42 protein-coding genes (2 of these 42 running past the window's edge) are annotated in these 57,671 nt (G+C 40.3%); 19 read left to right on the top strand and 23 right to left on the bottom strand.

The window, feature by feature from the left end:
• A protein-coding gene (locus AAG807_RS11030; protein ID WP_341903644.1) for an FG-GAP-like repeat-containing protein crosses the window boundary here: on the top strand, nt 1–7,054 show its 3' portion. It extends 3,119 nt beyond the left edge of the window; only the last 7,054 of its 10,173 coding nucleotides appear in the window; the start codon falls outside the window, past its left edge; the stop codon is at nt 7,052–7,054.
• A 105-nt stretch (nt 7,055–7,159) separates the two neighbouring features.
• Nucleotides 7,160–9,460 (top strand): hypothetical protein, encoded by a 2,301-nt coding sequence (locus AAG807_RS11025; RefSeq protein ID WP_341903643.1) that lies wholly within the window; start codon nt 7,160–7,162, stop codon nt 9,458–9,460.
• Between the two features lie 56 nt (nt 9,461–9,516).
• On the opposite strand, the gene AAG807_RS11020 is transcribed toward AAG807_RS11025, so the two are convergent.
• Nucleotides 9,517–10,950 (bottom strand): AAA family ATPase, encoded by a 1,434-nt coding sequence (locus AAG807_RS11020; protein WP_341903641.1) that lies wholly within the window; start codon nt 10,948–10,950, stop codon nt 9,517–9,519.
• Nucleotides 10,951–11,089: 139 nt separating this feature from the next.
• Between AAG807_RS11020 and AAG807_RS11015 the strand changes: the two genes are divergently transcribed.
• From AAG807_RS11015 to AAG807_RS10980, 8 genes are all read left to right on the top strand, one after another.
• Nucleotides 11,090–11,839, top strand: coding sequence for a DUF3822 family protein (locus AAG807_RS11015; RefSeq protein ID WP_341903639.1), 750 nt, complete (start codon nt 11,090–11,092; stop codon nt 11,837–11,839).
• Nucleotides 11,830–12,369: an RsmD family RNA methyltransferase gene (locus AAG807_RS11010; RefSeq protein WP_341903636.1), complete on the top strand. Its 540-nt coding sequence runs from the start codon at nt 11,830–11,832 to the stop codon at nt 12,367–12,369. The genes AAG807_RS11015 and AAG807_RS11010 overlap by 10 nt, the downstream gene beginning before the upstream one ends.
• A gap of 1 nt (nt 12,370) precedes the next feature.
• Complete coding sequence (coaD, locus tag AAG807_RS11005; protein WP_341903634.1) at nt 12,371–12,832, top strand: pantetheine-phosphate adenylyltransferase; 462 nt, start codon at nt 12,371–12,373, stop codon at nt 12,830–12,832.
• 2 nt (nt 12,833–12,834) lie between these two features.
• Nucleotides 12,835–14,262, top strand: a complete 1,428-nt coding sequence (locus tag AAG807_RS11000; protein ID WP_341903631.1) for a hypothetical protein — start codon at nt 12,835–12,837, stop codon at nt 14,260–14,262.
• 187 nt (nt 14,263–14,449) lie between these two features.
• Nucleotides 14,450–15,034, top strand: a complete 585-nt coding sequence (locus AAG807_RS10995) for a nitroreductase (RefSeq protein ID WP_341903628.1) — start codon at nt 14,450–14,452, stop codon at nt 15,032–15,034.
• A gap of 74 nt (nt 15,035–15,108) precedes the next feature.
• Nucleotides 15,109–15,879, top strand: a complete 771-nt coding sequence (locus tag AAG807_RS10990; protein ID WP_341903625.1) for a hypothetical protein — start codon at nt 15,109–15,111, stop codon at nt 15,877–15,879.
• On the top strand, nt 15,880–16,362 hold the full coding sequence (locus AAG807_RS10985; protein WP_341903622.1) for a cupin domain-containing protein: 483 nt from the start codon (nt 15,880–15,882) through the stop codon (nt 16,360–16,362). It abuts the gene before it with no gap.
• A gap of 1 nt (nt 16,363) precedes the next feature.
• Nucleotides 16,364–16,900, top strand: a complete 537-nt coding sequence (locus AAG807_RS10980) for a CPBP family intramembrane glutamic endopeptidase (RefSeq protein ID WP_341903619.1) — start codon at nt 16,364–16,366, stop codon at nt 16,898–16,900.
• Here AAG807_RS10980 and AAG807_RS10975 read toward each other — a convergent pair.
• A complete protein-coding gene (locus AAG807_RS10975; protein WP_341903616.1) occupies nt 16,897–17,622 on the bottom strand; it encodes a leucine-rich repeat domain-containing protein in 726 nt (241 codons plus the stop codon). The genes AAG807_RS10980 and AAG807_RS10975 overlap by 4 nt on opposite strands.
• 122 nt (nt 17,623–17,744) lie before the next feature.
• Between AAG807_RS10975 and AAG807_RS10970 the strand changes: the two genes are divergently transcribed.
• On the top strand, nt 17,745–18,185 hold the full coding sequence (locus tag AAG807_RS10970) for a hypothetical protein (RefSeq protein ID WP_341903613.1): 441 nt from the start codon (nt 17,745–17,747) through the stop codon (nt 18,183–18,185).
• Nucleotides 18,186–18,235: 50 nt separating this feature from the next.
• Here the strand turns inward: AAG807_RS10970 and msrA are convergent, their stop codons facing one another.
• Nucleotides 18,236–18,766, bottom strand: a complete 531-nt coding sequence (gene msrA / locus AAG807_RS10965) for a peptide-methionine (S)-S-oxide reductase MsrA (protein WP_341903610.1) — start codon at nt 18,764–18,766, stop codon at nt 18,236–18,238.
• Nucleotides 18,767–18,850: 84 nt separating this feature from the next.
• Here msrA and AAG807_RS10960 point away from each other — a divergent pair, with 84 nt between their 5' ends.
• On the top strand, nt 18,851–20,011 hold the full coding sequence (locus tag AAG807_RS10960; RefSeq protein ID WP_341903607.1) for an MFS transporter: 1,161 nt from the start codon (nt 18,851–18,853) through the stop codon (nt 20,009–20,011).
• Here AAG807_RS10960 and AAG807_RS10955 read toward each other — a convergent pair.
• The gene (locus AAG807_RS10955) at nt 20,008–20,577 is read right to left on the bottom strand and encodes a C40 family peptidase (RefSeq protein WP_341903605.1); all 570 of its coding nucleotides are present in this window, start codon (nt 20,575–20,577) and stop codon (nt 20,008–20,010) included. The genes AAG807_RS10960 and AAG807_RS10955 overlap by 4 nt on opposite strands.
• A gap of 83 nt (nt 20,578–20,660) precedes the next feature.
• Between AAG807_RS10955 and AAG807_RS10950 the strand changes: the two genes are divergently transcribed.
• Nucleotides 20,661–21,002: a MerR family transcriptional regulator gene (locus tag AAG807_RS10950; protein ID WP_341903602.1), complete on the top strand. Its 342-nt coding sequence runs from the start codon at nt 20,661–20,663 to the stop codon at nt 21,000–21,002.
• A gap of 83 nt (nt 21,003–21,085) precedes the next feature.
• On the opposite strand, the gene aroB is transcribed toward AAG807_RS10950, so the two are convergent.
• Complete coding sequence (gene aroB, locus AAG807_RS10945; RefSeq protein ID WP_341903599.1) at nt 21,086–22,171, bottom strand: 3-dehydroquinate synthase; 1,086 nt, start codon at nt 22,169–22,171, stop codon at nt 21,086–21,088.
• A gap of 79 nt (nt 22,172–22,250) precedes the next feature.
• Between aroB and AAG807_RS10940 the strand changes: the two genes are divergently transcribed.
• Nucleotides 22,251–23,426, top strand: a complete 1,176-nt coding sequence (locus AAG807_RS10940; RefSeq protein WP_341903597.1) for a proline dehydrogenase family protein — start codon at nt 22,251–22,253, stop codon at nt 23,424–23,426.
• Between the two features lie 75 nt (nt 23,427–23,501).
• Here AAG807_RS10940 and AAG807_RS10935 read toward each other — a convergent pair whose 3' ends face one another.
• The 4 genes from AAG807_RS10935 to guaA form a co-directional block, all read right to left on the bottom strand.
• On the bottom strand, nt 23,502–26,360 hold the full coding sequence (locus AAG807_RS10935; RefSeq protein ID WP_341903595.1) for a PKD domain-containing protein: 2,859 nt from the start codon (nt 26,358–26,360) through the stop codon (nt 23,502–23,504).
• 207 nt (nt 26,361–26,567) lie between these two features.
• Nucleotides 26,568–27,458 carry an oxygen-dependent coproporphyrinogen oxidase gene (gene hemF / locus AAG807_RS10930; protein ID WP_341903592.1) on the bottom strand — a complete coding sequence of 297 codons (891 nt, stop codon included), beginning with the start codon at nt 27,456–27,458 and terminating at the stop codon, nt 26,568–26,570.
• Nucleotides 27,451–29,244 carry a LysM peptidoglycan-binding domain-containing protein gene (locus tag AAG807_RS10925; protein ID WP_341903589.1) on the bottom strand — a complete coding sequence of 598 codons (1,794 nt, stop codon included), beginning with the start codon at nt 29,242–29,244 and terminating at the stop codon, nt 27,451–27,453. Before AAG807_RS10925 ends, hemF begins: the two co-directional genes overlap by 8 nt.
• A gap of 42 nt (nt 29,245–29,286) precedes the next feature.
• Entirely contained in the window at nt 29,287–30,819 is a 1,533-nt protein-coding gene (gene guaA / locus AAG807_RS10920; protein ID WP_341903587.1) for a glutamine-hydrolyzing GMP synthase, read from the bottom strand.
• Between the two features lie 201 nt (nt 30,820–31,020).
• On the opposite strand from guaA, the gene secA reads away from it, so the two are divergent.
• From secA to AAG807_RS10895, 5 genes are all read left to right on the top strand, one after another.
• On the top strand, nt 31,021–34,371 hold the full coding sequence (gene secA / locus AAG807_RS10915; RefSeq protein ID WP_341903583.1) for a preprotein translocase subunit SecA: 3,351 nt from the start codon (nt 31,021–31,023) through the stop codon (nt 34,369–34,371).
• A 305-nt stretch (nt 34,372–34,676) separates the two neighbouring features.
• Nucleotides 34,677–35,669, top strand: coding sequence for an IS110 family transposase (locus AAG807_RS10910; RefSeq protein ID WP_341903581.1), 993 nt, complete (start codon nt 34,677–34,679; stop codon nt 35,667–35,669).
• A 166-nt stretch (nt 35,670–35,835) separates the two neighbouring features.
• Nucleotides 35,836–36,597, top strand: coding sequence for a Rossmann-like and DUF2520 domain-containing protein (locus AAG807_RS10905; protein ID WP_341903578.1), 762 nt, complete (start codon nt 35,836–35,838; stop codon nt 36,595–36,597).
• A 1-nt stretch (nt 36,598) separates the two neighbouring features.
• On the top strand, nt 36,599–37,117 hold the full coding sequence (locus AAG807_RS10900; RefSeq protein WP_341903575.1) for a 3-deoxy-D-manno-octulosonate 8-phosphate phosphatase: 519 nt from the start codon (nt 36,599–36,601) through the stop codon (nt 37,115–37,117).
• Between the two features lie 187 nt (nt 37,118–37,304).
• On the top strand, nt 37,305–37,679 hold the full coding sequence (locus AAG807_RS10895; RefSeq protein ID WP_341903574.1) for a GxxExxY protein: 375 nt from the start codon (nt 37,305–37,307) through the stop codon (nt 37,677–37,679).
• Between the two features lie 102 nt (nt 37,680–37,781).
• On the opposite strand, the gene AAG807_RS10890 is transcribed toward AAG807_RS10895, so the two are convergent.
• The 14 genes from AAG807_RS10890 to AAG807_RS10825 form a co-directional block, all read right to left on the bottom strand.
• Nucleotides 37,782–38,762: a hypothetical protein gene (locus AAG807_RS10890; protein ID WP_341903572.1), complete on the bottom strand. Its 981-nt coding sequence runs from the start codon at nt 38,760–38,762 to the stop codon at nt 37,782–37,784.
• Entirely contained in the window at nt 38,759–40,030 is a 1,272-nt protein-coding gene (locus AAG807_RS10885; RefSeq protein ID WP_341903570.1) for a DUF748 domain-containing protein, read from the bottom strand. The genes AAG807_RS10890 and AAG807_RS10885 overlap by 4 nt, the downstream gene beginning before the upstream one ends.
• Before the next feature lie 229 nt (nt 40,031–40,259).
• A complete protein-coding gene (locus AAG807_RS10880; RefSeq protein WP_341903567.1) occupies nt 40,260–41,129 on the bottom strand; it encodes a YkgJ family cysteine cluster protein in 870 nt (289 codons plus the stop codon).
• 329 nt (nt 41,130–41,458) lie between these two features.
• The gene (locus AAG807_RS10875) at nt 41,459–41,863 is read right to left on the bottom strand and encodes a hypothetical protein (RefSeq protein ID WP_341903564.1); all 405 of its coding nucleotides are present in this window, start codon (nt 41,861–41,863) and stop codon (nt 41,459–41,461) included.
• 1 nt (nt 41,864) lies between these two features.
• On the bottom strand, nt 41,865–43,286 hold the full coding sequence (locus tag AAG807_RS10870) for an RHS repeat-associated core domain-containing protein (protein WP_341903563.1): 1,422 nt from the start codon (nt 43,284–43,286) through the stop codon (nt 41,865–41,867).
• 941 nt (nt 43,287–44,227) lie between these two features.
• Nucleotides 44,228–44,815 carry a hypothetical protein gene (locus AAG807_RS10865; RefSeq protein WP_341903560.1) on the bottom strand — a complete coding sequence of 196 codons (588 nt, stop codon included), beginning with the start codon at nt 44,813–44,815 and terminating at the stop codon, nt 44,228–44,230.
• A gap of 1,656 nt (nt 44,816–46,471) precedes the next feature.
• Nucleotides 46,472–46,891 (bottom strand): hypothetical protein, encoded by a 420-nt coding sequence (locus AAG807_RS10860; RefSeq protein ID WP_341903558.1) that lies wholly within the window; start codon nt 46,889–46,891, stop codon nt 46,472–46,474.
• A 300-nt stretch (nt 46,892–47,191) separates the two neighbouring features.
• The gene (locus AAG807_RS10855; protein WP_341903555.1) at nt 47,192–47,710 is read right to left on the bottom strand and encodes a hypothetical protein; all 519 of its coding nucleotides are present in this window, start codon (nt 47,708–47,710) and stop codon (nt 47,192–47,194) included.
• A 570-nt stretch (nt 47,711–48,280) separates the two neighbouring features.
• Entirely contained in the window at nt 48,281–48,685 is a 405-nt protein-coding gene (locus AAG807_RS10850) for a hypothetical protein (protein ID WP_341903552.1), read from the bottom strand.
• Complete coding sequence (locus AAG807_RS10845; RefSeq protein WP_341903549.1) at nt 48,672–50,048, bottom strand: RHS repeat-associated core domain-containing protein; 1,377 nt, start codon at nt 50,046–50,048, stop codon at nt 48,672–48,674. The genes AAG807_RS10850 and AAG807_RS10845 overlap by 14 nt, the downstream gene beginning before the upstream one ends.
• A gap of 103 nt (nt 50,049–50,151) precedes the next feature.
• Entirely contained in the window at nt 50,152–50,574 is a 423-nt protein-coding gene (locus AAG807_RS10840; RefSeq protein ID WP_341903547.1) for a hypothetical protein, read from the bottom strand.
• A gap of 16 nt (nt 50,575–50,590) precedes the next feature.
• Nucleotides 50,591–51,847, bottom strand: coding sequence for an RHS repeat-associated core domain-containing protein (locus AAG807_RS10835; protein WP_341903546.1), 1,257 nt, complete (start codon nt 51,845–51,847; stop codon nt 50,591–50,593).
• A gap of 331 nt (nt 51,848–52,178) precedes the next feature.
• A complete protein-coding gene (locus AAG807_RS10830; RefSeq protein WP_341903543.1) occupies nt 52,179–52,703 on the bottom strand; it encodes a hypothetical protein in 525 nt (174 codons plus the stop codon).
• A 17-nt stretch (nt 52,704–52,720) separates the two neighbouring features.
• A protein-coding gene (locus AAG807_RS10825) for an RHS repeat-associated core domain-containing protein (protein ID WP_341903540.1) crosses the window boundary here: on the bottom strand, nt 52,721–57,671 show its end. Its footprint extends 7,358 nt past the window's final position; only the last 4,951 of its 12,309 coding nucleotides appear in the window; its start codon lies off the right edge, out of view; its stop codon occupies nt 52,721–52,723.

Genomic DNA, 57,671 nt, shown 5'->3' with positions numbered 1-57,671 from the left:
ATTGACTGCGAGTGCAGGAACAACCTATTTATGGTCGACTGGAGCTACAACGGCTTCAATCAACGTAACAACTGCCGGTTCATATACCGTACAAGTTACCAATGCCTCAGGATGTATTAGTGCAGCCAGTGCTCCAACCACAGTTACAGTTAATACTTTGCCTGCTACTCCGACAATCACTGCCGGCGGACCAACGACATTCTGTGCGGGTGGTTCAGTAACATTGACAGCAAGTGCAGGAACAACTTATTTGTGGTCACCGGGTGGAGCAACAACTTCATCTATTTCTGCCACAACTTCAGGTTCCTATACCGTACAAGTAACGAATGCTGCGGGATGTTTAAGTGCAGCCAGCTCACCGACTGTCGTAACAGTGAACGCAGTTCCTGCGACACCGACTATTACAGCTGGTGGACCAACAACTTTCTGTGCAGGAGGTTCCGTAACATTGACCGCAAGTGCCGGAACAACTTATTTGTGGTCACCGGGTGGTGCAACAACTTCATCCATTTCTGCAACAACTTCCGGATCTTATACCGTACAAGTAACGAATGCTGCGGGATGTCTGAGTGCAGCCAGCTCTCCGACTGTCGTAACCGTGAATGCAGTTCCTGCAACACCAACTATTACAGCTGGTGGACCAACAACTTTCTGTGCAGGAGGTTCAGTAACATTGACCGCAAGTGCAGGAACAACTTATTTGTGGTCACCGGGTGGTGCAACAACTGCTTCCATTTCCGCGACGACTTCAGGTTCATATACCGTACAAGTAACGAATGCTGCGGGATGTTTGAGTGCAGCCAGCTCACCGACTGTCGTGACAGTGAATACTCTTCCAGCAACACCAACCATTACTGCTGGTGGACCGACGACTTTCTGTGCGGGTGGATCTGTTACCTTGACTGCTAGTGCAGGTACAACTTATTTATGGTCGCCAGGGGGAGCAACAACGGCTTCCATTTCTGCTACAACTTCAGGTTCCTATACCGTACAAGTAACAAATGCTGCGGGATGTCTTAGTGCAGCCAGCTCACCGACTGTCGTAACAGTGAATGCAATTCCTGCAACACCAACTATTACAGCTGGTGGATCGACAACATTCTGTTCCGGAGGTTCCGTAACTTTAACTGCTAGTGCAGGTACAACTTATTTATGGTCGCCAGGGGGAGCAACAACTTCATCCATTTCAGCGACGACTTCCGGATCATATACCGTACAAGTAACAAATGCTGCGGGATGTTTAAGCCCGGCTAGTGCGCCAACTGTCGTGACAGTGAATGCAGCACCTGCCACTCCGACTATCACTGCAGGTGGACCGACAACATTCTGTTCCGGAGGTTCCGTAACTTTAACTGCTAGTGCCGGAACAACCTATTTATGGTCGACTGGGGCTACAACAGCTTCAATCAGCCCGACAACTTCTGGCTCTTATTCGGTTCAGGTTACAAACGCAGCGGGATGTCTGAGTGCAGCTAGTGCGCCTACGACTGTTACGGTAACAACAACTCCTGCTACTCCGACAATCACTCCTGGAGGAGCAACTTCAATATGTGCAGGTGGATCAGTGACATTGACTGCTAGTGCCGGAACAACCTATTTATGGTCGACTGGAGCTACAACGGCATCGATCAACGTAACAACTGCCGGGTCTTATACGGTTCAAGTAACGAATGCAGAGGGCTGTTTGAGTGCTTCAAGTACTGCAACAACAGTAACAGTTAATCCATTGCCAAGTGCACCAACAATCACTGCTGGTGGATCAACAACATTCTGTGCCGGTGGTTCGGTAACATTAACTGCTAGTGCAGGAACAACTTATTTATGGTCGACCGGGGCTACAACAGCTTCAATCAGTGCTACAACTTCCGGTTCTTATACCGTTCAAGTAACAAATGCTTCAGGATGTCTCAGTCCTGCCAGCGCTCCAACTTCTGTTACAGTAAATACGGCTCCTTCCGCTCCAACTATTACAGCGGGTGGTCCAACAACTTTCTGTGCGGGTGGTTCGGTAACATTAACTGCTAGTGCCGGAACAACCTATTTATGGTCGACCGGAGCTACAACAGCTTCCATTCTCGCAACAACTGCCGGTTCTTATACGGTTCAGGTAACAAATGCTGCGGGTTGTCTGAGTACAGCTAGTGCTCCAACAACTGTTACTGTAAATGCTACCCCAGCTGCCCCAACAATTACTGCAGGTGGACCAACAACATTCTGTGCAGGTGGTTCGGTAACACTTACTTCAAGCGCAGGAACCTCTTATTTATGGTCGACTGGGGCTACAACAGCCTCAATCAACGTAACGACTGCCGGTTCTTATACGGTTCAAGTAACAACTGGAGGATGTACAAGTCCGGTTAGTTCGTCTACAACAATTACCATTAATGCAATTCCCGCAACACCGACAATCACAGCCGGTGGATCAACAACATTCTGTGCAGGCGGATCGGTAACTTTGACGTCAAGCGCCGGAACAACCTATTTATGGTCAACAGGAGCTACAACGGCTTCAATCAGTGCTGCCACTTCAGGATCTTATACGGTTCAGGTAACCAATGCAGCAGGTTGTTTAAGTTTAGCAAGTTCTCCAACAGCAGTAACGGTGAATGCTTTACCTACCACTCCGACAATCACTCCTAGCGGTTCTACTTCTATCTGTGCTAGTGGTTCTGTCACTTTGACAGCAAGTCCCGGAGTATCTTACTTATGGTCGACCGGAGCTACAACGGCCTCTATCAACGTGAGCACTGCAGGTTCATATACGGTTCAAATTACGGATGCAAACGGATGTACTAGTCCAATGAGTGCGGCAACGAATGTTACCGTAAATCCAATTCCTTCAGTACCTACGATCACTGCAGGTGGTCCAACAACATTCTGCTCCGGTGGTTCTGTTATCTTGACTTCTTCTGCTTCAAGCAATAACTTGTGGTCAACCGGTGAAACAACACAATCCATTACGGTAACAACCTCCGGTTCGTATACCGTAGAACAAATAGTATCCGGATGTACTTCCGGGAATTCAACAGCTACATCAGTTACTGTCAATCCTAATCCTTCTGTTCCTACCATTACAGCTGGCGGACCAACGACTTTCTGTGCAGGTGGGTCAGTAGTTTTGACATCGTCTGCAGCAACAGGGAATGTTTGGTCAACAAGTGCTACAACACCATCCATTACAGTGACTACTGCCGGATCTTATTCTGTGGATGTTACAAATGGATTCGGGTGCACAACAAGTTCTGCTTCACCTATAACAGTTATCGTTAATCCAATCCCTTCAGTTCCTACAATTACTGCTGGTGGTCCAACGACATTCTGTTCCGGAAACAATGTAGTATTGACTTCATCTGCGGCATCCGGTAACCTTTGGTCGACAGGAGAAACAACGCAATCGATTACGGTAACTACAAGCGGATCTTACTCGGTTGAAGAAATAACAGCCGGATGTGCATCAGGTCAATCAGCTTCAACCAACGTGACGGTTAATCCAACTCCTGCCACTCCGACAATCACTGCAGGAAGTTCAACATCATTCTGTACCGGTGGTTCAGTAGTATTGACATCAACTGCAGGTACTTCTTACTTGTGGTCTACAGGTGAAACGACACAATCTATTACAGTAACAACTTCCGGTTCTTACTCCGTACAAATTGTGGACGGACCTTGTACTTCAGCAACTTCAAATATTATCAACGTAACAGTGAATCCGATTCCTTCAATTCCTACAGTTACTGCAGGTGGTTCAACAACATTCTGCTCAGGCGGATCTGTTGTATTGACTTCTTCAGCTTCTAGTGGAAACCTTTGGTCGACCGGTGAAACAACGCAATCGATTACGGTAACAACTTCCGGTTCTTACTCGGTAGAAGAAATAACAGCCGGATGTGCATCAGGTCAATCGGCTTCAACGAACGTGACGGTGAATCCAACTCCAGCTACTCCGACAATCACTGCAGGAAGTTCAACATCATTCTGTACCGGTGGTTCAGTAGTATTGACATCAACTGCAGGTACTTCTTACTTGTGGTCTACAGGTGAAACAACACAATCCATTACAGTAACGACTTCCGGTTCTTACTCCGTACAAATTGTGGACGGACCTTGTACTTCAGCAAGCTCAAATGTAATTAACGTAACTGCGAATCCGATTCCTTCAGTTCCTACAGTTACTGCAGGTGGTTCAACAACATTCTGTTCAGGCGGTTCTGTTGTATTGACTTCTTCAGCTTCTAGTGGAAACCTTTGGTCGACCGGTGAAACAACACAATCGATTACAGTAACAATAGCTGGTTCTTATACAGTAGAGCAAATACTATCAGGATGTTCCTCTGGAGCTTCTGCTTCAACGAACGTGACTGTTAATCCGACACCAGCCACTCCGACAATCACTGCAGGTGGTGTAACAACTTTCTGTGCAGGTGGTTCGGTAGTATTGACTTCAACTGCGGGTACTTCCTACTTGTGGTCGACTGGTGAAACAACACAATCCATCACAGTAACTGCTTCCGGTTCTTACTCGGTACAAATTGTGGACGGATCTTGTACTTCAGCTACTTCAAATGTCATCAACGTTACGGCAAATCCGATTCCAACTGCTCCAACAATCACTGCTGGCGGACCAACAACATTCTGTACAGGTGGTTCCGTGGTGTTGACATCCTCTGCGGCTTCAGGCAATACTTGGTCGACAGGTGCCACAACGCAATCAATTACAGTTTCCACAAGTGGAGTTTATACTGTAAATGTGACTTCATTGGGATGTACAAGTCCGAATGCAACTCAAACAATTACTGTTAACCCTGTTCCGGCAGCACCACTAATTAGTGCTGGTGGACCGACAACATTCTGTGCAGGCGGTTCTGTCGTATTGACTTCTTCAGTGAGTTCAGGTAATACCTGGTCAACTACAGAAACTAACCAATCAATCACAGTGACAGCCAGCGGAAGCTATACCGTTACTCAAACAGTATTGGGATGTACATCGAGTGCTTCTGTTCCTGTAAACGTTACAGTAAATGCAATTCCTGCAGTTCCAACGATTACAGCTAGTGGTCCGACTACTTTCTGCGCCGGTGGTACGGTCGTATTGACTTCTTCTTCTGCAAGTAATAACTTCTGGTCTAACGGAGCAACTACACAATCAATCACTGTAAGTTCTTCCGGTACCTTTCTGGTACAGGTAATTACGAACGGATGTAGTTCCGGTACTTCAGCTCCAAAGACAGTTACAGTTAATTCCCTACCTCCTGCTCCAACCATCGTAACAGGAACGACGGAATCAATTTGTGCCGGTAGCTCCGTAACCTTGACTTCTTCTTCTACAGGAGGTAATTTATGGTCAAGTGGTGAAAATACCCAATCAATCACTGTTTCAGCTGCTGGTAACTTCTCTGTGACTGTAACCGATGGAAACGGATGTGTATCACCTGCATCGCCAATAACGGTGGTTACGGTTAATCCACTTCCAGCAGCTCCGGTGATCAGTCCAAATGGACCGACATCATTCTGTTCAGGTGGTTCAGTTATGTTAAGTTCTTCCTATACATCTGGGAATCTTTGGTCAAGCGGTTCAACTGCAAATGCCGTAACTGTCAGCAGCAATGGAACTTATTCTGTCACTTATACGGATGGAAACGGTTGTGTATCTTCTCCGTCAACACCGGTTACGGTAACAGTCAATTCAATTCCTGCCGCTCCGGTGATCACGGCTAGTGGTCCTACTACATTCTGTGCAGGTGGATCAGTGACATTAACCTCATCTTATGCAACCGGAAACTCTTGGTCTACATTAGCAATGACTCCAAGTATTACTGCAACTACAAGTGGAGTCTACAGTGTGATCCATATAGATGGAAATGGTTGTGCCTCTCCATCTTCTACTCCGGTAGTTGTGAATGTTCAATCAAATCCTGCACCTCCTTCCATCACTGCGGGTGGAGCGACAACTATCTGTCAGGGATCGTTTTTAACACTTACTTCTTCATACACTAGTGGAAACACTTGGTCATCAGGAGGTGTTTCTCAAAGCATCAATGCAACTGTAAGTGGAAATTACACGGTAACTTATACAAACGTCAACGGATGTACAAGTACAAGCAGCCCGATGATCGTAACGGTTATCCCGGTATCTTCCATCCCGAATATTTCAGCATCCGGTTCAACAACTATTTGTGATGGTTCCAGTGTGACATTGACTTCATCAGATCCTAATAGTACCTGGTCAACAGGAGCGACGACACAATCAATTATTGTAACTACTTCAGGTTCTTACTCGGTAGTTGGTAATCAAACAGGATGTCCATCGCAACCTTCAGCACCAGTTGTTGTAAACGTAAATCCTGCACCTGCCACACCAATTATCACTCCAAGCGGACCAACAACCATTTGTGATGGAGAAGAATTGTTCTTATTCACTTCAGGAACAGGAACAAATACGTGGTCGACAGGATATATCGGTCAGGTATTGCAAGTAACGGTTTCCGGAAATTACTGGGTTTCTGTTCAGAACGTATACGGATGTTCAGCCTCTTCAGTAGTCGTTCCGGTGGTTGTCAATTCAAATCCAATTGTGACTGTGAATCCATTCCAACCATTGTGTAGCTTCGCTGCTCCGTTTACCATGTCGAATGGCTTACCGGCTGGTGGTATCTATACCGGTAATGGAATTACAAGTAACATCTTTGATCCTGGAAATGCAGGTATCGGATCATCCATTGTAACTTATACGTATGTGGATGTGAATAATTGTTCTGCTAGTGCTCAGACAACTATCGATGTAAATGACTGTGCCGGTATCGACGAAAAAGAAAGTACATACTTCTCTTTATTCCCGAATCCGAACAACGGACAATTCAAAGTAATCTCTACCGGAACTCCGATGGATCAGATCATTATCTACGATGCACAAGGAAAAATGGTATTCAACGAATCTTACTCGGGAATCTTTACACTAGAATTTGATCTGAACGCCTATTCAAATGGAGTATACTATATTGAAATCAATAGTGATCAGGAAATTCAGGAACGAATGCCTTTGATCATCAATCATTAAAATAGACCCCGGCATTTATCGCCGGGGTTTTTTGTTAACAAATATTTCTGTTACCTATTTTAGTCGAAACAATTATTAAGATATTTGGATTCCATAATACAGCGAATGAAATACGTTTACACCCTTTTGATCTCATTTGTAAGCCTTGCATCCTTTAGTCAAGGACCAACTGATTTTACAGCAGAAGACCGCGCATACCTTTTCCATATTGTCAAAAAAAGTCCCATTCTGGACAATAGTATCGGACGCTATTTCGAATACTCGGGACCTCAGGTTCGTTTGATGAACAAGGAATTGAATTACGATTCCATAGAAAGCTACATCATCAATAATCCGAATTCACTATTTATCCGAAAAGGGGAAATTGAAAAATCTCCCAAAGGAATTATCGCAGAAGCAGCCAATAAAATGGCACTTTGGGAACTGAACAAAATGCTTCTGGCATCACGTCAATCGGAAAATGACCTGGAACGATACAAAACCCAATACAACCAGTTCGAAGGGATTCTGAAATCAAAGCTCCCTCCTTCTGCTATGAAAACAGAAAACGGGAACCTGGAAATTCAAAAGAAACTGTCTGCCGTTCTGAATCCGGGACTTAGTTTTAATGACAAAGCAGCCATGTTGGCAACGTTCAACTTTTTAACCGTAGATGACCAATTGGCAACAATTGAAGCTATGAATTATGCTACAAATGCGTACGTCGAAAAGAGAGCTTATGAGATTTTTCTTCAACTGGGCGGAACAGCAACTACTTTCAAGAATATATTAATTGCTGCCGGTGACGGCTCGGAAACATCCGGATTACTCAATGAACGGGAGAAAGATGAAAATGGAAAATGGAATAAAGGTCTTCCAAAAGCAATCGGACTTTTCCCTTACGATGCAAAGATCATTGAAGCCTCCAAAAGAAATAAGACCGCATTGGAACCCATCCGAATGCCTGCAATTGATTTTGAAACAGCCGGTGACAATAAACTGACCCAACTTCACTTCGACGTTTGGGGATACAATACGAAAAAGCAGACGACCGTCGTCATTGAGCGAAACGGGCAATCCTATCACCTATTCGGATCGAATGATACGCGTTTCCTTTCACCGGATTCAACCTATAGCGATGGAAAAACATTTCAGGCGGTAGTCAATGAACTGGAAAAGGACAAGGTGGCCAAGCTATGGGATAAAATCTATGGAAAAAGAGGGTACGATTATGACATCGAAACGGCCAAACGAAAAAAGGACGAGACTGAAAAGAAAATCAACGAGGACGAACACAAGTACTCAAACATGACCCAAGGAACAATCACCACCAGCTCGAAAGTTCCCGCTTCAGTGAAAAGAGCAAAGAAGAAAGCATTGAAAAAAACAACCGGTGGCGAATTCAAGGCGCAACCAAAAACAGATTCCGACAAGAAATCCCGCAGAAAAGAACAAACAGGCATTATTTATCTGTATGGTGAATACGAACGCTATAAAAAGATCATTGCAGAATTGGAAATCGAAAAAAAGGCGGCTATCGATCTTTTGGCGATTTATCAGAGAAGATTGGACAACTATAAGGCTGCCATGGGATATCATTGGGTGGATTATACTGAAAAAGACGGACTTTACACCTTCTCCGATTCATCCACATTCGATTTATACACCCAAGAGTTCACATTCAGGGCAGACAGTCTGAAAACACCTTTTGAGGTTCGCCTGATCGCGATTCCTGACGGACCACTTTCGGATAATGCAGATGAAGTAATGCTGCATGTGAACCTCGTAGATTCCAAACCCGGATTCGATGCACGCGTCCAACTGAACCTGGTAGATCAGTTCGAATCCAATAAATGGAACCTGAACAATCAGTTATTCCATGCTTCCGATAGCGTTTCAATCAGACAATTCTTCGAAGCACTTCTGGATAAAAAACTACCTTTTGAAGTCATCAGCCGTGGACAAGGGGTTGGAAAATGGAACGGCACCCTGGTTGTCAGAGCAACTGACAGAACTGAATGGAATGCCTACCAAGGCGGCACAGATCAGGAACGAATGAAAGCGAAAATGGACTCTTCCAATCTTCGTTTGCGTTCAACACAGGTCAATATTTTCCTGAACCGTGGAATTCTATTGGAAGTAAACACATTTACCGATCCTGTGAAGACCAACCTGAAATCCGATGATGAATCCATCCAAACCGAATTGAACAAATACCATTTGAGTGGAAATGATTACCTATCGGCATTGAGAACCGCAACTGTGATTCAAAAATTGAAATCAGAACTGAATGTGCTTGCCGGAACGTATCTGAGCCGAGAAGATGCCAAGATCGTAATCGATCGCTTAAACAAGCAATTGGACGGAGTAAAAGTAAGTTGTGGACCAACTTCATTCAAATGGCAGGAACTTTTAAATAGAAAATAAAGGTGACTGAATACTTGCACTAACCTTGCTTCAGCATAGGCGCAACGGAGTCGAAGTCACTCTTCAATTAGTTGTTCCATCAGGTTAACCGTATACAATTGCTCACTTGCTCGAGTCACTGCCGTATACAACCAGCGTAAAAAGGAGAAGTCAACCTGTTCGAATTCCAGGTAACCATGATCCACAAACACGGCAGCCCATTGTCCGCCTTGTGATTTATGACAGGTCACCGCATACGCGAATTTAATTTGGAGTGCATTGAAGTAGGGTGATTTCATGATTTCCTGGTAGCGCTTCTGCTTATTGTGTTCATGCATGAAATCCTTTTCAATCTCGAAGAACAGATTTTTTAGAAAACCGCGATCCAGATTTGGCTGCTCAATGGTCAAGGTTTCCATGAAAGCAATGGCTTCAAAACGATCCAGGTCCGGATAATCGATCAGGGAAATCTCCAAATGTGCAAACCGGACACCATACAACTCTTCGACTCTCCGGATGTGATGTACTTTTATCAATTCCCCATTTGCAATAAATCCGGCGGAACTGAGCGGATCCAACCAAAAATAATTGTTCTTCACCACCATCAGCAAATCTCCTCCACACAACTCCTCCTCCATCATCAGAATGCGATTCCGGATGTGTTGATTATATAGATTAGCCCGCTTATTCGATCGGGTAACGATCATCACCTCATCTGCCCCGTAATTGCTATAGGAAGATTCTATTTTCTCGATCAATTCATCTCCCGGAACAGCTTTCACATCGGGAAAGGAATGCAGATCCAATTGAGGAACTGTCTCATCCACCTGGGCTTGCCGGATGCGCGTGGCATTCTCCAAAATCCCGGAATCCGTTCGCTGCCTTACAACGGATGTCAATCCATAAATCGTGAAGTGAACCAAGGGAAAGTGCTGATTCATATAAGCGGTGCTTAAAGCCGGACTTTCATCCGAACCAACCGGAGGAAGTTGTCCCTCATCCCCCAACAAGATCAATTTACAATTCTCACCACCCAAGGCGTACTCAAATACATCTTCCAATAAGTTCCTTGAAACACTGCCATCCGCCTGAAGCGAGTAATCTCCAATCATCGAAGCCTCATCAATAATGAAAATCGTGTTCTTGGACTTATTAGGTGCCAATTGCAATTTCACTGTTCCATCCGGACTGGTTCCTGTGAAATAGATTCGTTTGTGAATCGTCGTTGCACCCATTTTGGATCTCAGTGAAAGCACTTTTGCAGCTCTTCCGGTTGGAGCCATCAAAACTGTTTTGCGTTTTAGCACATTCAAAGCCTGAATGTAGGCACCCAGAATACTTGTTTTACCGGTTCCGGCATATCCCTTCAAAATAAAACAAGCCGGATTCTCCTCTTCAAACGTGAAATTGGAAAGGTGCCGAATCAATAATTCCTGTTCCTCGTTTGGAACATGTCCGAAAAAAGACAAAATCAAGCGATAACATTCCTCTTGAAAAGACGGTGAATCCATAATCTAAAATTACGAATAAAATAAGCATCACAGAGCCTTCGACTACGCTCAGTCACCTGTGTATTGACACATTCAGTAAAAGGACACTGAGCGGAGTCGAAGTGAGCCTTTTCTTTTTATCTTTGTTTAAAACGAATTTGTGCAGTTAATCATAGAAATTACTCAACAAAGCATTGCAGCCTTCCAATTGACCGGGAATGAAATCCAGTTATTGGAAAAAGTAAATTGTACGAAAAGAACCGATGTCGGATACAAGGAAGTATTGACTCAAGTCATTGAGAAAATTGGAAATCTGGATCGTTTTGAGAATTTTTCATGTTCTTATTTTGCACAGGAGTTTTGTTTGGTTCCGAATTCCTTATTCTCAGCTTCAACACCCGAAACATTATTGCAATATACAGTCCACAAGCCTATTTCCAAAAGCGACGTGGACTACAACCGCTTACCGGATTGGAGTTCGGTGATCATTTATCAGCTTCCGATGTGGGTAAAATCCGTCCTCATCCTGAAAGCACCCCGAATTGTCATCCAGCACGAAATAGCGCACATCCTCCGTCATCTGACTACCGGTTCATTGATTCCTTTAAGAAGCCATTTGGTCATTCATGAAGAACAATTTTCCTTTGTGGTCCGGAAAGACGGGAATATAGCACACACCAGCATCCAGGAATACCAAAGCGAGGAAGATATCGTTTATCACCTGGCAACCGTTTTTACGCAGCTTAAAATCGAATCCAAGAATGAATTGTACATTCACGGTACCGGCGAACAAGTTGAAGGCATTCAGAAACGTCTGGAAACACATTTAAAGAAAATCAAGTTGTTTGAACAGTCAAAAATCGAAATACAAGTATCCAATCATCTTCAATATCAGACATTGTGCGTATAGTTAGAGGTATCTACAAAGCAAGAAGGTTTAGTCCTCCGAAAAGTTTCCCTTCAAGACCCACAACGGATTTTGCGAAAGAAGGAATCTTCAATGTACTGGAAAACAGGTATAGTTTAGTCAATCTCAATATCCTGGATCTCTGTGCCGGAACCGGGAATATTTCCTTGGAATTCCTTTCACGGGAAGCCGGAAATGTAACTTCTCTGGACAAGCATCCGGTTTGTATCAAATACATGTACAAACTCAAAAAGGAATTGGGAATCGGAGATGAGTGGCACATTGTCAAAAATGAGGTGCGCGGATTTTTGGATAATTGTCCCGAAACATTCGACCTGATCTTTGCAGATCCTCCTTACGATTTGACATTCCACGATACACTGGTTCGAATCATACGTGAACGAAAGCTATTGAATCCCGGAGGAATCTGTTTAATTGAACATGGAAAACAAACAGATCTGACTCAGGAAAGTGGTTATTTAGAAACACGAAACTTCGGTAATGTTTACTTTAGTTTCTTTCAATTTGAATGACATGAAAAAAAGTGCATGTTTCCCGGGATCGTTTGATCCCTTCACCAAAGGTCATGAAGATATCATCCGGAAAGGGCTTTCCTTATTTGACGAAATAGTCATCGCCGTTGGAATAAATTCAACCAAGAACTATTTATTTTCGTTGGAAAACAGGCTGAAGCATATCAAAAGCTGCTTCGAAGGCGAATCCAAAATACGTGTGATCACCTACGAAAAATTGACCGTTGAAATGTGTAAGGATGAAGGATGCAACTTCATTTTACGTGGTCTGAGAGATGTTAAAGACTTTAATTATGAAGTTCCGATCGCATTGATGAATCGCTCTATGACAGAGATTGAAACGGTTTTCTTAATTCCGGATACTTCCCTTTTTGCAATCAACGCAACGATCATCCGTGAAATCTATAAAAATGGCGGGGAAATTGATAAGTATGTAACAAATTTCGAACAGCTCGTTAATTAGACATGAACAGATACCTTATCCTTTTTTTCATTTCCATTGCATCCTTGCAACTGCATGCTCAATCCCTGACCGAAATCAATGGGTATGCCCCTGCTTACATCGGAAAAGAAATGGAAGTTTATCAGATCTCCGATTTCATCACCATGAGAGAGGAGCGAATCGCCTCTTCAACGGTAAAAGCAGATAGCACTTTCAGCCTCGTTTTCAACCTGGATGAAACGCGTAAATTGATTCTGAAATCTGGAAACAACAAAGCGAGCATGTTTGCAAATCCGGCAGGTAAATACGAAGTATTGTTCCAGGAAAAGAACAAATACGACACCTATAATCCTTCCGGAAACTTCGTGGAACTTATTTTCTTCAATCTGGGAAAAGAGGATATCAATTACAAGATTCTGGAATTCAACCGTTGGAATGATGAGTTTGTAGCAACCTACTATACCAAACACAATGCAGACTCCAAGTTTTTCGTTGCACGATTGGATACCTTCAAAATGGCAGTTGAAAAATACTATCATGCAGATACCATTGACCGGTATTTCAATTATCACAGGAAATACACCATTGCCAAACTCGATGATCTGCGCTTTATAGGAAACAGGAACCAGTATGAAAAGTATGATTTTTATATCAAGTCCACTCCCACCTACTATCAGAACGAGGTCTACATGGACTACATCACCCATTTTTACGAAAAGCTCTTGCCTCGCATCAATTCGGAAATAAACAATCAGGTTTATCTTGGAATAGTAAAATCAAGTCCCAGTGCAATCAATCGCGCACTTTCCAGAGAATATACCTTATCGAAACAATACAAACTTCGGGAATTGATCATGCTGAAAACACTTTCAGAGTGCTTTTATGAAAAAGATTATCCTCAGACCAATATCCTGACGATCCTGGATAGTGTTGCCCGATTTGGTAAGTACCCGGAAAACAAGATCATTGCTCAAAATTTGCATTTCCGGTTGACGGAACTAACTCAGGGAGCCAAAGCACCCGATTTCTTGCTGAAAGATGAAGGAACTGACCTGACACTTCCAAGCTTCCAAAAAAAGTATTTCTACCTGTTTTTCGTTGACCCGACCAGTTTGGACAACATGAAGCAGATGAATCTCCTGAAACCGATCTACGAACGCTATAAAGAAAATATCAACTTCGTAATGGTTTACAAGGAAAATCCAGGGGTAGATCTGGCCAAACTGAAGAACGAATTACCATGGAAAGTGATTTCCAGTAAAGAAAGTAATTCCATTTTCAAGAACTACAATGTCGCAAATTATCCCTACTATGTTCTGATAGATCCTTTCGGATATGTCGTGAATGCTCCCGCCTTAGGTCCTATTCCGAACGGAGCTTATGATACGATAGACAAAACCTTCTTTTTGATTCAGAAAGCACTTAAGGAAGGAAATGGGTCAGATCGCTAACTAGAACCATTGCTATTCGCGAATTGTCCTGGTTAGTGTCGCACTAATCAGCCACGGCTGATCATAATTTAGTCTTTCCGCCGCGGCGGACTGAGTCGCTTTTCCTAAATTATTTTCGCACTAACGTTTGTCATAATTTAGTCTTCAAAAGCTGTCGCTTTTTCTTATTTTTACAAAAAAATAAAGAATGCGTTACAATCTAAGTGAAGTAACAGCGATTATTCGCGATCGAAGAACCATTTACCCGGAACAATACAGTACCCGAAAAATTCACAAAGAGCAAATCGAATTGTTGCTGAACAATGCTGTTTGGGCTCCTACTCATGGAATGACTCAACCCTGGAGATTCATCGTATTTCAGGAAAATGCACTGAATGATCTGTCTGAAGCCTTGGGAAGCATCTATCTTTCTGAAATTCCAAAAGAGAAACAGGTAGATAGCAAGCTGGGAAAATTGATGAGCAGACCCAAAATGGCAAGTGCCGTAGTTGCAATCATATTGGATCGGGCTGAAGACACCAAAATATCGGAAGAAGACGATTTCGCTGCCATTTCATGTGCAGTCCAAAATATGCACTTAACAGCGACAGCTCAAGGAATCGGTGGATTTTGGTCTACTCCGGGAGTGATTAAATTCGAGCGTTTCAATGACTTTTTGGGATTGGATAAGGGACAGCGCTGCATTGGCTTGTTTTACCTTGGATATCCGGCAATCGAATGGCCAAAAGGTCAGCGAAAACCAATTGAGTACCTCACAGAGTGGAAACAATAACTCGATCAAATCGACGTTAGTCTACCAACTATATAAAAACAAAACTCGTTAACAGTAGAAAGAGAAAAAGTACCATGCTGAAATCCATATGTATCTTAATTATCTGTACTTTTTCGCTGGTTTCCTATGGGCAAAAACGAAAAAAGGAGCGGTTTCCATCTTATTTTGGAATTGTTGCAGCTCCCGTTATCCCAAATAACTTCATTGGTGCAGTCCATACCGAATTGTTGGATAGTTCCGGCTCCATGACCACTGATTTTCATAATAAATGGGGATTCACATTCGGTGCAACGATCCGGATCGGATTATCAAAGAATATCAGTCTGGAAACAGGGATATCCCAAGTGAGAAGAATCTATAATGTGGGAGTTTCACTGCCGGATTCCGGTATTTATGACAGTCAGAAACTGGCATTCATAAACTACGACGTTCCCCTCAATGCCCTTTTCTACGTTAAATTGACTGAAAAATGGTATGCCGATGCTTCTCTTGGTGTATCAATCACACATTATCCATCAGATGTTCAGGACTCCATGCTTCCCGAAGCAAAAAAGGCCATTTTCATTCAGGGACGAAGAACTGCAAGCACTTACTTTGCTTTCAACGCCGGATTCGGATTTGAATTCCGGACTGAAAAGGCAGGAACATTCTTTTTAGGCTTTGGTGCCAAGGTTCCATTCAAACCGCCACTTTTTGGTGTTTCCATTCTCAGACAAAGTGGGACATCCAAGCAGCTGTTTGCTTATAAGCCGATTTCTGCAGGGTATTTCACCATTGATTTCAGGTATTTCATCCCGACTCCCAAAAAGAAGAAGGATCCTCCGAATAAACCCATCATAGAATAAATGGAAATTCCCCAAAGAGCACAAGAAATTATTGAGAAATTCAATTTAAAAAGTCATCCCGAAGGTGGCTTTTATGCTGAAACCTATCGTTCTTCGCAATCCATTCCTGGAAAAGACCGGCAGCTTCTCACCAGTATTTATTTTCTGATCACCGGAAATAGTATCTCCCGATTTCACCGCATCCAATCAGACGAATGCTGGTATTTTCATGAGGGTTCTCCCCTGCTTGTTCATAGTATTTTTCCCAATGGCGAACACCAGGTCATCGAACTAGGTTTGGACCTGACACAAAATGAAGTTCCATTCCATGTAGTTCCGGCTCTTACCATTTTCGGTTCCCATCTGAAAAACGACGAAGGTTATGCCTTTGTTTCCTGCGCGGTAGCTCCCGGTTTTGACTTCGCAGATTTCGAGTTGTTCACTTCGGAAGAACTGATGAAACAGTATCCGGATCATCAATCCATTATTACTAAATTGACATAGGATGTCAAAATGGAAAGTTTACTTATTGGGTTTTGCCACGCTATTGATGGCTCCTCTTGGCTGGCTTCTTTGCGGAATGCCTGAAATAAGTGATTTTCTTCAATTGGATCATATTGCCAGTGTCTGGACCGGAATTGGAATCGAATACGGAATCGCTTTCGGAATCTTGATGCTCATCTTCACCAACACCGAAACTGCACGGAAGAGTTTTTCAGTTCAGCATCAACTGATCAGATCCCTTCGCTTAAATATCGTTGATATTGTATTCCTCTCACTTTGTGCGGGTTTTGGAGAAGAAATCCTGTTCCGTATTGCAGTTCAGCAATGGCTGCACCCTATTCTGGCAAGCATCGCTTTTGTAGCTATTCATGGGTACATCAATCCACGGGATCTGGATACGACCAAATACGGATTACTCGTTTGTTTGTTTATCCTGGTTCTCAGCTATGCTATTTCAGGTGAACAGGGATTGTGGTTTTGCATCGCCGCCCATGCAAGTTATGACTTCGTATTGTTTTATTTCTGGGGAAGGAACTAAGGCTCGATGTAAATCACCAGGCGGTTGGTTTGCTGGGATAAAAAGCACACCGGGAATACAATCGACGGATCTGCCTTGATTTTCTCAAGCATCCGCAAGGTGCAAGCCGATTCGGGAACACGCAACAAAGCTCCGGCATATTGCAGATTCAGCTCTCTCAACCCTCGCATGAATTGCATGGAATCCGGAAGTTTACTCAGATTGTTGAAACCCAGATCCATGAATTGCATGGAGGACAGATATCCGAGATCTTCAGGAAGCAGTTGGATCGAATTCCGGTTCAAATCCAATTGTTCCAATTTTTTTAAACTCCCCAACGAATCCGAAACATGCACCAATTTATTATTCGAAAGGAATAGACGTTCCAGGTTTTGAAGCCTGCAAATGCAATCAGGAATTGAATCGATATCGTTATAAGCCAGGCTAAGCACTTTTAAGTTCTTCAAACCACAAATTGCCTTCGGGAATGTTTTCATGTGATTACGTCCCAAATAAAGCACCTCCAGATTGGTTAGATTGACAATCTCACTATCAATATCTGTAATCTGATTCCCGAACAGGGAGATTTTTGTAATGGTCGAATCGTAATACAGCTCAAACGGAACTGCAGAAAGATGTTTGTGGTTCATGAATACTTCCGTTCCTTTTGTTCGGGTGGAAGTGATCACCGAACAAGCCGTTCCTGTAATCACAACAAATAGGATGAAAAATAGTTTTTGCATGACAACCCGAAAATACAATAATAAACCTGTCAGGGTGAAAAATTTTTCAACCTGACTACAGATTAATTAAACCAATTGGCACAATTTGTGTCTTAACAGTAATAATCATAAAATAATTTAGAATGAAGACACTTATTTTAGCATTAGCACTTGTAGTTGGTGGATCAGCAATGGCTCAACAGCAAGCAAAAAAAGAGCGTAAACCCGCAGAAGAAAGAGCAACAAACTCTTCTCAAAAAATGAAGACAAAATTGGGCTTGGACGATGCGCAAACATCTAAAATTCACGATATCAACCTAGGAATTGCTCAGAAAAACGATGCGATTCGTGATAATACGGCTTTGACCAGGGAGCAAAAAATGGCTCAGTTGAAAGAAACTCAAAACTCACGCAATGCGCAGTACAAGGAAGTTCTTACCAGCGACCAATACGCAAAATATGAAGCCTGGGAAAAAGAAAAACGTGAGAAAATGCAAGCAAAACATGCTGAAAAGAAAGACGCAAAAGGTGGAAAGGGAACGAAACCTACTGGTCCTCCTCCAGCTGATGAAGATGAATTGTAAAATCTAATATAAAAAAAAGTCGGGGCGAAAAATTTTTCGCCCCGACTTTTTTATTTCAATCTATCTGCAAAAATATTTTTGAATTTCTCATACTTCGGTCTCACAATCGCTTGACAATAAGCATTCCCCGGATTCAATTCCAAATAATTCTGGTGGTAATCTTCCGCCGGAAAGTAATTGGAAATCGGAGAAATCTCTGTTACAATCGGATTCTCCCAAACATGTTCCGCAGTCAGTTTCGCTTTGTAAGCCAATGCTTTCTCTTTTTGTTCCGCATTATGATAAAAAACGACCGAACGGTATTGTGTCCCGATATCATTTCCCTGTCTGTTCAATTGTGTCGGATCATGGACAAACCAAAACACTTCCAACAATTCATCAAATGAAATGATGGAATCGTCATAAACGACGCGCGCCACTTCCGCATGCCCCGTATTTCCATCGCAAATCTGTTTGTATGTCGGGTTATCCACATGTCCTCCGGCATAACCGGAAGTCACCGAAACAACTCCTTTCATATCCTTATAACATGCCTCAATGCACCAAAAACATCCAGCACCCAATGTGGCTTCTTTTATCATTTGTTCTTTTTTATCAAAAATACGTGAAGTTTTAAAATCTGGATTGCCCGTTCAACGAAAGAGTTTACCTATTTTTGCCCCATCTTGAAAACATACGGATCCAATTTCTGGAAGTTAAGCTTTTCCATGCTTCTTTTCACAACGAGTTACAACATTGTGATTCCGGAAATGAATGCGTTTTTAACCGACCTGGGTTCTCCCAATCTAAAAGGATTGATCATTGCTTTGTTCACCATTTCAGCAGGTTTTACAAGACCATTTTCGGGGAAGCTTTCCGACATTATCGGACGCAAAAAAGTGATGTTGATTGGATTGCTGATCTCAGTGGTGGTTTGTTCGCTTTATTCGGTTGCCTTTTCAGCCTGGTTTTTACTCGGATTGCGTTTCTTGCATGGATTCAGCGTCGGATTTTACCCGACAGGAGCCACTGCATTGATTACGGATATTCTGCCTGAAGACAAACGCGGCTTCGGAATGGGACTTTGGGGAACTTTCATCTCGATCGGAATGGGAGTCGGACAAGGACTTTCCAGTTTTATTGTAGAGGTCGGAAACCGGAATGCCTTGTTTTTCACCGCTGCACTTTTTACAGCTTTATCCTATATTCTTTACTTCAACGTCAAAGAAACACTTGCTAAAACTTCGAAATTCCAGTGGAACCACCTCCAAATCAAATCGGATGAGATTATTGAACCGAGTGTTATCCCGGTAGCTGTTGTCATGTTCCTGTCTGCCATGTGTTCCGGAATCATTTTGGTTCTTTCTCCGGATATTTCAGACCACTTGAACATTGGAAACAAAGGCGCTTTCTTCATTTTTTATGTCATGGCAACGATCCTCATTCGTTTGGTGACCGGAAAAGTATCCGATACTTACGGTAGAAGACAAACATTGGTAGCGGGAATGGTGATCTTGTGTGTTTCCATGATCCTCATCGGAATGGCTACTACTGAAACCTGGTATTACATTGCTTCCATCATTTTTGGTATCGCCACAGGAATCATCTCCCCAACCCTTTTTGCCTGGACAGCAGATTTGTCACCAAAAGCCAGACGAGGTCGTGGAACGGGAACCATGTTCATAGCATTGGAATTCGGAATTCTCAGTGGAGCATTGGTTACCAATATCTGGTATCGAAATAACCTGGAATCTATTTGGAATGTGTTCCTTTTTGGAGCAGGAATGGCATTTTTATGCATTGTTTACCTGCTTTGGCATCTGAAGACCGTAAAATCGAAATACTAGTTCTTTGGAGCGATTCCTCCGTAATCCAGACGTTTTGCCTTTAAATAACGGGGAACGTAATAACCACTGTTATTGAATGTGTCAATGATCACACCACGGGAAGTGGAACTGTGAATGAACTTGATCACGCCTGCTTTCACTTCCACAACCATTGCAACGTGTCCAACTCCGGCTGCACGAGTGTTTCTTCCTTTAAAAAACATCAGATCTCCCGGTTGCAATTCGGAAAGCTTCACTGTTTTGCCAAATTCGGCAATACCGGGGCTTGAGCGAGATAAACGCATCCCGAAGTTCCCCATGACATAGTAAATGAAACCACTGCAATCAAAACCTGACGGGGTGGAACCTGCATAATGATAAGGAGTTCCTAAAAATTTCTTTGCGAATTGGATGATATCTTCTACCTGCTTGTTGATTTTAGGAGCCGAATCATTGGAAGTGATTGCCTGCAAAGCGGATGAGTTCCCCTGCTTCATTAGGGTGTCAGAAGACACCTGACTCTTTTGAGGTAAAGACCCTGTTGCTGTTTGTGCCTGAAGCACGTTGCTCACAAGAAGCACAGCCATCGAAAATATGTAAGTTTTTAAAGACATAATATTTCTGACGGTGCAAAATTATCATTATTTTCACAGAATCAAAATGATTGGTCTTGAGCAAATTAGATAATATCGTATTAACCAAATTATATTACTCCATTGGGGAGGTTGCTACCATATTTGATGTAAACACTTCTCTCATAAGGTTTTGGGAGAAAGAATTCACGGTAATTCAGCCTAAAAAAAACAAAAAAGGAAATCGCTTATTCACCGTAAAGGACATCGAGCATTTTAACAAGATTTACCAACTCGTAAAAGAACAGGGATATACGCTGGATGGTGCCAAAAAGGCTTTGAAATCCGGTGAAAAGGGACATTTGGAAGGCAATCAGAACGAAGTATTGATTGACAAACTGGAAAAAATCAAATCACAGTTGTTGGCACTTAAGAAATAATTTTTCTTTTCTCCCCTTGAGGGGAGATCAAGAGGGGTGACCATCCCCATTAGTCCCCCTTCAAAGGGGGAAACGGTTCGCAATCAATTCTTATAATACGCCTGATACAAATAGTTCAATGCAGCTTTGATATCATTCTCATCTATCAAATGATTCCAGGAACATTGCCCGATCTTATCCAAAAAGCAGGTTCTTACTCCCTGCTGATCGTTTTTCTTGTCATTCTTCATTAACTCGATCATGATACCGACTCCGGTCAACAAGTCTTCCGGACAAGGATACAGAGCCATCATCAACTGCACGATCTCATTCAATTCTTCCGTTTCCAGCGTTCCTTTCTGATTCGACAAATAGGATTCTGCAATGATTCCAAGCGCGACACAATTTCCGTGAGAAATCGGATTCAGATCCAGGTAATACCCTTCAATTGCATGACCGATCGTATGACCGAAGTTCAGCGATTTGCGGATTCCCTTTTCAGTGGGATCCTCGTTTACCACTTTTGCCTTGATTGCAATCGATCTTTCAAGCAGCTTTGTGACATTTTCTTCTGAAAACAATTCCTCCTGCTTGCTTGCGATCAATCGATCCCATTCCTTCTTGTCAGCGATCAAAGCATGCTTCATCACTTCTGCAAAACCACTTACCCACTCCTCTTCGGGCAAGGTTGCCAGGAAACGTTGATCTACGAAAACAGCAACCGGATCATAAAAAGTACCTATCTGATTTTTAAAATTCCCCAAATCAATTCCTGTCTTTCCTCCCAGAGATGCATCTACCATTCCCAATAAGGAAGTTGGAATGTGAATACAAGGCAAACCTCTTTTATAGATGGAAGCAATAAATCCTCCCATATCACTAACAACTCCACCACCAAGTGTAATGATCAGATCCGAACGTACAATTCCGTAATCCGAAAGTGCTTCCAATACCTGAAAACAGACTTCCATTACCTTGTTCTCTTCTCCGGTAGGCAATAAAATGACTTCCGCATCTTCCAAAGTCGGAAAAGCGGTCAATAAGTATTCCAAACAAAAATCATGTGTATTCTCATCCACAACAATGACTTTCCGCACATCCTTGTAGGTTTCTTCAAGCAATTTCGGGAAAGATGAAAGCTCCAAATTGCCAGCTTCCACAGTATATGAATTACATTTAATTTTTTTCAAAGCACTAATTTCAATGATGGAACAAATAAATTCAGTTTAAAGGTGAACAAAAATACATGAAAGCGATTAATTTTGCCCCATGATATCTTTTAATAACACGGAAATTGCGTTCAAACACAAGTCCAACAAGGATTTGAAAAGAGCACATTTTTTATTTTCGGTCATGGCTAGTCCGTTTTTGGTTAAAACAGGGAAAGGACTTGCACGTTTCGGATTGAATGTCGGACTTCCAATAAAAGGAATGATCAAAGCAACCATCTTCGAGCAATTCTGTGGAGGTGAAACCATTGAGGAGTGCACTTCAACCATAGACACGATGTGGAAAAACCATGTCGGAACCATTTTGGACTATTCGGTGGAAGGTAAAACCAGTGCGGAAGATTTCGAGCATACGACCAAAGAGATCATCGCTACGATCCATAAGGCAAAAGGGAATCCCGGGATTCCATTCGCAGTGTTCAAAATCACGGGAATCTCCAGGTTTAGTTTATTAGAACTTACCAATACCGGAATTGAAAACATTTCAGAGAGTGATCTGAAAGAATATCATGAAACGGTAGAACGTGTAAACCGCATTTGCAAAGAAGGATTTGAGGCATCCGTCCCCGTTTTTATCGATGCGGAAGAAAGCTGGATTCAGGACGTGATCGACCGAATTACGCATGAAATGATGCTGAAGTACAACAAGGAGCAGGCAATCATATTCAATACGGTTCAAATGTACCGTCATGACCGCTTGGAGTTTTTGAAAAACAGCATCGACTGGGCAAAAGCTGAAAATATCCAGTATGGAGTGAAACTCGTACGTGGTGCCTACATGGAGAAAGAACGAAAAAGAGCCGCAGAAAACAATTATCCCTCTCCTATTCAACCGGACAAGGCAAGTTGTGATTCAGACTACGACAAAGCCCTTGATTTCTTGGTTAAGCCGGAAAATTTAACTCAAATGGCCTTGTGCGCGGGTTCCCATAACGAAGACTCTGCTGCTTACCTGGCAAGTCTGATTGAATCAAAAGGGATTGACAAAGCAAATAAACGTATCTGGTTTGCCCAATTATTGGGAATGAGTGATCATATTTCTTACACCTTGGCTTCAGAAGGATTCAATGTGGCAAAATATGTTCCTTATGGTCCGGTGAAAGAAGTGATCCCTTATTTGTTCAGACGGGCAGATGAAAACACCTCTGTAAAAGGACAAACGGGAAGAGAATTGAAACTGATCAAAGAAGAGATAAAAAGAAGAAAGGGAGCCTGAATGGACTCCCTTTCTTTTTGGGTTTGAATTTTATTAATAACAAATAATCGAATTTGTTAAAGTGGTAGCAAGCAGTTAGCGGAAAATATTCACGTGCCCCAGTTGCTCCCGTTTTTCATCACTTGATGAAGTCTTATACGTGATTTTCCACGAATACATTCCTTCTTTACAAGCAATTCCTTTATAGGTACCGTCCCAACCTTCCAGGGTACTAGTAGTTTCAAAAACTAATTCCCCCCATCTGTTGAAGACTTCCAATTTGTATTGATTCTTATCCACTCCCGACGTCACTATCGGCAAGAAAACAGGATTGAACTGATTCCCATCCGGCGTGAATGAATTGGGCGCGTACAAAATTACACCTTTTTCCATTAAAATGATCTTAGTAATGGAATCTACACAACCATGTTCCGTAATTGCAACCAATGTCACCTGGAAATTCTGTTCCGGCTCCACTACAAAGGTGTGGGTAGGACTGAAATCATTGGAAACTTCCGTTCCATCACCAAAGTCCCAGATATACTGCACTGCACCTGTAGATAGGTTCACCAAATTAGATTCCGGAGAAATCACGGAAATGACTCCCGGATTTGCGGTGAAATTTGCAACCGGATTCGGATAAACACAAATGAAGCTTGGATAACTTTGCGACCACACACAACCCAATGCAGTCGTGGAAGTAACCGTTACATCGTAACAACCTTGGTTTTCGTATACATTTGTCACCGTATCATTCAAACTGGACAAGGTGTTTCCATCTCCGAAAATCCATTGGGTATTCACACTTGGTGTTCCGGTTGAATTATTGAGCAATAGCGCCGTATGAGGTTCACAAGCCGGTTCTGAAGTTGTTGCTATCTGAATGGTAATCGGTGTTTCAATGGAAACCATTACCTGATCTGTATTCACACAACCTGCGGCAGAGGTTCCCGTAACCGTATAAGTCAAGGTACTTGTCGGAGAAAAAGGAACATTATCCGTAACTCCATTGTCCCAGACATAGGTACTTGCACCCGAACCAGCCAAAGTAGCAGACGCTCCGGTACAAATGATCTGATCCGAACCTGCATTTACAATGGGTAATGGGTTCACCGTTAAAATAACCGTATCCAAACCGAAACAATTGGAAGCATCATATCCATGCATGACAATCGTATAAGTACCAACAGCTGGAACGTAAGCCTGCCCGTCTGTAATTCCGTTATCCCAGGTATAAGTTGTAGCTGCTCCTGTTCCTGTGAATGTAACCGAAGTATTCTCACAAACCGTCACGTCTGCACCAGCAGAAACAATTGGTGCCGGTAAGAATGTCACCATGAGTGAATCCTTATTCACACAACCGTTCGCATCCGTTCCGGTTACGATGTACTTCCCATCAACTGTAGGAATAAATGGTGTGCCATTTACAGCACCATTGTTCCAGGTATAGGAAACAGCTCCCGAACCAGTAAGTGTCATTGGAGTGTAAGGACAAAGTTGCTGATCCACTCCTGCTTCAACCGGAGGCAAAGGATTTACCGTAATGTTTCTTACGCGGGTATGCGTACAGCTATCCTGATTCATTGCTACCAATGTGATTGTGAAAGTTCCGGCAGTTTGATAAACGTGTGTCGGATTGGCTGCTGTTTCCAAAGGCGTTCCATCACCAAAATCCCACGAATAAGTCATGGTTTGGTTAATCAGGTCTGTTGAGGTATTGCTGACCGTTACAGGAGCAAGAACACAGGTACTAGGAACCGTGAAATCTGCAGTAGGAATCGATTTGACCGTCACTTGTTTGATCATCGTATCTCTACAACCCGTTGTTTCATAAGATACCAATCGCACATTATAAACACCTGGCGCAGCATACGTATGATTTGGACTTGACTGGGTAGATGTGGTATTATCACCAAAATTCCACAAATTGGCAATAATAGCATTATTATTTACTGTGGAGGTATTCGTAAACTGCACATTCAATTGCCCACAGTTTTGGGTGTAGGTATAATCCGGAAGAACAACGGTTGGTTGAATATTTGCATCAATAGTTACTGAACAGGACCCCGCATTCGTCAATGTTGTTAATATACAAGAATAGGTTGTCCCTGTGGTAGGGTTTGGAATAGCAATGGATGGAGTAGTTGCTCCGTTACTCCATAAATAGCTGCTAAAACCTGTTGGGGCAGTTAAAACTGCATTATTAGATCCTTGACAATACTGAACGCTCAATTTCAAAGGCTGACAACTCATTGTAAAGTAGCCATAGCCAAAATGGGCACTCCCATCACAATCCTTGGTAACAACTTCTACTTGGATTGTTTGACCTATAAAAGCCGAAAGATCAAGTGCCGCTGTTGACCATGGCAGCCAATTAACATCATTACATGTCTGAAAGTTTTGCCCTGTTTGTCCTGCATATACATCGTATTGTCCACAAGCACCAGAAATTTGATTCCCAGCCTGATCACGTATAGTAATTGTTAAACGGGATTGCGAATATTGATCGTGGTTTGATGCAGCTTCTAATACGGCTGCATATTTATAAATTAATAAGGCATTATCAATGGTAACTGGCATGCTATAGCGCAGTGCCTCTGCAAGAGATCCCGTATTACTATCCCCCAATTTCGCAACCACAAAAGATCCCGGAGGCAAAATAGGTAAGCCCCCACAGGTATATGGATCAAATCCCGGAGTTGAAAGAATGGTATGCCTACCGGATACTACTCCGTTTGCCTGGAAAGGATCCCAGACGGCAGGCACAGGGGGAGGATTCAGAGGGTTATTAATTGATTGAGTAATCAATACACCTGTATACGCCTGCCAGTTATTAAATCCGCCTTGAGAGAAATTGGCATTGGGGCAAGCAGGTTGCGTTTGAGTATAAGCAGTATGGGATATAAACATCAAGCCGAACAACATCAGCCTAAAAGAATTCTTCTTCACAATCATTTAATTCAATTATTAAATTGATACATCAAAGTTACGGAAGAATGACCCGATAGTTGCCTACAAATGAAGTTTGTTTTGTTAAAAATAACAGGTATTGAAGGATTCTTAAAGAAATTTACAAAGAATGATGGAATTCTTGAATTTTGGAACAATTATTCGGAATGAGTAGGGGAGAAAAATTTTTCACCCCTACTCATTCATTTTCAATTAAATATAACTGTGTTTCTGCTTTAAATAATTCAAGGTTTGTGCTTCCAAAGAATCTACCTTGGGTTGGTAGTTGTATTCCCATTCTGCAATTGGCGGCATACTCATCAGAATCGATTCCGTTCTTCCTCCTGAGTACAATCCGAATTTGGTTCCTCTGTCAAATGCCAGATTGAATTCCGCATATCGTCCACGGCGGTAATTCATCCATTGCTGTTCTGCTTCCGAAAAGGGTTTGTTCCGACCTAAATCCGCTTGTTCTTCATACAAAAACGGGAAACTTTCTCCTAAATCAACACAAAAACGGAAGATTTGTTCCTTGTTCAGTTGGAAGTGATTATTCAGATGATCAAAGAAAATCCCACCGATACCGCGAGTTTCTGATCGATGTGGCAAATAAAAATAGTCATCCGCCCATTCCTTGAATTTGGGATAAAACGATTCGTCGTACTTATTACAAACCGCTCTTAATTTGTGGTGAAAAGCGATTGCCTGTTCATGAATCACATAATGCGGCGTGAGGTCAATTCCTCCTCCAAACCAATGAATGCCATTATCCAATTCGAAATAGCGCACGTTCATATGAATAATCGGAACATGTGGATTATTGGGATGCAACACAATGGAAACTCCGGTTGCATAGAAGTGATTTCCATCCAACTTCAATTGGGTTTTCATCTCTTCCGAAACTGGTCCGTAAACTTCCGAAAAAGCAACTCCACCTTTCTCGATTAATGAACCGTTGCGGATCGTTCTCGTTTTTCCACCACCACCTTCAGTCCGGTCCCAGGCATCTTCCAAAAACTTCCCGGTACCATCAATCCGTTCCAATTCATTGCAGATAAACAACTGCAATGCCCGAAATTCCTGTCCAATCGTTTCCTTATTCATAGAAAACACCTACTCGAATTAATTCATAATCCTCATGTTTCAGGATGAAACACGATTGATTCTCATATCCGCCACCTGTTTCAACCGATTTCAGGTCAAAGGCATTGATCACTTCATTGGATACGTCTTCTTTCATCAATAACGTTTTCGTGAAGTAGTAAACCACATCAAATCCATGTGCGCCTGCCTTATTCATATCCGCACGGTATTTTGAGCGATACAAACGAAGTAAGGTCTGTGTTTCGGGCAAGGAGTAATTCAAATCACTGGAAGAAGCCCAAGTAATCTTATATCTTGTCTTGTAGTATCCGGCAATATCATCAAATCCACCCCACTCCTTCAATCCGAACACCGTTACATCTGCATTCGATGATTTACCGACCGCTTTGTGCAAGGCATTGATAAAGCTCAGGACACTTCCTTTGTCTCTTGATGGGAAAACCACCACAGATTCTCCGCTCTTTCTGATAAAAGTCGTGAAATCAGACAATTTTGCCTCAATCAACTTCACGTTCCCATTCTTCTTGGAAAGTTCAATGAATCGTTTTCTATAGGCATCGAACAATTCCTGATCTTTCGAGTTTCCCGGATTGATCAATATGATCTGTGCTGTCTTGTATTTATCAATCGTGTATTTCGCTAAGATCTCCTGCTGGGTCATATCCGTTGTTACGGAAGCATAGATGTACGGATTGTTTTTCAATAAGGAACTGTTGCAGGCAGAAGGACAAACCATCCGGATCTTTTGCTGTCCGCACCATCTTCCAACGATATCGGCACTTTGAGGAACCAATGGTCCGAAAATCAAATCCATCCCTTTCATTTCAGCAGTGTTCAGAATTTTCATGATTCCAATGGAATCCAAAGGAATATCGATGACTTTGATTGTTGCATCAAAACCAAGCTTCTCCAATGAATCAGCTGCCAATTCAACTCCCATGTAGAATTCGGTAGCCAAATTCTTTAAGGCTGTATTTGCTGATTTATCATTCAATCCGAAAGGGAGCAATACTGCAATGTTGTATTTCGATTTGGATTTAAAGATCAGGTCCTGATCCACTTTTCGAATTTCTTCTTTCGGTTGAACTTCACGCACCGGAACAGGTTTTACATTTTCCTTTTTCAAGGGAACCCGAATGATGTCGCCCGCTTTGATATTGGTCGACTTCAAGTTATTGAATTTCTGTAGATCGTTTACGGGAACCATGAAACGTTTTGAGATCGTATAAAGGGTTTCGCTGGGTTTTACTTCATAGACCAAAACGGTATCTGTAAATGTAACAGCCGGAGTGCTTACTGTCGGTTTGTCTGCTTGCTTTGGAGGAATGTTTTCATTGGTTGGTGCAATAATCACTTTCAAGACTTGTCCTACTTTCAATCCTTTGTCGATTCCGGGATTGTACTTCAACAAATCATCTACGGAGCAATTGTATTTCTTCGCAATGGAAAAAGCTGTTTCTCCCTTTTCAACGATGTGCTCACGTACAATCGTACCGCTCACAACCTTCATATCTGCTCCTCCAAGTGGAATCAGGTAACGGTAACCTTCTTTTACTCCCTTTTCAATACCGGGATTTGCCGCAACAATATCGTCAACAGGAACGTTATAAGTGGTATGAATTCCCCACAAGGTATTTCCGGGTTGTGCAATGTGAACCGCATATTTTTTCCCGTTTGAGTATTCATAGACCCAATCTTTCGTATCAACCTGGGCAAATACTCCCTTGGAAAAAACGAGTAAGCACAGGATGAGCAAGCACTGCTTATAATGAATGGAGTGTTTCATAATTCAAAAATATGGTTCTTTAATCCAAGAGTTGTGCCAGCATTATTCCCATTCGATGGTTGCCGGCGGTTTGGAACTGATATCGTAAGTGACACGATTAATCCCTTTCACTTGGTTAATAATCTTGTTGGAAATCAAAGCTAAAAACTCATAAGGCAAATGACACCAGTCTGCCGTCATACCATCTGTAGAGCTAACTGCTCTCAAAGCAACGGCATTCTCGTAGGTTCTTTCATCCCCCATCACACCTACCGATTGAATCGGTAAGAAAATGGCTCCGGCCTGCCATACATCGTTGTACAAACCATGTTCTTTCAATCCGTCGATAAAAATGGCATCCACTTCTTGCAGGATGCGCACTTTCTCTAAAGTCACTTCACCCAAAATACGGATTCCAAGACCAGGACCAGGGAAAGGATGTCTATTCAGAATATTCTCAGGCAAATCCAATGATCTACCCACACGTCTCACCTCGTCCTTGAATAACAATCTCAAAGGCTCAACCACTTGTAATTTCATGTAATCAGGTAAACCACCCACATTGTGATGCGATTTAATCGTTTGGGAAGGTCCGCCATTGACAGAAACCGACTCAATGACGTCCGGATAAATTGTTCCTTGTCCCAACCATTTGGCATCTGTCACCAATTTCGATTCGGAATCAAACACATCTACGAATACTTTTCCGATTGCTTTGCGCTTTAATTCAGGATCGGTAACTCCGGAAAGTGCTTGATAGAAATCTGCCGTAGCATCGACTCCTTTGACATTCAATCCCAATCCTTTATAGCTTTCCAAAACGGACTCAAACTCATTTTTGCGCAACAATCCGTTATCCACAAAAATACAGTGTAGGTTCGCCCCGATGGCACGATGCAAAATCATAGCCGCAACAGAAGAATCCACTCCTCCGGAAAGACCAAGGATCACTTTATCGTTTCCAAGTTTTGCTTTTAATTCAGCAACGGTCGTATCTACGAAAGAATCCGGAGTCCAATTTTGGGAACATCCGCAAATTCCAACAATAAAATTCTTTAATAAGATGGCACCTTCCAAAGAATGGTAAACTTCCGGGTGAAATTGAATCCCGTAAGTTGCTTCCCCTTTGATGGCATAACCTGCAACCGCCACATCTTTTGTAGAAGCAATAATCTGATACGAATCAGGAACATGCTTGATGGTATCACCATGACTCATCCAAACCTGGGAACCCATGGACATTCCTGTTACCAATTCATTTGAATTATCTACAAAAGAGAGATTTGCACGACCGTATTCCCGGATAGTTGACGGAAGTACTTCCCCACCGAATTGTTGAGCCATATATTGAGCTCCGAAACAAACACCAAGCAAAGGAAACTTTCCTTTAATTGTACTTAAATCCGGTTTTGGAGATTCAGGGTCTCTTGTTGAAAAAGGACTTCCCGATAAAATCACACCTTTTATATGTGTTCCCAAATCAGGAACTTTATTCCATGGATGGATTTCACAATATACATTCAATTCACGTACTCGGCGCGCAATCAGCTGCGTGTATTGCGAGCCGAAATCAAGGATAAGGATCATTTCTTGCATGCCTGCAAAGATAAGGCATATTCGCGACATGGAATACCGACAGTTTGAATTTGTTTCCAACAAACTAACTGACAACTGAACACCAATCAGGACAATCTGTCAGTTTAACAACTTTTGGAATAATTTATGACAGAGAGCATGCATTAATCAAAGAAGCGTCGGGAATTTCATTATTTTTGGCTTCGATTTATAATAAACACCATGTTAGGAGGAATTTTAAAGAAAATTTTAGGCGATAAGTCAGCTACTGACCAGAAAAAATATCAACCTGTCATTCAACAAGTTAATGACATATACGCTAGTGTACAAACCGATTCTGACGACGCATTACGTGGTAGAACAGCTAAGTTTAAACAACGGGTTCAAGATGCTATTTCAGGTTTAGAAGCAGAAATTGCTGACTTAACCTCAAAAGCAAATGATATCAATATGCCTTTGCATCAAAAAGAGGCGATCTACGAAAGCATCGATGCAAAGGAAAAAGAAGTCAATGTCATCATTGAAAAGGTGTTGGAAGAAATCCTGCCGGAAGCGTTTGCCGTAGTAAAGGAAACTGCAAAACGCTGGGCAACGAATGGTCAGCTTACAGTTACTGCAACTGAATTGGATAAAGAACTTGCTACAAAGAAAGACGGGATCACCATTGAAGGTGACAAAGCTGTTTGGAGCAACAAGTGGACAGCTGCAGGTGCCGCAGTTGAATGGGTAATGGTTCATTACGATGTTCAGTTGATGGGTGGAGCTGTATTGCACAGAGGAAATATCGCTGAGATGCAGACAGGTGAAGGTAAAACCTTGGTTGCAACACTTCCTGTTTACTTGAATGCAATTTCAGGTAAAGGGGTTCACGTAGTAACGGTGAATGACTACCTGGCAAAACGTGACTCGGAATGGATGGGACCTTTATATCAATTCCACGGTTTGACAGTGGATTGTATTGATAAGCACCAACCGAACTCGGAATCACGCAGAGCTGCTTACATGGCGGATATTACATTCGGAACGAACAACGAATTCGGTTTTGATTACTTACGTGATAACATGGCTAGTGCCGTGGAAGATCTGGTTCAACGCAAACACCACTTCGCTATTGTCGATGAGGTCGATTCAGTTTTAATTGATGATGCGCGTACGCCTTTGATCATTTCAGGTCCAACACCAAAAGGAGACCAACACGAATTCCATGAATTGAAACCGCGTGTAGAGTTGATCGTCGAAGAGCAACGTAAATACGTAAACCAGGCTTTGGCTGATGCCAAAAAATTGCTGACTGTCATTAACGGAGGAACTGTTGAAGGATTAGATCAGAAAACAGCATTGGAGCAAGGTGGAATTGCCTTATTACGTGCTCACAGAGGTTTGCCGAAAAACAAAGCTTTACATAAATTCTTGTCCGAACCGGGGATCAAATCTCACTTGCAGAAAGTGGAGAACCAATTCATGGCGGAACAAGGAAAGCAAATGAAGAAGATTGACGTAGAGTTATTCTTTGTGATTGATGAGAAACAAAACACGGTTGAATTAACTGAAAAAGGAATTGACCTGATTTCAGGAAATGAAGATCGTAACTTCTTCGTCATGCCGGATATTTCAACGGAAATTACACGCCTGCAAAAACAAAACCTGGAGAAGGAAGATTTTGCAAGTAAAAAAGAAGTGTTGATCCGTGATTATACCGTTAAATCAGAACGTATTCACTCTGTTTCCCAATTATTGAAAGCATATACCCTTTTCGAAAAAGAAGTGGAATATGTGATCATGGAAAACAAGATCAAGATCGTTGATGAGCAAACAGGTCGTATCATGGAAGGTCGTCGTTATTCTGACGGATTGCACCAGGCGATTGAAGCTAAAGAAAATGTAACAGTTGAAGCTGCTACACAGACATACGCAACCGTTACCCTTCAAAATTACTTCCGTATGTACCACAAATTGGCTGGTATGACGGGTACTGCTGAAACGGAAGCAAAAGAATTCTGGGACATTTACAAATTGGATGTGGTAGTAGTTCCTACCAATCGTCCGATTACCCGTAAGGATGATAACGATATGGTTTTCAAAACTGCACGTGAAAAATATGCTGCGGTTATTGATGAAGTAAACAAATTGGTTGAGGCCGGAAGACCTGTATTGGTTGGTACAACAACCGTTGAAATTTCCGAGTTATTGAGTCGCATGTTGAAAATGCGGAACATTCCTCATCAGGTATTGAATGCGAAATACCACCAGAAAGAAGCGGAAATTGTAGCAAATGCGGGTAAAGCAGGAGCTGTGACGATTGCAACGAACATGGCTGGTCGTGGTACCGATATCAAATTAGGTGAAGGTGTTAAGGAAGCCGGAGGTTTAGCGATCATTGGTACTGAAAGACACGATTCACGTCGTGTGGACAGACAGTTGCGTGGTCGTGCCGGTCGTCAGGGAGATCCTGGGACATCTAGCTTCTTCGTTTCATTGGAAGACGATTTGATGCGTAAATTCGGATCGGAACGTATTGCGAAGATCATGGACCGTCTAGGTTTGAAAGAAGGGGAAGTGATTCAACACGGAATGGTTTCCAAATCGATCGAGCGTGCTCAGAAGAAAGTGGAAGAAAACAACTTCGGTGTTCGTAAGCGACTATTGGAATACGATGACGTCATGAATGCTCAACGTAAAGCAATCTACAAAAAACGTCACAATGCATTATTCGGTGATCGTCTGGGAGTCGATGTTTCAAACATGTTCTACGACGTGATCGAAGGATTGGTGACCAAACATCAGGGAGGTTCTTACGAAGACTTCAATGTGGACATGATCCGCATTATCGGAATTGATTCTCCTGTATCTGAAGAACAATTCAAATCTGCAAAATACGATGATCTGGTAAACGACCTGTATGACGGCGTAATGGATTATTACAATGCTAAAAATGCACGTTTGGCTGAAATCTCCATGCCGCAGATCAAGCATGTTTTCGAAAATATGTCTCAATATCAAAACATTCAATTCATCATTACAGATGGTGTGAAAACAATGCCTTTGGTTGTGAGCTTGAAAGAAGCTTATGAATCAAACGGAGCTTCTGTTCCAAGTGCATTGGAACGAAACATCGTATTAGGAATGATTGACAATGAGTGGAAAGAGCATTTACGTGAGATGGATGATTTGCGTACTTCGGTTCAGCAAGCCGTTTACGAACAAAAAGATCCGTTGCTGATCTACAAATTGGAGTCGTTTGAATTGTTCAAGGCAATGAATGCACGTTTGAGCAATGAAACGGTAGAATTCTTAGTGAAAGCGGATGTTCCGAGAGATCAATTGGATGACATTCAGACTACCAACAAGGAAGTCGCTCAAAATAATTATGAAAAGGCGCAAATCGAATCCACTTCATCAAGCACGGAAATGCCTCGTTTCAGCGGAAGCGAAGGATACGATGAAGCCATGCGCAATTCAGCACCACAGCGTGAGAAACAACAACCGATCGTTTCAACAGAACCTAAAATAGGTCGAAACGATCCTTGTCCTTGCGGAAGCGGAAAGAAATACAAACAATGTCACGGAAAATAAGAGATAAGGCGGTTCGAAAGAGTCGCCTTTTTTATTACATCCAAAGATTGGAAGATCAACACAGTGGTAAATTGAACCACGAAGAGCCTTTAGGTTTAAAAGAATAAAAACTGATAACTTACTGAAGAACCAGAGAAAGTCAGGTGAACTAAACGAAGTCATAGAAAAAATCTATTTTGTGTATTAGACCTCACTTTCTCCGGGACTTTTGACCAATTAGAATCTTAAGCGTTTGAGGGCTTATTAAAGGTTTTAGTCTATGTCCCTTTTTGGTTCAACAGTTTTTACTCATTAAACCCAAATTTATGAAAACATTTTTTGTTGGAATAGACATTTCTAAAGATTGGTTAGATGTGGCTATTTGTGATGAGACAACCTTAGAGATTAGTGTTTCCTGGAAGTGTGACAACACCGTTGAAGGGATTGAGAAAATGATCAAAAAGTGCTTAAAGCGCACTTCTAAAAGTCAGATCTGGTTCTGTTTTGAGCATACGGGCAACTATGGGCTTCTTCTTTCAAGCCTTCTGGAGGCAAATGAAGCAAGTTATACAGCAGTTCCAGCACTTGAGATCAAGCGGTCCATTGGAATGACAAGAGGAAAGAGCGACCAAGTGGATGCGGTCCGGATAGCAACTTATGCTGCGACCCACAAGCTGAAACTAAAAGCTTCCAAACTTCCTGGGAAACAAATCCTAAGGGTAAAGTACCTACTTACACACCGGTCCTTACTTTTAAAAACCTGTGTACAGCTTCAAAACAGTCGGAAAAGTATGCTCATCGCCAGTAAAATGGTAGAGTTGAAGGACGTGGTCACTGATCTTGAAAAGCGTATTGCAGATCTGAAAGCACAAGTAACCGCCATTGAAGAAGCAATCAAAAAAGAATTAGAAGCAGATGACAGCCTGGCAAAGACTTTTAAAAAGATTACATCTGTTAAAGGCGTTGGGTTGATGATTGCTGCAACCATGATCGTTTGCACAAACAACTTCTCAGCTTTTGAGAACCCAAGAGCGTTCAACTGCTATGCCGGGCTTGCTCCTTTTTCATTCAGTTCAGGATCAAGCATACAGGGAAAGACCAAGACCAGTGAACTTAGGAACAGAACTATGAAAACATTATTATTCAATGGTGCAAATTCTGCTGTTTTATCTGATTTTGAACTCAAAAATTATTACAACCGAAAGATCAAAGAAGGAAAACACCGAATGGTTGTAATCAACGCTGTTGCCTGCAAAATGGTCTATCGGATCTTTGCTGTGCTGAAAAGAGAGGAACCGTATGTCAATTTAATGAGATAATATTTGGATATATCGAAACCTTAGAATACACTAAGATCACGAGGAAAATTTGTTTTTTTGAATACTGTAAAAAATCCTCGTGTGCTTCGTGTCCCTTGTGGTTAATTGTATCTACAATGTGCATAAGGGATTTAACCAGTTTATGAATAAATGATAACTTTGATCTATGAGCCAAAAATTAAAAATTGGAATTGTAGGAATGGGAAATGTGGGAATTCATTTTCTCCAACGCCTGATTGACTTAGGATATTCTCATGTAACTGTTTACTCACGTTCAGGAAACAACCTGCCTGATTCCATGAATGTGAAGGATGTTCAATTCACCAATGATTTCAAGGAATTCATCGACTTCGACATCGTGTTTTGCGCAGTGAACGACAATACGATGCTGGAGATGATCCAACTCGTTTCAAAATACGCACCGGTGGTTTCTGTTTCCGGAACGGTCAACCTGAATCACCTGGAAACAAAATATCCGGTAGGTACCTTCTACCCTTTGCAAAGTTTCAAATCGGATCAAAGTATTCATTGGAAAGGATTACCGCTTTTCATTGAAGCGAAAGACTCCAAATTCAATGCTTTTCTGATGAAGCTGGCAAAAGAGTTCAGTGGAAATGCAATCGAATTGTCAGATGACAAACGCCAGTACTTGCATGTTGCAGCCGTATTTGCCAATAATTTCACCAATCACATCATCGATCTGGCAGCACATTACTGTGACGAACATCAAATTGAATTTGACTGGTTGAAACCTTTGATCAATCAGACCATGGAGAAAATCCAAACGAATAATCCACACGATATTATGACAGGTCCGGCAGTGCGTAATGATCAAAGTACGATCAAGAAGCATTTGGAGTTATTGGAACCGGATCAGAAAAACATTTATCAGACATTGACAAAAAGTATCATCAAACACCACAAATAATATGATTAGCTACAAAGAACGGCTGAATGACATTTCTACGTTTATTTTTGATATTGACGGTGTATTGACAGACGGGATGGTTTTCCCTTATCATGGAGAACTCCTGCGCGGATTGAACTCCAAAGACGGATACGCCATTCAGTATGCAGTCAAAAAAGGATACAAGGTATTTATCATCACAGGTGGAAGCTCGGAAGATGTCAAAACCAGTTTGTTGCATCTGGGCGTATCGGAAGTTCATTTGCGCTCTTCTGATAAGGTCAGAGTTTACGAGAACCTAAAGGAAAAACACGGATTCAAAGACAACGAAGTCTTGTACATGGGAGATGACCTACCCGATTACCAAGTGATGCAATTGGTTGGGATGGCTGCTTGTCCACAGGATGCTGCAATTGAGATCAAACATATTTCGCACTATCAATCTCCTTATTTTGGCGGCAAAGGATGCGCTCGTGATGTGATCGAACAAACCTTAAGGGTTCATGATAATTGGTTTCACGAAGAGGCTTTTGTGTGGTAAAATGTGTGCCACGAATTAGCTTCGCTGAACGTTGTTTCACTAATTTCAGCTCGGCTAACGCGCTCACACTTTTGAGCCCCACACCACGCTTTTCTTTTTAACTTAGTTTTCAGAGATATGTCAATAAGTTAAGATTTTAGTATTTCTCTACTTGTTTCAAATGAACTTTTTTATTATCTTAAAGTAAATGAAGCAATTAGTATTAGAAAGTGAAGCCTATGAAATTATAGGTTTATGCATGGAAGTCCACCGAAATCTAGGACATGGTTTCTCCGAAATTGTCTATAAAGATGCATTGGAGTATGAGTTCAAACGAGAGAAAATTCTATTTAATCGGGAAAAGGAATTCAAGGTTCATTACAAGGATATCATTCTACCTCATCATTTTTATGCGGACTTTGTAATTTTTGACTCCATTATTTTGGAAGTAAAGTCTACTAGCCAACTCACGAAATCACATTATGCACAAGTCATTAACTATTTAGCAGTTTCAGATTTGCCACTTGGACTGTTAGTCAACTTCAATGAAGATAGTCTCAAATACAAAAGGTTTGTTCTCTAACTCAATCAGCTGTTTCAATATTAAAATAATAATTTGCGAGCGTGTTAACCGAGCCAATAATTCGTGTATTCGTGGCAAACAGAATTATGCTACCGATTTGGGTTATTTATCCCGTCTATCTTCTCTTTTCTCTTCCCTCGCGTCTTTCCGGTCTTCCCTCCTATCCTGACGATCCTCCCTTTTCTTCTCCCTTTTTGCTTTTTTCTTCGCCTTTTTCTTCACCTCGTTGACTATTTCCAGTTTACCGGAACCAAAAATCACAACCGGAATCCGTTTCATTTTGCCGATATCCAGATAACCGCTGATCATCACCCGAAATGGCAGGCGGTCTTCATCCCTAACTATTTTCATCATGGTTTTTCCGGGATGGGTCATCTTAAGATTTGCCGGGAATTTCAAGATCTGAGACGACTGTGGTCTGATTGAAAGATCATGATATTTCCCCTGCATGGTAAAATCATTGCCAATTGTCATTTTATATTGAAGATCGTGAAGATCCAATGAAAGATTCTTTCCCTCGTTGATTAATTCCAGGAAAAAATCAGCCGTGACTCTCTTCTTAAACAACTTCACTTCCAAATTCTCGGTTTTTACAAGCCGGAACCTGGGCGGAACAGGTACTTCGATCTTCTGGCTTTTAGCAAACGGCACCATAAACCCCGAATAAACGATCATCGCTTCAATTTCAATCCCGGTCGAATCCTGGTTTTGCAGACTCATAATCTTATTCCTCGTGTGACTGATCGGGATATTGACGGAAAACTTCACCGAATCCGACTCTCCACTTTCCTGTCGCAAACCGATGTACTGACTTACCGAAACAATTTTGGTCCCGCCTAAAGACAAGTTACAGATAATGCTATCAATACTCATTTGGTAAGGTGCCCTGTTTTTCACAATCATATTCACTTCAATAAAGGCGGTATCAGCATGTAAATCTGCCTTTATCAAGGTTATTTCCTTCACCTCAGGAATTAAGAGATTGATCATTCTATGCCGCTGGATGAAGAAATAAATGGCATAACCAACTATTCCCAGTATCAGGATCAACAGAACGTGCCTAAATCGAAATTTCAATGTCATTTTTTCTTTTTTCGTTCATTTTTACGCTCTTCGCGTTTTTCCTTTCTCGCTTCTCTCTTTTCTTTTCGCGCTGCCTTTTTTTCCTGATTTCCTCCGAATAATTTTTCCAGGAACGTTTTCTTACCACCTTCGTTCAGGTTATTGATACTGATCGAATTATCCACCGCAGGGCGCAGCGCATGTAAGAATGCATTACGCAATACATAACTGATCGCCCCCCATGTATTCAAATTTGCTTTATCAAAGGTTCCGTTGATCTGTAGTTTGGTTGCAAGCTGTTCCTTTTTCTGGTTCTGAAGGACCTCAGCCGCACTGGCAACCAACGTTTCCCAAAGAATCTGTTTGAAATTCCCTTCTTCTTTCGTCCACTGAACGACGTCCAAATCTCTTAAGAAAGGTTTCACATAGCCACCGAACTTTTCTTCTTTCGTTGCAAACTCACCATACAGGCTGAAGGTTCCTTTCTTCACATCGAAGTTACCATATTCCCGGAGCATATCGTTCAATAAAACAAGGTGCAGGCCATTCAGGGAAACATTCATATCAAAGGTCGGGACTTTTGCCAGTCCGTCGAACTTCGCATTCAGGACAAACTTCCCTTGATATGCTTCAGCCGTCGCCTTCAATGTTGCCGGAAGCAATTCCTTGCTGTCTGTTACATTCGTGAGGTTGGTGGCCGTTATATTGATATTTTTCATGGCAATATCCAGCTTCGGCTTGGCCTCCAGATCGCGGAAATGCACCTGACCGTTGTGAATATCGAAGCGGTTGATGGTTACCGGCATCAAATCATCCACCAATTGTGCGAAATCTGCCGTATCCGCTTTCATATCTTCCCCTTTGTGCTTGTCCTTCACAAAATTGATCACAGGCTCTTCGACACTAATTTCCCCTACTATGGAACCTTTAAAAATGGCACTCCACTCAATGGACAAGTCGATTGAAGGAGATTTGAAAAAGGGAATCGTATCCTTTTTGGCACCTTTATCCACTTTCTTCAGGATTTGGATGTCCTTGATTTCGTATGCTCCACGATACAAGTGGATATCGATATCATCCACGTGACCGTAATATTCTTCCAGGTTCTCGAGTTTTCCGTTTACGTAGTGCAAAACGATATAAGGTAAGAGTAGTCTGAAAATAATCAGTGTAGCCAAGATGGATCCCCAAATAATGCGACGTTTTTTCCTGCGTTTTTTTCGTTCTTCCGGAGTCATCGCTTTCTTGCGCTCTCTCCGACTCATTCTTGGTGTTTGTTTCTTCTCCATGGCAATCGTTTTTTTAATTGTGATGGCAATAAGTGCAAACCCAGTTAGTAAGTGTCAGTTTATAGCAAAGAAGGTAAGTCTATTTTTCGAGGGAAGACGTTAAAATACTCTAATTACGAATTTTGAATGCCGAATGATGAGTTACTGTAGTTCGGAAACTTTGTGATACGTTCAGGAGAGTTTCACACTTGTTCCGCAGATAACACATCTATTCCGGATCATTCGTAATTTATGACTCTTTGGCTCCATGACTCTTAGCAATGTCAATCCAATGCTCGGACAATCCTTTGGCGTCCGCTCCGATTGCGTGTGCTAAAAACAAAGCCACTGCCATCATCCATTTAGCGGTTTCCCGAATGGAATCGAAGGTTGTCAAGCCCGTTACTACTTCCTGAATCTTTTTATTCAGGAGCTCATCGTGAGCTTCAATAAATCCAACCACTTCACCGGTTGGTTCTTCTAACTCAGGGACCATTAGTGCATCCAGCCATTCATCCGGAATCTCCTTTGCTAAGGCTGCTGCATCCATTACTCCCAATTTCCGCCAGGAAGTAAGTGTTTCGGTATCACCTGATTCAGACAAACCGGTATCAAGGAGCAATTCGAAGGAAATATCCGCCAGATTCTGCATGATCTCCAGATAAGTATCCTGCGCCTGTTCAAATAAAGCGGCTTCCTGTCCAACCAGGTATTCTTCCACGGTCAGTTTGGGTAAACCGAGTACTTCCGGACATTCTTTCAAACAAGGAAATTCCGCACCTTCATGGATATACTCTGCTGTTCCATTTTGAATTTGCCGGCCTAAGGGAAATAAGCGGCAAGCCAATGGTCGTGCCGGGTGCACACTGCATCCTCTTCCATCTTCATACAAACCACAGGAAGATTTCCCTGTGTGATTGGGTAAGCCGTTGAAATGTAAAACAGAACCGGATTCGCGGGTGTATTTATCCCGGAATGCTTTCGAAGACATTCCTTTCGCACGTGCTAAACGCATCAACTCCCAAGGATTGAGTCGTACTAAATTCCCATGACAGCAGGTCCCTGAGCGGGAGCAAGTTAAGGAAAGGGAATCTGAGAGACTTAATACTGTGTTTTGCAATGGGAGGAATTAATGTGGTAAAGGTAGGAAAAAGAAAGTGTACCTGATTTGGCATAAATACATCTGCACTCGATTCCATTCCTTTATTCTTCCGGCAATAGGTAATATATTTACTTTAAGTTAGTAAAAAAGTAGATTTAAAATACAGGGATAAATCTTGTTTTTCTTATAAAAAAGTTGTGCTCTGGTTAGAGCTAGCACGAGTATGATCCCGAATTATCGGGACAGGTCACTCGCGCTAGCTTGGGGACCAAAAAGAAAGCCCTTCCGAAAATTCGAAAGGGCTTCTAAAGTCTTATTTCAATAGCAGATAATTTTAATACACTACCCTACCTAAGAACACCACTAATTTCAGAATCCGAAACTTTTACAAATAGATATTGTATTCTATCTGAAAAAAATTCAAGTGTATCCTTATCTAATTTAACAACTTTCAATTTTCTAAACCCCGACATGTTCAATTCTTGATTTTCATTCCAAAACCACTCCTCATTTATAATAGCATCTGATGGCAGAGAATCAAAGCTTGTTTTTTTGTTAGAAAACAATTGATATTCATGATTTTTCTTAAAAACAAGGTGTGTAAAAGGTCGTTCGTAATTTTGAACATTATTAAAGTTTACTTCTCTTAATTCCCAATATTCCCCGGTCTCATTAATTAAAAACCTGGATTCATCATTAGAGCAAGAGTTTAATAAAAAAATGATGATAAAAAAAGATCTTATTGATTTCATTTTAGTTTGTTTTAATTGGGGTTGATTTTACTTCATAAGTTGACTTTCCAGTAGTATTATCAAGAGATACAAATCTAAATGAAATGTGAAATCCATATTCTTTACCTTCATTTGCATTGAAATAATCAATCATACCTTGTATTTTGGCCTTATCTCCTGCTTCGTCAAAACTATCTGATAGTAAATTCGCAGCATCTTGCAAATGTTTCGCATACGATCCTATATTACCTGCTTTAAAATCTGCGGAAGTTCTTTCGTATGTTGATTTATCTTCTATTTGTCTTTTATAAACTTCGACATGTACCATAAGACCATTGAAAGTTTTATCGTTCTCGGTAGAAATCCCGTCTTCTACATCTTTTTGATGCAACCTTTCATGAAAAAGTGTACTTATTAAATTGTGATAATCACTCAAATCCTCATTGATTCCACCATTGGTATTTACGGTGACTTTTTTAGACACTAATTTGCCCCCTACAGTTTTCGATAGTGTTTGTGCCATGGTACTATTAGTTTTTGCCAATCTCTCCAATCTAACTTTACCCGACACCCCGGCTTTTTTCGCATACCCACTCATAACTCTCTCAACAACATATCTTTGTGTCTCGGTTTTAATTGGCATATCTGCAAGCAATGTTTTACCACTCTTATCAACTGATAACACATAAATATTATGAGTACCATTATTGTTATATTTCTTACTCATTTCTCTATTGTAGCTTCCATCTGCATTATAATAATCATCATCTCCACGAGGATCAACGTAGATTATTGGATTATTATTAAATCCGTCGTATGGACTTCTATGCTCTTTAGTGACAGGATCAATACTTAACCAACGTCCTAAACGGGGATCATATTGTCTAAACTCAGTTGAATAGCTATTACCACTACCTTTCACCTCGTCGTCCTTTTCCATGCCATTAAATCCATAACGCAAACGCTTCACCGGGTTTCCACTAACCGGATCCAATAACTTGAGGTTTCTATTTTCCAAGGTCACTCCAAACGGAGAATAATCCGTTGACTGACGAATATCTGCCAGGAAGTAATCCACAAAACCATTTCCATCATCATGTGGAATCGCTTTATCCGAAATCACACTTAATACATTCCCTAAGTGGTTATTCAATTCGAAATTCCTGTTCCCGATCGTATGAATAATGTTATCCATGGAATAGGATGTGTATTCGGAAGCCAATACCGGAACAACCTCCGTTAAGATTCCCAACCTGGAAGCTCCATAGATGTGTTTCTCTACCTGCTGATAGCTCACACTTTCTTCTGTTTCATTTACTGCTCGTTCATAAATACTCAAAACATTTCCCTGAGCATCCAGGATATAGTAGCTCGATTTTTGAAGTACATCCTCATTATTATAAACATGTTTTGCATCCCGATAGCTATCGGGACGGTGCCCCATTCCCTCGGGCTGCGGCGCGAGTTCGTCTGACCTTTGCGTCGGGGCTGTCATAGTCGAAAGATGGGATTCTGCGGAATAATTCACTTTTTGAAAATACTAAAAAATGAAAAATGATTTCACGCTTTTGAGAAAATATTTTTTTTGTAGGATCCACCAACTTTTTAGATACACTACGTACGTGCTTTTTGATTTTAAGATCACTCTAAGAACGAAAAAAGGTGTTCGCATGGAACACCTTCAGTTATTTCTACTTGTTTTTAGATTTTAAACAATAGGTAAAGACCTGATAAATAATAAGTTATGGTTCTGTCTTTTGAAAATCAACTTTTTGACGACACTACCTCAAGAATTGCTCAGGTGCAGATTTGATACACTACCTAATTATGTTTTTGAAAAAGTGTTATCAACATGACTAAAACATACCGCTATTCTTCGTCTCCAAAAGCTATCACTTTTTCTTCTAAAGTTTTAGACGTAGCTGAGTGGATATAGAACTATTTTTTATTATCCAATAAATAAAAAATAGTTAATCTAGATAAAACGAATCCAAAATATATAAAAACAACGCTTTTCGCCAAGAAATCATAAATTTTCATTTCATCCCTTATTAAAAAAAAGGCAAGTAATGGTAAAAAGATTGAGGTACCTATAACCTTAGAATTTATTTTTTCCTGATAACAATAAATTACCTCCAGCAAAATTAGAGCTGACAACAGTATCAACCCAAAAATAGATGAAAGATTAATGAAAGGAAATGTGAGCAAAGCTAGAAGCTCAATAATTAATAATATTTTGGACAAACTCATGATTTGATTATTTGCTACTTAATTACCTAAAATGAAAAACCAGATTAATATTGAAACCTGTTTTTCAATTAATTACACTCCCAAAAACGCTTTAGGTGCAGAAGGGTATATTACCCAATTTTGAAACAGCACCTACTACTTTAGTAAATCATCAATTTCCGCATAAACATCTTGGTATTCTTTATTCATCTTTAGCTCTTTTAATGACAGTCTAAATTCAAAATCTTTTTTTACAATTCCACCATGATTTTCCAAAAAATGAAAAAGCAAAATAGCCTCCTTTAATAAGAAATAAATATTAAATTCCTCGTACTCAGTTGATAGTTTCACTTTGATTGGTAGAGTCGTTTTAGTTGAGTAATGTGTGAATTTAATTTTTGTTTCAGCAGTAATTTTTTTAAAATGAACTTCTTTTTCTTTTAAGAAGTGTAAATATCTTAAATGAAAACTATCTATATTGAATGAAATCGATTTGAAAATAATTTTAAATCGTCTATTCAAAATATAAATTGAATAAATCATTGAGATCAAAAACAAAACTCCTCCGATTATTAATGTTTTATGATTATTGAATATCCCCTGACTAAAACCTAAGATTATTATTATAGTATCGAAAATAATTTCCCTTAAAATTCTATTCCAAAACTCTTTTTTAATTAATTTGAGGTCTTGAGCGTATTCACTTTCAATCATTACTTTGGTTTGCTTTTTCAATTGATTCATAATCTTTTAACACTTTTGTAAAGTTTTTGACATACATATCAAAAGCATCAAATGATTTGTTATTTGCATTGATCCAAGATGCCACTAAGCCCGCACTTGAGATAGCATCTGAAAGAGCATCTACTGAATGTCCTCTAGTTCACCACCTTTTTCACTCCCTAAACACTTCTTTTCTTGTCCAAATCCAATATAAACCAAGCAAATATTAGAATATAATCTAAAAAGAATAATACTGATTGCAAAAATTCATCTCCAAGATACTTGTATGTACTAATAAAAAGAAAATAAAGTATAAAAAGCTTCCCGAAATTTGGCTTTCTTGTCACCCCTAAGCCATAGCTTGAAATAATAGGTTTTACTACAATAACAGGGAACAAAATCATTACAATAAGTATACTCGTATACATAATATAACTTTCATTCCATTTACCAATCAATGTTAATGCAGAAATTAAAATAAAAATAAGCACCTTGAGATATTTCATTTTTTTACTCTAAATTATTCGAATGTATAGTATATTTCTGAATTTCTGAATTATCATATCTGGAAGAAGATTTACCTCCATTGGTAATATCTAAATAATCCGTTGGATTTGTATGATGAAAATCGTGTTTCAAAGATTCTGTAACACATTTTGTGAGACAATACGAGCCACCAGCAAACACACCTCCCGGTAAATACCCTGGGGCGTTCAAACAATGTGTTTTGGTTTTCCATATTATAACTTATAGAAAGTAATTTTTGACAACACTACTGCTGTGACAGGTAAGTACTACCTAAAATGAAAAACCAGATCATTACTAAAACCTGTTTTTCAATTAATTACACTCCAAAAAAACGCTTTAGATGCAGAATGGTACATTACCATATTACTTACTAGCTCTGCTGCAAGTTTATCTGTCTTTTCTATAAAAAACAATAAATAAAATAATACAGCATAAACTAATAATCAATGCTATCCCGTTATAAAAAATATTAAATCGGGGATAATCGCTTAATGCAAAATATAAAAACAGCAATGAAGCGATTAAATAGGATTTTTTACTCATTCCTTGTTTATCGATGTTTTAAAATAAATTCCTACTATAAGGATAACCATTCCTTGCATAACCTGTGTTTTTTAAGGTTATTTGTCAACTGCATCATTGGGAGCTTCATAATAATCTAACTACCTTATCTCACCATTAAATAAAACCCCATTCTTCTTATACACTTCAAAGTTAACAACTAAAGTGTCCTTTTTATTTATGAACCTTATTACAGAATCATTCTTTCGTTTTTTCATGATCGTTTCGTTCTTCACTACAAATGAATCTATTAAGTGTATTACTTCATCTTCTTCAAATTGACAGCCCCCCTTATACCCCGAGAATATATAATAATGAAGACTATGTTGAATTGTTAGATCACAAATCGTATCAGAAATAGAACTATTGTAATAGGCAAAATCGCTGTTAGAAACAGCACTTCTAAGACGTTTAGTTGGGGATTCTACAAAAAAGAATTGATAGACCAGTGAACATAATAAACAGGACAATATAAAAATGTTCAATGTGATTACTTTTTTACTTTTAAAGAAACTATTCATATCAATGTATCCTTGTATTACCTTGCATATAACCTTTAACTGGCGCGAGTTTGAGAGAAATCAGTATTCAGTTATTATCCATACGAACTCCAACATATCGTTCTTTCATTTCCTCACTTTCGTAGTATACAATCCTGCCTTTTTCAAGGATTAGAAGATGTCCGGATCCACTTCCAATAATTTCACTTAACGCTTCTTTCAAATCCATCTCGGTTCCATCCATACTTTTATCCTCCGACATCACGTGGCATCGTTTAGCTGAAGTATGCTGTTTCATCTCATTCAGAACGAATTCAATTTCACTATCATTGCTCATCGATGGTACTTTCTTAAAGTATCTCAAATCCAAATAACGTGTAAAATGAGCCAGATAACCAAAGCCCTCACCTATATTTCGATCTGCCATTAATGCCAAAACACGTGGTCTTCGATCTTTCAAAACAAATCGTTTGATTGCTTCTATTTCCAAGTCTTTTTTATTGTCCATTAGATTTTCAATCTATATTTATTAAGCATTTGAAAATACTAAAAATGAACATTCAATTTCACGCTTTTGAGAAAATATTTTTTTTGTAGGATCCACCAACTTTTTAGATACACTACGTACGTGCTTTTTGATTTTAAGATCACTCTAAGAACGAAAAAAGGTGTTCGCATGGAACACCTTCAGTTATTTTTGCTTGCTTTTTGTTTCGAATAAATTTAAATCGTTGATAGATAATTATTTGTGAATAGCTTTTCCAAAAACCACCTTTTTGACGACACTACCCCTTTTTGATAACATTACCTAACTTGGCATTATTGTCTTTCTAAATAAGAAAATTACCGGATCTACTGTATACGTGATTTTTTTATTAGAATCCACATAGGATGACTTAAATACATTCTTTTTTGACCTTAGGTAAACGTCAAATACAAAAGGATTTGAATCAGGTTCAATAAACAATTGAACTTTATTTCTACTTACTTGATCTAACACTTTCATATTATCACTTACAGGATCAATCGTAATCTCATAATCCTTGTTTAAATTAGGAAATTTCTCACTATGAAATAGTACTCTAAGGAAAATAGTATCCCTGGAAAACTCAAGCAACTTTTTATTATTCTTATCTAAGAATTTTAATTTTTCTAAAGGATGATGGCTTTCTGAATTTTCTTTCAAGTCCAGTGCAATATCATTACTATAAATAGTGTCTATTTTACTGTATTCATTATTAACCTTTAAATTTCTAATCTCTTTTGCTTTATGGTTACATCCCATAATTATTAACAAAAGCGCAAATACACAGATACCTATTTTCATTTTTAATCATTTTAATTGCTTGATTGTGGGACTATTGGTGGAAACAACTTTTTTACCTGATGGATTCGTCCAAGTATGTTTTACAACGGTATTTCCTCCAAGAGTGTCTCCACTGAATCTTTCGTCGTCGCTTGCACCGTAATTTGTCCCACTATATCCATTAGGACTATCATCTCTTTCCCATGTAATAGTATTGGAAGCAGTTTTAGCATTTCCTGGAACTACTGGGAAACTTAATAGTATTCTTTTTCAAGAAAAAATCTATCAACGTATTTATCACTAATTTATCCGAAGAAAAAACTGAAAAAACCTCCATATCACCTTACCATGTCAATTAATTTTGATTCGTCTTTGATCATCGTAATCCCTTCTCCCATCAAAGGCGCTCCTCCTTCAAAAGCAACACTTTTTCTCCTAGTCGAAAATGGGATTCTACGGATAGTTTCACCGTTTGAAATAGCTTTTCATTAGAATTTTATTAGGATTGTCAATTTTTCAATTGAAAAACAGCGTGTTTTGATTACCTCTATTAAATATTAGGTAACGATTTGATGCACTACCACAGCACCCTTAGTGTAAGCTAAAACGTTTTCTGTAATATTTCGATTTACGAAACATTTTAATCAATTTACGCTCTTTACCATCCTTAAAAAGAACAAGATATATAAGCTTATTCTTTTTATGCAATTCATATGAATCATGAACAATAAAGGTATGATAACCTGATTGATAAGAATACTTAACTATTGCAATTTTTTGGTTGGATTCATTTCGTATACTTGTTGAATCATATTTGTCATTCATTTCCTTGGATAAATGAATTTCCAAATAGTCTAAAACAGTATTTGAAACTGACCTCTTAACCTCCATTCTCAAATCAATTTGCCCCACTTTACTTTCATAATATTTACGTTCTCCTTTTTCACAGGAAGTCAGTATTATTAGAAAGAAAAATAATTTTTTAAAATTTTGCACGGTATCTCCTTTTATCTTTTACTTTATTCCTTTCTTCATTACTTAAAACATAAGACTTTGTTTCTTTCATTTCAGCAAATTTTTTAAACTGTTTGATGGTTTTCCTAATAGCTCTATCAACATGTTTTCCCATAGTACAATCCATGTCTGGGTGTTCATATTGATGTCCATCTTTTTCCGCATCCTCTACATGATCCTCATTTTCTTTGTCCAGCCATCTAGTTCCCTTATGGACTTGAGCATCTTGAATAGTATGCAATGCTACTCCAAGTTCTTTCAACTGTCCTTCAGTCAACTGTTCAACAGGAGTTTGCATTAAGCGATTTATCACCTTATAGGCTCCCTCAATTACAACTACATTTCCTGCATCATCTAAAAATTCACCGCCCCATAAAGCACGTTTTACGGCTTCTACTGTTGAAATATTCTCCCAATAAGTCCTCATCCCATGAATACTTACTGATTCTATTTTCTCATCAGACTGCGCATCTTTTGTACTAGAATAATCAATATTTTCTTTATAGTACATTTCATCAGGGTCTAATCCAGCCTTACTCATCATTTCTCTATTAAGTAAAAGCATTGCTCCGCTGAATATCTTCCAATCTGGGTGATCTGCATAGACTGATGATAGATGTGCTACTTTTTTAGATAACTCAACAGAATAACCTAGCTTTATCATTATATTATACGTAATAATATAATGCAATGCTACTGGGTAATCTCCATTTTTATCACTTAAAATAATGGGAGAATTCACTGCATATGAATATGGAGACATTTCTGGGAACTTGGTTTGATAATTGTCTATCGACAAAAATCTTCCTAATCTGGGATCATACATCCTTGCTCCAAAATCATAACTATCTCCAGCAGCATTTCCAGTCGTTCCTGAATGAATCTCATTGTCCATTTCCATGCCATTAAATCCGTAACGTCCTCTTGCAACTAAATTGGAAGTTGCAGGATCTGTTAATCTCAAATCCCTGTTATGTAACATCACTCCAAATGGCGAGTAGTCTGTCGATTGACGCAGATCCGCCAACCAATAATCAATTGTTCCACCGTTGTTGTGTGGGATCACTTTGTCTGAAATGACACTTAGTACGTTCCCCAAGTGATTTGTCAACTCGTAGGTCTTATTCCCAAGGTGGTGATGGATATTCACCATGGAATAGGTATCATTCAGGGTTCCAAGTAATTCTATCCGTTCCGTATGGACACCGAGGCGGGAAGATCCATAGATGTGTTTCTCTGTTTGCGTATACGATACACTGGAGCCACCCGAGTTGATCACACGCTCGTAAACACTCATGGTACCTTGCAACTTTCGCACTAACGCTTGTCGTTGCTGCGTCTTCATTCGTTGTCGCGAACTCTTTTCCTAGACGTTGTTTGAACTGTACACGTGTTTAGCGATTCGATGTCATGTGTTTTCAAAATCAACATATTTGATACACTACCCATTATTTTGCATTTTCTTTTTTCAACAAAACTTCAAGGTGGTTAGATGCTTTAACTTCAACTTGATCTTTATTAAAGATGAATTCAAAATCATAACTATTTTTTTTATCTATGTTAAAAAAAACAAATTCATAAATCTTATTTCCTTTTATAAACAATTGGAATTTATTAATTCCATACTGATTGCCAAAATTAGTATTTAATACTTTTGAATTTGCTACAATTTGCACCTTTTCTAACTCGCTAGTCCAATATATATCAAGCTCCTTTGGAGGATTTAATAATGATATTCTGTTCATATTAAACATACTATTCAATATTTTACCGTACCATCCATCATTATTTCTAAATTCAAATCTTGTAAAATAGACTAGCATAAATAATAAAATAAATAGTGTTGCAAATAAATAATATCCTTTTTTCATTTTTGTATCATAATAATTATTTCAATATCCCTGGATCAATAGGCTCTCTAGTTCCTTCTTGATAACTTGGAGTCAATTTTTTGCCATTTTTTGCTCTTCCCATTTGGTAAGCATCGTTAAAAAATACATCGTCCTTACCACCATCTGAACCTACCATATATACTTCTTTTGTAGTTTTAAACTGTCCAGATGACATATCACTATTGTATTCTCTAGCGTCAGTATAAATAGATGGAAATGAGCTTTTTTGTTGACCAGATATAAGGGTGTTTTTAAAATTATCCAACGCTGAAATATTTAGAGCGAAATTTCCTTCATCCCCGTAGTCTGTATCTGAATTTGCAGAATTACAACCAAAGAAATTCATATTTGCATCTTTCCCCCAGTTAAAGTCTATTTTTGACCAACCCTCAAGTGACATTTGGTATCCCTCAAGTGCATTATGTTTAGATGGTTTTGAACCAATCGGTCCGTCTAAGCCCGAATGACTAAACAAACTTGTTTCAGCGGTTTTTCCGTATTCTTCAGAATATTCTCCAACAGCCCATTCTACTCTATACTTAATATCACTTATATCAGCTACCTGCATGACAACTACTTTATCTGTCTTTTTATTAAATGTGTGATAACTTTCAATATTATTTTTTCTAGTCATTGCTGCTGCTTTAAACATTCGATCATCATCTCCATGATGCCATGTACTTCCACTAACATAAATAATAATATATAAGCTATCACCATTTTTGTCGATAGCAGATATAGGCATATTACCAGCAAAAATATACGGGGAATAATAAGGATAATTTTTTTCGCATGCATCTGGACTCAAAAATCGACCTAACCTTGGATCATGTATACGATTTCCAAAGTTGTAGCTATTTCCTTCACCTTTCAGTTCGTCATCCTTTTCCATTGAGTTAAACCCATAACGATAAGGAGCAAATGTTCCTGAAATACTAGTCAACTTCAAATCCCGGTTATGCAATTTCACCCCAAACGGAGAGTAATCCGTTGCCTGACGCAGATCCGCCAACCAATAATCAATTGTTCCACCGTTGTTGTGTGGGATCACTTTGTCTGAAATGACACTTAGTACGTTCCCCAGGTGGTTTGTCAACTCGTAGGTCTTATTCCCGAGGTGGTGATGGATATTCGCCATGGAATAGGTATCGTTCAAGGTTCCAAGTAACTCTATTCGTTCGTTGTGAACACCCAAACGCGAAGAACCATAGATGTGTTTCTCGGTTTGAGCAAAAGCTACGCTTTTTCTCATAGTCGAAAGATAGGATTCTACAGAATAATTCACTTTTTGAAAATAATAAAAACCAAATGATTACTTCTCACTTTTGAGAAAATATTTTTTTTGTAGGATCCACCAACTTTTTAGATACACTACGTACGTGCTTTTTGATTTTAAGATCACTCTAAGAACGAAAAAAGGTGTTCACTGTGAACACCTTTAGTTATTTTTGTTTGTTTTTGAATCTTGATTCAGGATTAAGCATTTGAAATACAGCTTGTTGAGATACGTGTTTTCAAAAATAAACTTTTTGACGACACTACCAAAAAAAGAAAGCCCTTCCGAATTTTCGGAAGGGCTTAGACTAAAAATTTTCATCTCCTGACTTGACACTATATTTTTTTGCAATTTCATTTATAATGTTCTTTACATTTTTCAATTCGGAAAAATGATAACTAAACAAAAGTATATTTAAAACAGTAACTGCTCCTAATATCTTAAAAATTAAGACGGTTTTATCTCGAATTGAAGTTGCATTAAACCATCCCATGAAAAATACCAAAATCAAGAGCAAATAAATTAAATAAATAAATATAATCCAAGGTACAGAAAGAGAACACCTAATGTCTAAAACTGTCTTATTGGGATCTGAAACAAACTTAATTTTTGATGTTGGATAAATTGGTATTCTATTCCAAGAATCAATACTTCGAGTGAAATAAATCTTATTATCCTCAAATTTACCATTATAGAATACTTCCTTCATTCCAAAAAATGATTCAATTCGAAAACGTTGTTTTCCAACCAATTTTTCTTTAAAGTATGGAAGTGTTAAATCTACTTCACCCTCCACTTCTACTGTAAATTTTGATTCAGGATATAATCTCATATGATTCTTTATTTCTTTTAGTAAAAACTAGTCTTCCCTTGACGCACACCACCCCCTGGACTGCAAACTGTAAATGAGTGAATATTTCCAGTTGCAATTAACTCTAAGTCATCAGTAAATATTTCAATGCGGGCATATTTATAGCCCCAACCTGCAGATATGGTGATTATATTCTTATCATTTAATAATTTAACTATTGATTTGGTGGGGTGTTTTTTTAAGTACGCCTTCTCAACTGTTAGAGTTCCACCTCCAATAGATAATATTTCGACTCCAAAACCAGGTTTCACTGAAACACCAGATCCAGGTTCGAAAAATGAGAAGTCATGCATTTTGGTAGATTTTCCACCCTCATCCCAGCCTTCACCAGTCTTAGAACTAACACTATAGTATTGCCAACCAAGAAGATCAAGTTCTGCCCCCATTGCTCCAACCCCTACAGATGACGACCCTGCCTGAACTCTAAATTCCAAATCTTGTTCTACAGCAATTGGTTTAATAGTTCCTTCAGAATATTTTTCACCTTTTCCTGAGTAAAAACCCATAAATTTTCCACTTGAATACTTTGAAGTATAAACAACTCCATCCAATTCAAATTTATTAAGATCACCAAATTCACCTTCTAATGTTTTGCCATTATAATCAACTTTTCCATTTCCATTTCCATCCTGCAAAGTTTCTAGAACTTTAGCTCTTTGTGGTAATATAACGGTTCCAACAGGTGCATCATAATTTGATGTTCCGTTACCATTATCTTTCTTACGTGATCCTTTGTCGCCTTTCTGGTAACCACCATTCCCCGTAGTACCATTTGCAGCTAATCCTTTAGGATCGTCCATTACTATCGGTTTATTATCAAAAGCGACGTAAGGACTTTGCCATGGAAAATTTTGAGATAGTGGATCAATAGTCAACCACCTCCCTAATCGAGGATCATATTGTCTAAACTCTGTTGTATAGCTGTTTCCACCTCCTTTGACTTCGTCGTCCTTTTCCATGCCGTTAAAGGAGTAACGATAAGGAGCAAATATTCCTGAAGTACTAGTCAACTTCAAATCCCTGTTATGTAGCATCACCCCAAACGGAGAGTAGTCCGTTGCCTGGCGGAGATCCGCCAACCAATAATCAATTGTTCCACCGTTGTTGTGTGGGATCACTTTGTCTGAAATGACACTTAGTACGTTCCCCAAGTGATTTGTCAATTCGTAGGTCTTATTCCCGAGGTGGTGATGGATATTCGCCATGGAATAGGTATCGTTCAAGGTTCCAAGTAATTCTATCCGTTCCGTATGGACACCGAGGCGGGAAGATCCATAGATGTGTTTCTCGGTTTGAGCAAACGTAACCAAACCGTTTCTTGTTCCATTATCCACAATGGTTCGTTCATATACGCTCATGGTATTTCCTTGTGCATCCAAAACGTAATATGTGGATCTTTCTAACACGTCGGCATCGGTGTATACATGTTTTGCAATACGATGACCCATGGCATCGTAATCGAAAGATATGTTTTTCTTTCCAAATCCGGTGTTGCGGCTTATCTTTTTAACTTTTCCATCCACTCTCCAACTGATCACAGCTATTTTCTCTTGGGCATCACTAACCAACCTGCCTTCTGCGTCGTAAGCGTAATTGTTCGTTGCCTGTCCGGGATCGATATCGTTTGCATCGTAATTATAAGTCGGTCCATCCTGTACATTATACAAGCGGTTGTGTTTTTTCGGATTGGTAGTTCCAATCCCTCCAGCTACATCTTTGTAATTGTAGCTTAGCTGATCGATAATGCCTGTAGCCGTTTCATCGTAACGCAATTGTGTCATGATATTCCCATTCGCATCATAGGTGAATTTGTTATAGTACATCGTCGTACCTCCTGTATTCCAGGAATTGGCTCCCAGATCGATATTATTGAAACTTTTGGATTCGGACAGGCGGTTCAACTGGTCGTACTTATAGGCATTCCCTACTGGCAATACCGCGCGGGTATCCGGGTTGGTGATGGTGGTCACCATGCGGCCAATATTCCCATTGTAAAGCTGGGATGAGTTCGTCACGATGCCATTCGTTGCGGTCTGTGTTGCAATGAAGGTGTTATTTCCTCCTATCGCGCCGCCGTAATCGCCATCAAAGTAATGCAAGCTGTAACCGAATACATCCCTCGCTATCGTGTGATTATCTGATAAACTCGCTCCATCCATACCCGGATCACGATTCGCATCTAGCGTATTGGAGTTCACTCCCTTGATCCAACCTTGTAAAGTATAGACGTTGTCTATTCCCTGTACTTCCTGATCTCCCAGAACTGTTCGTGCCAAAGGCCCGTGTTCGTAGTATTGGTAATTGACCTCGCGATCCCATAAGGTGCTCCATTCCAGTTCATCCTGGATGGATGCAAGGGAACTTGAAACTACTGTTAATGGTGTTTCCAGTGTGGTATACGCGTCCGTAATGCGGTTATCCGCATCGTAGTTGTAAGCATGGTGCCACTGATCGGATTGACCGCTTTGGTAATCCACGCGGTGTACATTTCCGGAGATCAGGTCATAGATGTAATCCAGTTTCTTTAAGCGGTGGTCTCCTATACCGGACATGGTACTGATCAAACGGTTGTCCTGGTAAAGTGTGCGTACATTTCCATGAATGTCGTAATCGTAGTGTGTTGCATGGTCGTACACATTTGAACTTGTCGAGTAGACAGAAGAATAAGTTACATGCACAATACGTTTGCGCTGCGTACTTTTATCCAAAGTGGTGGATGTGAAACCAAGATCCGTATTGATCGGACCATCGGTTATATCGTAATAACTCTTAGTGACTTCCTTGCGGGTATTCGTTGCATCGTATAACAACCACGTTCCCAAATTCGCATCATCTACTACACTTGGTACGATTGTACCACCCACATTGGTTCCAAACACGGAAGCAAATTTAGTTCCTCCGCTTCCATTCTCCGATTTCTCTCCTGCTTCTGTTACGCGGCCCAATCCATCATAAAGGGTATACGAGTATTTATCATCCGTAATTCCTGATACACCGGCTTGGCGTGAATTCTGGCTTGCCACAATTCTTCCCAAACGGTCATAATAGAAACGTGCAGAGTACAATTCCTTTTCAAACTTCAGGTAGCGCACCATGGCTCCCCTCGTCGTGATGTCTCCGGAACTGATGAAACCACCACCGTAAACAGCGGTATTCGTAGAACTAAAGGCAAGCGCAGTAATATTGAACAAGGCAGGCGTCACTCCAGATTCCGGATCGGTATATGATTCCGGTGACGCGGAAAATCCGGTAGTCAGGATATCGTGTGTCACATTATCATTATTGGTAGAATACAAGCTGTAGATGGTTCCTGCATCTCCAACTGCCAGCCCCACTTTGTCATCGATGAAAGCAACGTCTTTGAATGCAACCCCTGAAACAGTGGCAAGTGTGTAACTTGTAGGAGTTGTTGGGTCGTTGCGGTAATAATAGATTCCACCGGCATCACCAACCATGATTGCCGATGTATTTTCAAACACATGGATTCCTCGGATCGGATTTGCTGCGGTGTAAACCGTTGCCGGTGTTGATATGTTGTATGTTACTGCAGGTGCTGTTCCTATAGGCATCAAACTTACTCTTGCCAAAGTATTGTTGTTAGCGATATAACCAAACAATGGATCCGATTTTGAGAATTGAATATCATCGATCGTTCCGCTTGTTACAGTCTGTGTTACCGTTCCATTGTCAAGTTTAATGATATAACCTACAGCCCCAACAAATGCAAAATGCTCCCCATTGGGTTTGGATTTGGTCCAGACTTTCGTTAATCCGGTTGTATTTGGAACCGTTACTCTATTGAGCTTCCAATTCAATCCGCCATTTATGGTAGATCGTACAAAGTAATAATCGCCAATCAGTGTTCCGATCTGACTATTTTCAAAATGCACGTCTTTATATTTAGGTCCAAATACACGAGTGATCCGGGTTCCTACATTTAGATTATAGCGGAAAACTTCCGTTCCCGTTCCAACAACCATCGCCTTCTCAGTAGTTGTAATAATGGATACTCCCAGGAAGTTCTGATTGGATTGGATTACGGCTGGTAAGAAAGACTCTGTGTAGATATTTGGGGTATAATAGAGAGAACCCATATCCCCCACAATAAACACTTTAGTTACATTCGAAATAGTTACCGTAGAAATATCATTGATCTTTTTTCCTCCGATATGATCTGTTACAGAAGTACCTGAAGTTGTATACAATGTTGGCGCAAGTAACCAATTGGTCGCTCTGACCACAGCCAATGCACCATCATTACCTCCAAAAATATAATGTACTGCTGAAGCATAATTTACTTCACCCATTGCATTCAAATCAGATGTCAAGCCTAAAGGGCGAAGTGTAGCCACCGACTCACTTGTTAGAAGCACCGGACGTGTAAGAGCTTGCCCATTTTCACCCACCACCAAATTCATTGTAGGGGTATATTTCAATGCTTTTAAGTTGTATAACTGGTGATTTGATCGACTCCCGAAACTAAGCGTACTACCTGCAGTCGCAGTAACTCCGGCAACAGTAAAGATTCCTCCGTTTGTTCCCGCCAATGTAATGTAAGAACCATGAACCGCCATCTTCGTAATCACACTGCCACTTAAAGTGAGGTTGGTCACATAAGCGGAGTAACTGCCTGAAGAAGTAGCTGCCTTTAAATAAACCTTGTTATCCGATGAACGGTAGACCAACATATAATCCAATGAAGAGATGGTAATCTTGTCAATGGATACGATAGACGTCAATGCTGCCGAGTTCGTAAAGGTCGGGAATGTTATTACGGAACCGGTCGTTGTCGATTGTGAGCGGTAAATTACACCACCCGTTGTCAATACTTCGACCGCAATTTCAGTACCTGATTTTGCAACTACCATTTCCTTCGGAATCACCGTACTGTTGCCTAAAATAGCCATCAGCGTATAGCTTACATTTGTT

The sequence above is a fragment of the Fluviicola taffensis DSM 16823 genome (genome assembly GCF_943372375.1).
GTDB lineage: Bacteria > Bacteroidota > Bacteroidia > Flavobacteriales_D > Crocinitomicaceae > Fluviicola > Fluviicola taffensis_A.
This window is presented reverse-complemented; position numbering and strand designations above follow the sequence as displayed.

Coding starts and splice junctions, on each gene's coding strand:
- AAG807_RS10840 (WP_341903547.1), bottom strand. CDS start 50,574: ATGAAAAAAGGATATTATTTATTTGCAACACTATTTATTTTATTATTT.
- AAG807_RS10900 (WP_341903575.1), top strand. CDS start 36,599: ATGATTAGCTACAAAGAACGGCTGAATGACATTTCTACGTTTATTTTT.
- AAG807_RS10875 (WP_341903564.1), bottom strand. CDS start 41,863: ATGAAATCAATAAGATCTTTTTTTATCATCATTTTTTTATTAAACTCT.
- coaD (WP_341903634.1), top strand. CDS start 12,371: ATGAAAAAAAGTGCATGTTTCCCGGGATCGTTTGATCCCTTCACCAAA.
- AAG807_RS10990 (WP_341903625.1), top strand. CDS start 15,109: ATGCTGAAATCCATATGTATCTTAATTATCTGTACTTTTTCGCTGGTT.
- AAG807_RS10975 (WP_341903616.1), bottom strand. CDS start 17,622: ATGCAAAAACTATTTTTCATCCTATTTGTTGTGATTACAGGAACGGCT.
- AAG807_RS10980 (WP_341903619.1), top strand. CDS start 16,364: ATGTCAAAATGGAAAGTTTACTTATTGGGTTTTGCCACGCTATTGATG.
- hemF (WP_341903592.1), bottom strand. CDS start 27,458: ATGAATAAGGAAACGATTGGACAGGAATTTCGGGCATTGCAGTTGTTT.
- secA (WP_341903583.1), top strand. CDS start 31,021: ATGTTAGGAGGAATTTTAAAGAAAATTTTAGGCGATAAGTCAGCTACT.
- AAG807_RS10845 (WP_341903549.1), bottom strand. CDS start 50,048: ATGAAGACGCAGCAACGACAAGCGTTAGTGCGAAAGTTGCAAGGTACC.
- guaA (WP_341903587.1), bottom strand. CDS start 30,819: ATGCAAGAAATGATCCTTATCCTTGATTTCGGCTCGCAATACACGCAG.
- AAG807_RS10935 (WP_341903595.1), bottom strand. CDS start 26,360: ATGATTGTGAAGAAGAATTCTTTTAGGCTGATGTTGTTCGGCTTGATG.
- AAG807_RS10985 (WP_341903622.1), top strand. CDS start 15,880: ATGGAAATTCCCCAAAGAGCACAAGAAATTATTGAGAAATTCAATTTA.
- AAG807_RS10860 (WP_341903558.1), bottom strand. CDS start 46,891: ATGGACAATAAAAAAGACTTGGAAATAGAAGCAATCAAACGATTTGTT.
- AAG807_RS10870 (WP_341903563.1), bottom strand. CDS start 43,286: ATGGGGCACCGTCCCGATAGCTATCGGGATGCAAAACATGTTTATAAT.
- AAG807_RS10895 (WP_341903574.1), top strand. CDS start 37,305: ATGAAGCAATTAGTATTAGAAAGTGAAGCCTATGAAATTATAGGTTTA.
- AAG807_RS11025 (WP_341903643.1), top strand. CDS start 7,160: ATGAAATACGTTTACACCCTTTTGATCTCATTTGTAAGCCTTGCATCC.
- msrA (WP_341903610.1), bottom strand. CDS start 18,766: ATGATAAAAGAAGCCACATTGGGTGCTGGATGTTTTTGGTGCATTGAG.
- AAG807_RS10955 (WP_341903605.1), bottom strand. CDS start 20,577: ATGGCTGTGCTTCTTGTGAGCAACGTGCTTCAGGCACAAACAGCAACA.
- AAG807_RS10890 (WP_341903572.1), bottom strand. CDS start 38,762: ATGACATTGAAATTTCGATTTAGGCACGTTCTGTTGATCCTGATACTG.
- AAG807_RS11020 (WP_341903641.1), bottom strand. CDS start 10,950: ATGGATTCACCGTCTTTTCAAGAGGAATGTTATCGCTTGATTTTGTCT.
- AAG807_RS10925 (WP_341903589.1), bottom strand. CDS start 29,244: ATGAAACACTCCATTCATTATAAGCAGTGCTTGCTCATCCTGTGCTTA.
- AAG807_RS10970 (WP_341903613.1), top strand. CDS start 17,745: ATGAAGACACTTATTTTAGCATTAGCACTTGTAGTTGGTGGATCAGCA.
- AAG807_RS10865 (WP_341903560.1), bottom strand. CDS start 44,815: ATGAATCAATTGAAAAAGCAAACCAAAGTAATGATTGAAAGTGAATAC.
- AAG807_RS10835 (WP_341903546.1), bottom strand. CDS start 51,847: ATGAGAAAAAGCGTAGCTTTTGCTCAAACCGAGAAACACATCTATGGT.
- AAG807_RS10885 (WP_341903570.1), bottom strand. CDS start 40,030: ATGGAGAAGAAACAAACACCAAGAATGAGTCGGAGAGAGCGCAAGAAA.
- AAG807_RS10905 (WP_341903578.1), top strand. CDS start 35,836: ATGAGCCAAAAATTAAAAATTGGAATTGTAGGAATGGGAAATGTGGGA.
- AAG807_RS10940 (WP_341903597.1), top strand. CDS start 22,251: ATGATATCTTTTAATAACACGGAAATTGCGTTCAAACACAAGTCCAAC.
- AAG807_RS11000 (WP_341903631.1), top strand. CDS start 12,835: ATGAACAGATACCTTATCCTTTTTTTCATTTCCATTGCATCCTTGCAA.
- AAG807_RS10830 (WP_341903543.1), bottom strand. CDS start 52,703: ATGAGATTATATCCTGAATCAAAATTTACAGTAGAAGTGGAGGGTGAA.
- AAG807_RS10995 (WP_341903628.1), top strand. CDS start 14,450: ATGCGTTACAATCTAAGTGAAGTAACAGCGATTATTCGCGATCGAAGA.
- AAG807_RS10855 (WP_341903555.1), bottom strand. CDS start 47,710: ATGAAAATAGGTATCTGTGTATTTGCGCTTTTGTTAATAATTATGGGA.
- AAG807_RS10910 (WP_341903581.1), top strand. CDS start 34,677: ATGAAAACATTTTTTGTTGGAATAGACATTTCTAAAGATTGGTTAGAT.